This window comes from Paraburkholderia sp. RL17-337-BIB-A (genome assembly GCF_046025895.1).
Taxonomy (GTDB): Bacteria; Pseudomonadota; Gammaproteobacteria; order Burkholderiales; family Burkholderiaceae; genus Paraburkholderia; species Paraburkholderia fungorum_C.
In genome coordinates this window covers 2,472,118-2,528,918 of the sequence record NZ_JARESY010000001.1, presented here as the reverse complement: position 1 = coordinate 2,528,918, position 56,801 = coordinate 2,472,118, and the positions used below count along the sequence as shown (strand labels likewise).

Here is a 56,801-nt window from a genome sequence, read left to right as displayed (position 1 = left end):
GCGCGCCGCAAGTACGCCCATAAGCGCTCCACAACCACGCCCATAAGCGCTCCACAACCACGCCACAAACCGACAAAACTCCGTATCTTTTGCCGACATGACGCAAGACTTACAGCCGATACCCGCCACGGTCAGTACGGCGCCGCGCCAGTCATAGCCGGAAAACCGTGGCACGCTTGCTGCTTCACCGAAGGTCCTAGGCCTTGGGGAGCGCACGATGGCACACATGATCTGGAAGGGCGCAATCAGCTTCGGCCTTGTCCATGTACCGGTGCAGTTGTATCCGGCGACGCAGTCGGAGAAAGTCGGTTTCAATCTGCTGGACAAGCGCTCGATCGATCCGATCGGCTACAAGCAGATCAACAAGCGCACCGGCAAGGATGTGACGCGCGAGAACATCGTGCGCGGCTTCGAGTACGAAAAGGACAAGTACGTCGTCCTCTCGGACGACGAGATCCGCTCGGCCAATCCTGAGTCGACGCAGACGGTCGATATTCTCGCCTTCGTCGACGCCCCGGACATCTCGTTTCTCTATCTCGACACGCCGTACTTTCTGACACCCGACCGCAAGGGCGAAAAGGTCTATGCATTGCTACGCGAAGCGATGAAAGCGTCGGGCAAGATCGGCGTGGCAAGCGTCGTGCTGCACAACAAGCAGCATCTCGCGGCGCTGATTCCAGTCGGACCGGTGTTGGCATTGAACACGCTGCGCTGGGCCGCCGAAGTGCGCGACTTCGACGAATTCAAGCTGCCACCTGAAGGAATGAAGGCCGCCGGCGTCACCGCGCGCGAACTCGACATGGCGAAAAAGCTGATCGACGACATGAGCGACACGTGGAATCCCGCGCAGTATCACGACACGTTCCGCGACGACATCATGGCGCTGGTCGACCGAAAAATCCGCGCGGGTAAGACCGAGGAAATCACCGAGGTCGAGGCGCCGCACGAATCGCGCCAATCCGCGGACATTCTGGATTTGTCCGACCTGCTCAAGCGCAGCCTCGGTCGCGGCAAAGGCAAGCCGGCAGGGGGGACGCGCAAGCGTGCCGCGGACGATGAGGACGGGGCCGCCGACACCGACGCCAATGACGAGCCCGTCGCGCCAGCCCGCAAGAAGCCTCGCGCGACGCGCTCGGCGAGTACGAGCCGCAGCGGCGGCAAGAGCGTCGGCGCCAGCGCGAAGACGGCGCCGACGGCACGCAAACGCCGCGCGGCCGCCTGATCGCTCAATTGAGCGCGTACTTGCCCGCTACACCGCGACGGCTCCACTCGCAACGAGGTCCACCTCCATGAGCGATCGGCTCGATCTCTACAACCGCAAGCGCCGTTTCAACGAAACGCCGGAGCCTTCGGGCGCGGCCGCGCGGAAGAAAGCCGCCCGCAAAACCGCGGCGCGCGATGCGAGCGAGACGCTCTCGTATGTGATTCAGGAGCACGACGCGCGGCGCTTGCACTACGACTTCCGGCTCGAACTGAACGGCACCTTGCTGTCATGGGCGGTGCCCAAGGGACCGAGTCTCGACCCGTCGGTGAAACGGCTCGCGGTGCATGTCGAAGATCATCCGGTCGAATACGGCTCGTTTGAAGGCGAAATCCCGCCTGGTAATTACGGCGCGGGAACGGTGATCGTATGGGATCGCGGGACGTGGGAGCCGGTCGGCGGCGCGGCGGAGGCGGCTGGATCGTATAAGGCGGGCAAGCTCAAATTCCGGCTCTTCGGCGAAAAACTGCACGGCGGCTGGACGCTGGTGCGCAGTCATATGCGCGGCAGCGGCGACAAGGAGCAGTGGCTGCTGATCAAGGAGCGCGACAACGAAGCCCGCGATGAAAGCGAATATGACGTCCTGAAGAAACGTCCAGGCAGTGTGTTAAACGGCAGTGCACCGGTGGGCAAAGGCGCAAGGTCCACGCAATCCACAGCCGGGAATGCCGGGGGCAAGCGTGCTGCAAGTGCAAACACCGCCAGTGGCGCAAACGCCGCGACCACGAGCGCAAAGACCGCAAAGACCGCGACGCGTGCAAACGACTCCCCACATTCCACAACGACTGGTAAGGGCCGCGCAAAAGCCGCCTCAACAAACCGCGCCGACCCCAAAAAAACCGATATCGTAGCCACGCGCACCACGCAGTCGCTACTCGAGCTTGCCGCCTCGCCCTCGATCGAAGGTGCGCTCAAAGCCGCGTTGCCTGCCACCTTCAAGCCTCAACTGGCGACGCTCGTCGACACCGCGCCACCCGGCGATGATTGGGCATACGAAATCAAGTTCGACGGCTACCGCGTGCTGGTCCGTATCGAACGAAAGGCGAAGAGCAGGGCGGTCACGGTGTTCACGCGGGCGGGCAACGACTGGACGGCGAAGTTCGGCAAGCAGGTGAAGGCGTTCGAACGACTCGACATCGAAAGTGCGTGGCTCGACGGCGAAGCCGTGGTGCTCGATCAAAACGGCGTGCCGAGTTTTCAGGCGCTGCAAAACGCGTTCGACTCGAACCGTCCGCAGGATATCGTCATCTATCTGTTCGACATTCCATTCCTGAACGGCTACGACTTGCGCGGCGTGCCGCTTGAACAACGCCGCGCGATTTTGTGCGCATTAATGGACGGCCACGACAAGGACGGCCACGACAAGGACGGCCACGACGGGAACGGCCACGATGGCAAATCGAGCGACGACGCCGTATTGCGTTTCTCCAACGACTTCGCGTTCAGCGCCGACGATCTGCTGAAGAGCGCATGCGACATGGCGCTCGAAGGCATCATCGGCAAACGGCGGGACAGCGGCTACGCATCGGGGCGTTCGTCCGCGTGGATCAAATTGAAGTGCCGGCGGCGCCAGGAGTTCGTGATCGGCGGCTATTCGGAGCCCTCGGGCAGCCGTGCGGCGTTCGGTGCGCTATTGCTCGGCGTGCACGACGGCAAGGGCAAGTTGCAATACGCCGGCCGTGTCGGCACGGGCTTCGACGCGCCGTTGCTGCGCTCGGTCAAGAAGGCGCTCGATGCGCACGAGACCAAGCGCATGCCGTTCGCCAGCGCGCCGCGCGAGCGCAGCAGGACGCCGGTGCATTGGGTCGAGCCGGTACTCGTCTGCGAATGCAATTTCGCTGAATGGACGAGCGATGGCATCGTGCGGCAGGCATCGTTCGTGAGTCTGCGCGACGACAAGCCGGCGCGCCAGATCGTCAAGGAAGCACCCCGCAAAGGAGCCGATGTGCAACAGCAAACCGATACCGCATCCGAGGCCGTTCCGAAGAAGCGCACGGCGAAAACGACCGCTGCGAGTGCCGCAGCCGAGCCTGCTAAAACGAGCGCCGCGAAGACGTCTGCGACGAAAGCGGCCGCGACGAAAATCTCTGCAGCAAAGACGTCGGCCAAAAGCACGCCGGCAGCGAAAGCTGCAGCAACCAGGACGTCCGCAACCAAAGCCACCGCGGCGAAATCAAAAACGGCCACGACACCGGCCGAAGTCGCCGGCGTTCGCGTCTCCCATCCCGATCGCATCATCGACAAAAGCACCGGCACCCGCAAGATCGATCTCGTGCAGTACTACGAGTCGGTTGCCGACTGGATGCTGCCGCATCTGCGGGAGCGGCCGGTGTCGCTGGTGCGCGCACCCGAGGACATCGGCGGCGAGCTGTTCTTCCAGAAGCACAGCCAGAAACTGTCGATTCCAAACGTCACGCAGCATCCTGGACTCGACCCCGGCCATCCGCCGCTGATTACCGTCGACACGCTCAAGGCGCTGGTCGGCGCCGCGCAGATGGGCACGATCGAATTTCATACGTGGAATGCCGTAGCGTCGAACATCGAAAAACCCGATCGCATGGTGTTCGATCTCGACCCCGATGCGTCGCTCGGTTGGGAGCGGATGATCGAGGCCGCGCAACTGACGCGCTCACTGCTCGATGAACTCGGCCTGACTTCGTTTTGCAAGACGAGCGGCGGCAAGGGGTTCCACGTCGTGGTGCCGCTCGCGAAGCAAGCCGGCTGGGACGAAGTGAAGGCATTCTCGCAAGCGGTCGCGCAGCATATGGCGGCGACGCTGCCCAAGTACTTCAGCGCGAAGATGGGTGCGCAGAATCGCAAGCAGAAGATCTTCGTCGACTATCTGCGCAACAACCGGGGCTCGAGTACGGTGGCGGCATTTTCGGCGCGCGCCCGGCCGGGCCTGGGCGTTTCAGTGCCGCTCGCATGGGACGAAGTCGCCACGACGACGAGCGGCGATCAATGGACCATTGAAAACGTCCACGAGCGTCTCCAGGAACTTAAGCGCGACCCTTGGGCGGACTACGCGAAGACGCGTCAGCGCATCACCACGGCAATGAAAAAGCGTCTGGACGATGCGCAGTGAGCGCGATCCAGCCGAAGTCATTCAATCTGAAACAGGAGCAAGTCATGAAGGCCTCATCCCAATCGTCCGACGGCGGCAAGCAAGCCGACCCGCACGCAAAGAAGCATCCGCGATCGATGCAGGAGGCGTCCGCGCCGCTGCCGCACGAAACCGATCAGGACCCGGAATCGCAGCACGAGGACAATCCGCGGCATGTCGGCAAGCAGGCGCATAGCGACATCGAGCACGGACTCAAGGATACGGACCGCCGTGGCGGCGACGAGTATCAGCAAGAGACGCAGAATGACGCGCACACGGATGTCAATTCCGACGGCAAAGCAGGCGGTGGCGGGCGCGTCAAACGCTGATGGTGCCGGTGAGTTGATTCGCGGGGAACCGTCACGGCGCGCCGATCGCCGCATTCTCCGCGAGCGGATAACTGTCGAGCACGCTCACCAGTTCGCCGGATGAGGCTTTGGCGGCGGGGTGTGCAGTGGGTGTCGAACGAGCAGGAAGATCCCTTCTTCTGAAATCCAAAAAAATGTTTCAGCCGTTATGATGCTTTTATGAAAAGAAGAACCCCCTTAGGATGACGGCAATGCGATCGATTGCACGCGCGGCGCCCCACGCCGCCGGTAACGGTCGCCGACCTCCCAACCTCATCGAGAAGAACAGGAGCTGTGATGAAAGCCGTAGGCCTCTATCGTTATTTGCCGATCGATCAAGCTGAATCGCTGGTCGACGTCGAGATTCCCAAACCCGAAGCCACCGGCCGCGATCTGCTGGTGAAGGTCGAAGCCATTTCCGTCAATCCGGTCGACACCAAGGTGCGCGCGCCGAAAGACACCGTCGAGACAGCGCCGCGTGTACTCGGCTGGGACGCCGCCGGCACGGTGGTGGCGGTCGGTCCGGACGTCACGCTGTTCAAGGTCGGCGATCCGGTTTTCTACGCCGGCAGCATCACGCGGCCGGGGGCGAATAGCGAGTTTCATCTGGTCGACGAGCGCATTGTCGGGCGCAAACCGGCGTCGTTCGATTTCACGCACGCCGCTGCGTTGCCGTTGACCGCGATCACCGCCTGGGAGGCGCTCTTCGACCGCCTCGGCGTATCGCCGCAAGGCGCGGATGAAGGCCGCACGGTGCTGATCGTCGGCGCGGCGGGCGGGGTCGGTTCGATCGGCATCCAGTTGGCCAGGCAACTCGCGAAGCTGAAAGTGATCGCGACCGCTTCGCGTCCCGAGTCGGCCAAATGGGCGACGGAGTTGGGCGCGGATCATATCGTCGATCACTTCGACGACATGCCCGCGCAACTGAAAAAGCTCGGCATCGACCAGGTCGATTACGTGCTGATCTTCAACGACACCGACAAGAATTTCCCGGCGGCTGCCGAAGTAATCAAGCCGCAGGGCCGCATTTGCTCGATCGTCGAAAACAGCCACCCGGTGCCGGTCGAACTGTTGAAGGCGAAAAGCGCCGCGTTCCACTGGGAGTTCATGTTCACGCGTTCGATGTTCGGCACCCCGGACATGATCGAGCAACATAAGTTGCTGACCGAGGTGGCGCGTCTCGTCGACGCGGGCACCTTGTGCACGACGGTCGGCCAGAATCTCGGCAAGATCAACGCGGCGAACCTGCGCCGTGCGCATCAGTTGCTCGAAGAGGGGCGCGCGATCGGCAAGCTGGTGCTGACGGGCTTCTGAACGGAGCGAGTTCGGCGCTTCTGTCACATCGCACGCGCAGAAGGCGCTTCAACGCAAGGGGGTTAACACCCGATTCGTATGAAGCGCGCGCGGCGCCGCTTGGCGGTAGACTGGTGGGGCATCATGCTCAAACAGTTGCGTGTCTCGCGGCTCGTCTGGCCGGTCCCAACGGGCATCATCAGCCTCATCAGGCTTCGGTCAGGCGGTGCAGTGGCAATAGCGCTTAAGCGGGCGCGCAGCGGCACAACAACGAGGTGACAGTATGAGCTCAAGCTTCAAACTCTCCGCCGTTTCAGTTGTCGCTTCTCTTGCGTGCGCCCTCGCGCCCGGCATGTTCGTGCCGGCGGCTCACGCAGCCACACCGATCACGGTGACGTCGCAATCCGCCCTCGACGGTCCGATCCGTTACACGGTCCGCGTCACGTCGAAACAGTTCGGCAATTCACAGGAAACGCGCACGATCCGCTCCGGCGAATCGGACGATTTCACGTGGAAAACCGTGCCGCCCGGCGGCCCCGTGCCGGCCACGGATAGCTGCCCGAATTACTCGTCGCTGCCGGTCGATACCAACGGCGCGATGATTCGCCAGACGCAGATCCGCTTTGCGCCGGTGGTCGGCGGTGACGGCATCGCGTCCGTGCAATTGAGCTTCCAGGCGCAGACGCCGCATGGCGTAAAGACGGTGACGAGCGGCGGCAAAACGCTCAAGTGTCCGAACGACGTAAGCGTCAGCCAGATTCTGCGTTTTACGATGCCGACCAACGGCACCACGAAGACGCTGACGCTCAATGACGGCACCGAAGTGGCGGTGACCGCGAAACGTTGAGGCGTAGGTGACGCATCAGCCGCTTTCGCGACAGTGGGCTGGGCGAGCCGGCGACGCAACCTCGCCGCGCTGTGCCTGTTTGTTGTCTCGCTGAACGCAACTCAGCGCGGCTCAGCGCCGCTCGCCGCCACGCATCGCCACGCATCGCCGCTCACCGCCGCTCACCGCCGCTTAGCGCGGCTCACCGCCACTCGCCGCCACTCACCCCCGTTCACCGCCGCGCCGCGGCCCGCTCCACCAGCCGTGCTGCCAGAAACCGGTGCTCCGCCGAGAAGAGCCGCCGATACGTGAGCAGCACCGCACCTACCGTCCCCAAGGCTGACGCCGCCGCGATCAGGAACATGATCACGATCTGATAGCGCACTGCCTGCAACGGCGACTGACCGGCCAGCACCTGCCCGGTCATCATGCCGGGCAAACTCACCACGCCGACCACGGCCATCTGATTCAGCGTGGGCATCATGCCCGCCCGCACCGCCTGGCGCGCCGGCGCCTGGGCCGCTTCCCAGCGCGTCGCGCCGAGTGCGAGCGCCATATCCACACGGTCACGCCGCGCGGTCAGTTCCTCGGTCATCCGTTCGATACCGAGCGACACCCCGGTGAGCGTATTACCGAGGATCATGCCGAGAATCGGAATCGCATACTGCGGCTCGTACCAGGGATGAATGCGGATCACGACGAAGAGTCCGACCGCGGCAACCAGCCACGAACTGACCCAGATCGACAGCACGCTGTCCGCACGTTGACCCGCATACATGCGGCTGCCGCGCTGCGCGCCAGCGAAGCCGGCGATCAGCGTCATCACGATCATCAAGGGCAGCACCACGAACCAGTGGTCGTAACGGAACACCCAGCCGAGCACATACCCGATTGCCAGCAATTGCACGACGGTGCGTACCGCCGCCCACGCGAGCTTGCGTTCGAGGTCCAGCTTGAGCGCCACCGACACCACGCCGTTCACCACGATCAGCAACGCGGCGATCGCGACGTCCCAGAGACTCAGGTTTTGCAATGTCATCGGTCGAGCTCCTGCGGCGCGGGCGTTGCCGCGGATTCATCGAGCACACCGGCGCGCATCGTCAGGTGCCGCTCGCTCATGCGCGCGGCTTGCGCCGGATCGTGCGATACCCAGATCGACGCATGCCGGCCCGGCTCGGCATCGAACCATGCGTGCACCAGGCCTTCGATCGCGTGCGATGACTCCGGGTCGAGTGAGGCGGTCGGTTCATCGAGCAGCAGCACTTCGGGCGCAAGTTGCAGAATCCGGATCAGCGCGGTGATCTGCGCCTCGCCGCCGGACAACTCGCTCGCGCGCTTGTCGAGAAAGTCATCGGCACGGCCGGCCTGGGCGGCGAGCTTCGCGGCGCGCGCGCGATCGAAACGCACGTCGCGATAGGTCCGCAATTCGAACGGGTAGCGCAGATTGTCCTCGACGCTGCCGTCGAGCAGCGCGGGCCGCTGCCGGATATACGCGACGTTGCGCCGGTAACGCGGAATGGCGGCGCGCTCGACGGGCGCGCCATGCCACATGATGCGTCCGGCATCGAGCGGATCGAGCAGGGCGAGGGCGCGCAGAAACACGCTCTTGCCCGAACCCGATGGACCGGTGACCGCGACGCGATCGCCCGCGCGGAGGGCGAAGGTGGTCGGTTGCAGCAGCGTTTGGCCGCGCAAGGCATCGCGTCGGGCGATGCCCTCGGCGAGGACGAAGGGAACATCGGTCATGAGTTGGATCGTGGTGGATTTTTTGCGTTGAATCAGACGCCACGCCGAGGCGTTGCAACGACGTTTTAGTTGCGGGCAACCTGCGACCGAATTATTGCCGAATCTGCGCTTGAACTGCGCGGCACGATAAAACGACGCCGATTGGACACGACCTCCAGGCACGATACGTGCTGCCCCGATCCACGACGAAGAACAAGGCGGAGCTTCTCAATGGCAGTGTCGAGCACGATCGGAAGGCGGATTGGCAAAATCATCGCGTGGCTGGTGGCGATCATCGTCGTTCTGATTATCGCGCTGATCATTTTCATTCTGACCTTCAACTGGAACCGGGCCCGCCCTTACATCGACGACAAGGTCACCCAGGCGATCGGCCGGCCGTTCGCGATCAACGGCGATCTGAAAGTAGGGTGGCGGCATCCGGTCGGCGAAACCGGCTGGCGAGGCTGGGTGCCCTGGCCGCGTTTCTCGGCGGCCAATATCACGATCGGCAACCCCGACTGGACCCAACAACCGCACTTCGCCACGCTCGATGAAATCGACTTCGAGGTCAAGGTGCTGCCGCTGCTCGCGCACGACATCGTGATTCCCGCGATCAACCTCGTGAATCCGTCGGTCGATCTGGAGCGCCTGCTGGATGGGCGCAACAACTGGACCTTCAAACTGCCGGCTTCCACGGGTCCTTCCGAATGGAAGCTCGATCTGCACGACATCGCGTTTGCCAAGGGCAATATCGCGCTGTCCGATCAGCAGAAAAAGGTCGAGATGCAGATTGCCATCGATACGCTCGGTCAACCGATTCCGATCGGCGAGGCAATGAAGCAGCAGGAGGCGGCCTCGCGCAGTGCCTCGGCGGAGGCGATCGGCAAGGCCGGCGCCAACAAGCTCACCGCTCAGGCTAATGCGCAGGCCGCATCGGAAGCCGCGGCGGCTTCCGCTGCGGCGGCGTCCGGCGCGTCGTCGACGGATATCACCGCTTCGGGCGCGACGGCGGCGAATGGCGCTTCGGGTGCGCTGGTTGCGGGTGGGTCGAACGGTGCAAGTGGTGGAAGTGGTGCGGGCGGTGCAAGTGGTGCAAGCGAGGGCGCGGGCGGCGCGGCGGCGACTTCCGCGTCGAACGCCAGCGAGGCCGGCACGGCGAACGGCGCGCAGCCGGTTATCCCGCCGTATGCGATCGGTTGGACTGTGAAGGGTACGTACAACAAGACGCCGGTATCCGGCAGCGGCAAGGTGGGCGGCGTGCTGGCGTTGCAGGACGCGAACCGGCCGTTCCCGGTGCAGGCCGATGTGAAGGCCGGCGATCTGCACGTCGGCCTCGTGGGCACGATCACCGATCCGGCGCATCTCGCCGCGGTCGATTTGCGCCTCTGGCTGCAGGGCAACAGCCTGGCGCGCCTCTATTCGCTGACCGGCGTGACCTTGCCCGACACGCCACCGTATGCGACCGAGGGGCGTCTGGTCGGTCAGTTCAAGTCCAGCGGCAACGTCTTCAAGTATGAAAATTTTACAGGCCGGGTAGGCGGCAGCGATCTGAATGGCTCGCTGATCTATACGGCACGTGAACCGCGTCCGCTATTGCAGGGCGAACTGGTGTCGCATCTGCTGCAATTCTCCGATCTGGCGCCGATCATCGGCGCGGACTCGAACGCGAGCAAGGCCAAGCGTGGTGATGCGACGGCGCAACCGGGCAACAAGGCGTTGCCTGTCGAAGAGTTCCGCACCGACCGCTGGAAGGCGATCGACGCCGACGTCAAGTTCACCGGCCGCCGCATCGTGAAGAGCCCCGACTTGCCGATCACGGACTTGTACACCCACGTCGTGATGACCGACGGCGTGCTATCGCTCGAGCCGCTGAAGTTCGGCGTGGCGGGCGGCTCGCTGTCATCGAACATTCATCTGGACGGCGGCACGACGCCGCTAAAGGGCCGCTTCGCGACCTCAGCACGGCATCTGAAGCTCAAGCAGTTGTTCCCCAACTTCAAGACGATGCAGAACGCGCTCGGTGAAATCAACGGCGACGCCGCGCTGACCGCGACGGGCAATTCGCCGGCGGCGTTGGCGGCGACGTCGAACGGCGAGGTGAAGGCATTGGTCACCGACGGCACGGTGAGCCGCCTGCTGATGGAAGCAGCGGGGCTGAACGTGGCCAACGTGGTCTATGAAAAGCTGTTCGGCAAACGCGACGTGAAGATCAACTGCGCCGCGGCGGACTTTGTTGCGACGAACGGCGTACTGGATTCGCGCGTCTTCGCGCTCGACACGGACGACGCGGTGATCGACATCGACGGCAATGTGAATATGCGCGACGAGACCATGGATCTTGGCGTGCATCCGCATACCAAGGGCTTCCGGGTGTTCTCGCTGCGCTCGCCGCTGTACGTGAAGGGGACGTTCAAGGATCCGCACGTGGGCGTGAATGCCGCCGCGCTGGCGCTGCGAGGCGGCGCCGCAGTCGGACTCGGCTTGATCAATCCGTTCGCGGCACTGATTCCGCTGCTCGCGCCTAGCAATAACAAACCGCTGCCGTGCGCGCAGTTGCTGTCGCAGGTTCGTCAAGCGCCAAGCGCGCCGCCGCCGGGCGTCAAGCAGCAGCCAAAAGCGGCGATTTCCCTCGATGGCGTGCCCGTGAACAAATCTTCGGGCGGCGCTTCCGCACCGGCTGCTTCCGAAAAGAAACCTGCTGTCGTGACGCCGGCCAGCGCAGCCGAATATAAGGGGAGCTGATGTTTTTTGCCTTGCCTGCGGATTGGTGGAGTTGGACCTTCGGCGCTGCCCTTTCCTTGATTTTCTTGTGGCTGATTAGCGTTCCCCCGCCACGGGGCGAACCCTGACTGCACAGCGGGAAAAAAAGGAAAGGCGATGCCGTAGGGGCGTGGGCAAACCAGCGCAGCACCGCGCAGGCGAACGGGAAATGACAGAAGAGGATCAGCGCCGCGAACGTACGGACAACGGCGCTGCCAGAGGAAGAAAAAAGAAAAAGGACTTACCTTAACGAGCGCGGCGCGGCGTCTCCCGCAGCATCCTGCCTGCGAACCCCGCGGCGGGCGCCCCCCACTCGGGTCGCGCCAAATTCCATGAGGATCTTGCCGCGAGCGCGGCTCGCAAACACCAGGAACCCAAATCCGTCTGCCTCGTACCAGTACCCGCCGTTCTCGAGCCCATCGAGCGGCTGTTCCAACGCATTGGTAATGGATTCGATACAACGCCGCCGCAATTCGGCCGGCGCGGGATAGGGCGGCTGTGCGCCTCGTACGCTGCACAGGAGAACGTCGAGCCCGGGCAGCACATGCGCATAGAGCACCGGTTCGTCTTGCGCACGAGCGCGCGCGATTTTGGTGTCGAGTTGGCCGAACGGCTTGAAATGCCGTAGTACCGCGAGGAACGACTCATCGCCGTCCACCTTCGCGCGTCTACGCTTTTTCGGGAAGGACATAAAAATTCGCCTGAAAAAGAATTGCAAGAAACGCAGAGTCCTCATGCGACAACTCCCGGCTTCGCGCGCCGCACGTCGAGCTTTTATAGCATACGACAGGGCCGGATTCACGGTGATTCGGCGACTGCGCCGTCCACCGCCTCCCGCACGAATCATGCCGAACCGCCTCGCCGCGCGCTTTCGCTTCCCAGCACATCTGTCTCCATCATAGACGCACGCGCCACCGAAAAAACATCTCATACCAATAAAAAAGTCATTTTTGTGTGGGCGAGCGCATCTTGCCGCTACGTTGAAATATCTCACGTTCACGTCGATAATGGCCCGTCCGGCTGTTGCGCGGCGGACTCGCCAATCTGGCACCGCGAGGGGCCGCCCGCACGCCGAGGTATGTGGTCCGGGCGCGCCGCCGCGGCATGAGTGACCCTTCGCGACCCTGCGGGCGAACATGAAACTATTCACCAAGGGTCTGCTGCTGATTGCAGTGCCGAGCGTGGTCGAGCTGGCGCTTCTGGGCGTCGTCTTCGATACCCAGGAGCAGACAGCGCAGGCCGCGCAGTGGGTCAGCAACAGCAAACAGATCCTTTATCAGTCGTCGGCCATTGTCGATCCGCTGCTGCGTCAGGCCGCGCGGGTCCGCACGAGCATGGTGGTCGGCGATCCGTCGTTTATCGACCGCCACACCGTATGGGTCGATCTCGGCGACCGGCTGTCGAATCTCGCGGTGCTGGTGGCCGATACGCCGCAACAGGTCGAGCGCGTGCGCAAGATGCAGCAGGCGATCGATACGTATCGCGCGCAGGCCGCCACTGTCTCGCAGGCGCTGCACGCCGGACGCAACCTGAATTCGTTTGCCTCGCTGGACCCCGGCGCGCTCCCGCGGCAAATCGCGCTGTTTCGCAACGAGCTCGCTGATTTTACTAACGAGGCTTCGCGGCTCGACGCCGAGCGCGGCGCGGCCCTGGCACGGCGCCGCGAACGCCAGCAATACGCGCTGATCGCCGCGGTGTTGGGTTCGATGCTGATCTGGGCGGCCACCGCCATGGTGTTTGCGCGCAGTATTGGGCGGCGGCTGGAGGTGTTGACGGATAATGCGGAACGTCTGGGCAATGGGCGGCAACTCGCGGCGCCGCTCTCCGGCAGCGACGAAATCGCCGCGCTCGACGCGGTACTGCACCAGACCGGCGCGCGCCTGCGTGAGGCCGAAAGCGAGCAGGCCCTGCTGAAAGCACGGCTCGAAGCGCGCGCGGGGGAACTGGCGGGCGTCAACGAGGAGCTGCGCCAGGAGACGCAAGACAACGAAATGTTCATCTACAGCGTGTCGCACGATCTGCGCTCGCCGTTGGTGAATCTGCAGGGCTTTTCGAGAGAATTGCAGGTGTCGTGCGACGAACTGGACAGCATCGTCGCGGCGGCGAAACTGCCGGAGGCCGAGCACCGGCGTATGGTGCATATCCTCGACGGCGACGTGCGCGAATCGCTGCAATATTTGCGCAGCGCGGTGACGCGAGCGGCGTCGATCATCGACGCGTTATTGCGGATCTCGCGTGCCGGCCGGCTCGAATACCAGTGGCAGCGGGTGAGTGTCGGACGGGTAGTGCGCCGCGTGGTCGATGCGCTGCAGAGCGCGATCGGGCAGCGCAGGGCGGTGGTCACCGTGCGCGAGTTGCCGCCCGCATGGGGCGATCCGGGCGCGATCGAGCAGATTTTCAGCAACCTGATCGGCAACGCGCTCAATTATCTCGACCCGGCGCGCAATGGGCGCATCGAGATCGGCGCGCTGGAGCCGGAGCTGGAAGCGGTCGACAAGAGGGAGCCGCGCGCGCTGCGCACGCGCACCTACTATGTGCGCGACAACGGCCTCGGCATTCCGGCGGCATATATGTCGAAGGTGTTCCGGGCGTTTCAGCGTCTGCACGGCGACGTCGCGGACGGCGACGGCATCGGCCTCGCGGTGGTGCGGCGGATGGTGGAACGGCATGGCGGCCGCGTGTGGGTCGAGTCGGCGGAAGGCGCGGGGTCGACTTTTTTCGTCGTGCTGCCGGAACAGCCCGCGCGCCATTGAGCCAGAATGAGCCGGGTTAAGCCGGAATTGAGCCGTAATGCGCCGCAGGGGACACTGTGGGGCCAGTTAAAAGCATTATGTAAAAATGGATCGTCAGCACGGAGGGCATATGAGTCACGGGGAAACGGTCAGCATCGTGCTGATCGAAGATGACGACGGCCACGCCACGCTGGTCGAGCGCAATCTGCGCCGTGCCGGACTTTCGAACGGTTGCGTGCGCTTTCGCGATGGCCAGCAGGCACTCGATTATTTCTTCGGCCCCGCGCCGGCGGACGCCGCTGCGAGCCCATACCCGCCGCGCGAAGATCTGACGAATTTCGTCGTGCTGCTCGATCTGAAAATGCCGCGCGTGGACGGCTTCGAGGTGTTGCGGCGGCTGAAGGATTCGCCGCAGACCGCCGCGGTGCCCGTGATCGTGCTGACCACGACCGACGATCCACGTGAAATCGCGCGCTGCTACGAGCTCGGCTGCAACGTCTATATCACCAAGCCGGTCGAGTACGACGCGTTCATCGAAGCGGTGCGTCGTCTCGGCTTCTTCCTGCAGGTGGTCAAGCTGCCGCCGGGTCACCGCTTGACGGCACCGTGATAGAAGACCCCTGAAGGCGCTCCGAAAGCAGCCCGTGACAAGATAACCACACCAGACCTAGCCAAAGAAGACTCCGCATGACCCAGGAAGTGCCCACGCAGTCCGCCGCGTATGTGCTGGTCGTCGATGACGACGAAGGCATCTTGCGGCTCGCGCGCAAGTCGCTCGAACGTGCCGGCTGCCGTGTCGCCATCTGCCCGGGTGTCGAGGCCGCCCGCGAGCGGCTCGCCACGGGCGCGCCCGACCTGCTCGTGCTCGACTATCAGTTGAGCGGTGCGGAGAGCGGCCTCGACTTCTTTCGCCGCTTGCGCGCGGAAGGTGTGCGGATTCCCGCCATCCTCGTGACGGGTTTCACTGACGAATCTCGCGTGATCGAGGCATTGCGCGCCGGCGTATCCGATGTGGTGCCGAAATCCGGCGACTACCTCGATTACCTGCCCGAGGCGGTGGAGCGGGTGCTCTCGCAGGTGCGCTTGCAGAAGGCGTCGGACGAAGCATTGCTGCTGCGCGACCGCGAACAGCACTACCGGACCTTGTCAGAGGCGTTGCCACACCTCGTGCTGACCTGCAATGCCGCGGGCGATTGCGATTTCCTTTCGAAGCAGTGGTTCGACTACACGGGCTTGACGGAAAGCCGTTCGTACGGTCTCGCGTGGCTCGAAGCGGTGCATCCCGATGATCGCGAAGAGATTCGTCGTACCTGGCTCAAAGCAGTGACGAGCCGTGCCAGCGATTATCGGCACGAACTGCGGATTCGCCGCCACGACGGCGAATATCGCTGGTTCGACGCCCGCGCGATCTCCACGCGCGACGCCGAAGGCAACGTCAGCAAATGGTTCGGCAGCTGCACGGACATTCATCCCCAGCGCGAGGCCATCGAGGAACGCGAACGGCTGCTCGCCTCGGAGCAGGCCGCCCGCCAGATCGCCGAAGAAGCCAATCGTGCGAAGGACCGCTTCCTCGCCATGCTGTCGCATGAATTGCGCACGCCGCTTACGCCGGTATTGGCGGGCGCCAGCGTGCTGGAGATGATTCCGGGTCTGCCGGATCAGGCGCGCGCGAGCGTGCGTATGATCCGCCGTAACGTCGAACTCGAGGCGCGCCTGATCGACGATCTGCTCGATCTCACGCGCGTGGCGAACGGCAAGCTGCGTCTGTCGCTCGAAACCGTCGACGTGCACGAAGTGATGGACAGCGTGCTCGAACTCTTTCGAAGCGAGATTCAGGTCAAGCAGCAGGACGTGCACGTCTGCAAGAACGCTCAGAACCACTACGTGCTCGCCGACCGCGCGCGCTTGCAACAGATGCTGTGGAACCTGATTCGCAACGCCGCCAAGTTCACGCCCGACGGCGGCCATATCTATGTGCGCACACGCGATGAACGCATGCACGTGCAGATCTCGGTTGAAGATACGGGCATCGGCATCGAGCCCGAGCAGATCGGCAAACTGTTCAATGCATTCGAACAGGGCAACCAGAACATGACGCGGCAGTTCGGTGGCTTGGGCCTTGGGCTTGCGATCACCAAGGCGCTGACCGATGTGCACGGCGGCACGGTGATCGCCCAGAGCCCGGGCGCGCACTGCGGCGCGACGTTCACGATCACGCTGCCCACCGCGGCCGCGCCGGTCGAATCAACACCCGTTGCAACGCCCGATGAGGTGCATCCTCATGGTCTGCTGACCATTCTGTTGATCGAAGATCACGTGGATACCGCCGAAGTGATGGAGCAGCTGATTCGCAGCCTGGGTCACGACGTGACGACGGTGGGCCGTGTGGACGACGCACTGGCCGCCACTCAGTCGCAGACGTTCGATCTGGTGATCAGCGACGTCGGCTTGCCCGATGGCACCGGCCTCGATTTCGTCAAAGCGTTCCGCGAGCATTCGGATGCGCCGGCGGTCGCATTAACCGGCTTCGGTACGGATGAAGATGTGCGCCGTTGCCTGAGCGCGGGCTTTACTTCGCATCTGACCAAGCCTGTCAATTTCGGACAGCTCGAAACGATGATCGAAAGCGCCGTGAGTCTGAAGGCGGAAAAGAACGCTTAACGACGCTTAAAGGGTTCGCTGCGTCGATTGGTTCGGCGTAATGTGCGCGGGGCATGAAAAAGGCCTGTGGCGATTTTCTTCGCAACAGGCCTTTTTTATTCGCGCCGGGTAATGTGCCGGCGCGAATTGTTAACTCAGCTTAATGTGACTCAGCGTGGCTTCAGTTGCCTAGCGCGGCGGCGAGTTCTTCAGCGAATCGCGGATTTCACGCAGCAGCAGGACGTCTTCCGGCGGGGGCGGCGGCTCTGCCGGTGCGGCCTCAAGCGGCTTGCGCAGATTGTTGATGAATTTGACCATCAGGAAAATGATAAATGCGAGGATCAGGAAATTAATGGCCACAGTGATGAACGAGCCATAACCGAACACCGCGACACCGGCCGTTTGCAAGTCTTTATAAGACTCCGGACTGCCTTTGAAGCTCGGGGGAATATCGCCGAGGCGCACGAACTTGTTGGAAAAATCGAGGCCGCCGGTGGCGACGCCGACAACCGGCATGATCAGGTCTTTAACAATTGAATTGACGATGGTGGAAAATGCGCCGCCGATAATCACCCCGACGGCGAGATCCATTACGTTGCCTTTGAGGGCAAATTCCTTGAACTCCTTGATCATGCTCATATGCGTTTCTCCCAGAAGTCGATAATTGAATCATACCAATCTGAGAAGGATAGGCTAGTCTTTCGGCCAGGCTTTCGCACGGAAAGAACTCAAGGCCATTTATACTGGAAACTGTGACTGGCTATGGCGGGCCCGTTCGATATGCGCGGCAAAACTGACCGGGTCGGTATTGGTGCCGCACAGCAGTACGCCTACGCGCTTGCCTTGCAGGGATTCGCGCAGCGGTCCGAGCAGCGCAGCCGTTGCCGCGGCGCAGGCCGGTTCGACGGCTAGCTTAAGTTGTCCGAACAAGGTCAGCATGGCCGCGCGCAACTGGTCGTCGGATACGGTCACGAGCTGGTCGATATGACGGCGGCACAACTCGTAGCTGTATTCCTCGGTATGCGGCGACATCAGCGAATCGGCAATGCCGTGCATGTGGCCCATCTTGACTGTGTGATTGGCCGCGAAGCTTTTGCCCATTGCATCCGCGCCTTCCGGCTCGACGCCGTACACGTGTACTCGCGGATTGGCGAGCCGCATGGCGGTGGCCACGCCGGCTGCGAGACCGCCGCCGCCGATCGGCACGATCACCGCTTCGAGATCCGGTGTTTGCGTGGCCCATTCATAGCCGAGCGTGGCCGAACCCAGCACCGTGCGATAACCGTTGAACGGGTGCACGAAATAGCGGCCTTCCTCTGCCTCGATAGCGCGCACGAGTTCGAACGCTTCGGCAATGTCTTCCGCGAACACGATGTCGGCGTGATATTGCCGGCACAAGGCGACGCGCGCCGGATTGGCCGCGCGAAACAGCACGACCTTCGCGCTGATGCCAAGACGCATGGCCGCATACGCCACCGCTACCGCATGATTGCCGCCCGAGACACAGGTGACGCCTGCGCTGCGTTGCGCTTCGTCGAGGGCGAGCAGGTTGGTGAACGCGCCGCGCGCCTTGAAGCTGCCGCCTGCTTGCAGCAATTCGAACTTGAAGTTCACAACCGTGCCTTCCAGCGACGGAAAGTCGAGCCGGTCGAACACCGGCGTTCGCGCCACCCACGGCGTCAATGCAAAGTGCTGTGTGGCGATGGCGTCGAGCGTGGGGATCGGCTCGCCGTCGATCGTATGGTCGGTGTGCTGCGGCGTGGCGGTTGACATGGCGTGGGCGTGTTTTTTCCTCGGTATGTCTAAGACTCTTGTTGCGTCGGTCGGTTTCAGTGCACGTGTGCCTCAACCGACATGCTGTGGATGAATTTTTGCAGGAAGCGCTCGCATGCCACGAGCTGATCCAATGCGACGAATTCGTTGGCCTTGTGGGCCTGCTGGATGTCGCCGGGGCCGCACACAATGCTTGGAATGCCCGCCAGCGAGAACAGGCCGGCTTCGGTTCCGTACGCGACCTTGCGCTTGTCCTGGTCGGCGGTCAGCGCGCGCACGAGTTGCGTGATCGCGGCTTGTTCAGACGAATCGAGTCCGGGCGCGGCAGCGATTTTCGTGATCTCGATGGCAGCAGATGGATGCTCGCGCAACATTTTCGGCAGCAGCGTTTCGCGCGCGTATTGATCGATGCGCGCGAAGATCGGTTCGGGATCGAGCGTGGGCAGATTGCGGAATTCGAACTGGAATTTGCATTCGGCCGGCACGGTATTGATCGCATTGCCGCCCACGATCGTGCTGGTTTGTGCCGTGGTGAAGGGCACGTCATATTGTTCGTCGAACGGGCCTTGCGCGCGGAATTGATCGGCCATATCGCGGATGTAGCAGACCAGGCGCGCAGCGTATTCGATGGCGTTCAAACCCTTCGGTGTGAGCGACGAATGCGCCGCCTGGCCGCGCACGCAGCACTGATACGCGTTGATGCCCTTGTGCGCCACGATCGGGCGCATGCTGGTCGGCTCGCCGACAATGCAACCGTCCGGCTTCACGCCGCGCTTCATCAGATCGGCAATCAGCAGCGGCGCGCCGGCGCAGCCCACTTCTTCGTCGAACGACAACGCGAAGTGAATCGGCCTGGCGAGTTTGGTACGTTGCATGTCGGGCACGAGCGAAAGCGCCGCGCCGATGAAGCCTTTCATATCGCAAGTGCCACGGCCATACAGTTTGTCGCCGCGGATCTCCGGCTTGAACGGATCGCTGTCCCATTGCTGACCGTCTACGGGTACGACATCCGTATGGCCCGACAGCACCACGCCGCCGTTGGTCTCGCCGTCGTGTGCGGGAATCGTCGCGAACAGATTGGCCCATTTGCCGCTTTGGTCGTGAGTGAGAGTGGCTTCAATGCCGACTGCGCGCAGTTCGTCGCGCACGGTCTCGATCAGACCGAGATTCGGATTGCGGCTCACCGTGTCCATCGACACGAGACGGGTTACCCAGGGAAGCGACGCAGGGAGCGTGGCGGGCGAAGAAGCATTCGATTCAGAAGCGGACGTTGGCGAGGACTGTGCTGATTCAGCGACATGAGACATGACAAGACTCCGGCATTTGAGTCTTTCGATCATACCCAAAAAAAGCTCGCCCGTATGCTGCGGCACGCGTTTTCGCACCGCAGCATGAATGAACAAACGGCTAGACGTACGCCGTTTTTACCGTGCCGGCGTGAGTGCCGGTAGTTGCGCCGGTGTCGACGCAATACCGGCGCGCCAGCAGCGCGACGACGCGGTACGTTAGCGCACGGCAGCCGCGGCCGCCGTGCCGCGGCTGGGCGTTCCGAGTGCGCGCAAGGTCTCCTTCACCGTCGCCACCCGCACGGCCAGGTCGGGGCTGCGTGTTTCGATACGCAGCTTGTCCTGGCCGGCGAGCTTGATGTGCTTGTGTTTCTGCACCATCTCGATGATCCGCATCGCGTCAATCGGCGGATTAGGGATGAACTGCAAGCCGATTACGGTTTCGCCCGCATCGATTTTCGAAATGCCCAAGGGCTTGGCCGCGAGGCGCAGACGATGCGTCTCGACCAGCGCATGCGCCTGCGGTGGCAGCTTGCCGAAGCGGTCGATCAACTCTTCCTGAATGCTGTCGATCGAATCGTTGTGTTCGCAATTAGCGAGGCGCTTGTAGAGCGACAAACGTTCCTGCACGTCGCCGCAATAGTCCGCCGGCAGAATCGCGGGCGCGTGCAGATTGATCTCGGTGGTCGCGGCGAGCGGCGCGGTGAGGTCCGGCTCCTTGCCTTCCTTGAGCGCCTTCACGGCGTCGTTCAGCATGTCGGTATAGAGCTGGAAACCGATCTCGTGAATCTCGCCCGATTGCTTGTCGCCGAGCACTTCCCCCGTACCGCGAATCTCGAGGTCGTGCATTGCCAGATAGAAGCCCGAACCGAGTTCCTCCATCTGCTGGATGGCTTCGAGACGGCGCTGCGCCTGCTTCGTCAGGCCTTGCGGGTCATGCACCAGCAGATACGAATACGCCTGGTGATGCGAGCGGCCGACGCGGCCACGCAACTGGTGCAATTGCGCGAGACCGAACTTGTCGGCGCGGTGAATCAGGATCGTGTTGGCACTCGGCACGTCGATACCGGTTTCGATGATCGTCGTGCACAGCAGAACGTTCGCGCGCTGTGCAACGAAATCGCGCATCACGCGTTCGAGTTCGCGCTCATGCATCTGTCCGTGCGCGACCGCGATACGTGCCTCAGGTACGAGCGCTTCGAGCATCTGCCGGCGATTCTCGATTGTCTCGACTTCGTTGTGCAGGAAGTACACCTGGCCGCCGCGTTTCAATTCGCGCAACATGGCTTCGCGAATCACGCTGTCTTCTTCGCGGCGCACGAAGGTTTTGATCGCGAGCCGCTTTTGCGGCGCGGTGGCGATCACCGAGAAATCGCGCAGGCCTTCGAGCGCCATGCCGAGCGTACGCGGGATCGGCGTGGCGGTGAGCGTGAGCACGTCGACTTCAGCGCGCAATGCTTTCAACGCCTCTTTCTGGCGCACGCCGAAGCGGTGTTCCTCGTCGATGATCACGAGGCCCAGCCGCTTGAACTGCACATCCGAGGACAGCAGCTTGTGCGTGCCGATCACGATATCGACCGTGCCTTCGTTGATCTGCTGGATCGCCGCGTTGACTTCCTTGGTCGACTTGAAGCGCGACAGTTCGGCGATGCGCACCGGCCAATCGGAGAAACGGTCGGTAAAGGTTTGCGTGTGCTGTTCGGCGAGCAGCGTGGTGGGCGAGAGCAGCGCAACCTGCTTGCCGCCCATCACCGCGATGAACGCCGCGCGCAAGGCCACCTCGGTCTTGCCGAAGCCGACGTCGCCGCAAACGAGGCGATCCATCGGTTTGCCGCTGGTCATGTCGCCGATCACCGCGGCAATCGCGGCGGCCTGGTCCGGGGTTTCCTCGAAGCCGAAGCTCTCGGCGAACTTCACATAGTCTTTCGGTTCGAGCGTGAATGCGTGGCCTTCGCGCAGGGCGCGACGAGCGTACAGGTTCAGCAGTTCCGCAGCGGTGTCGCGGATCTGTTGAGCGGCTCTGCGTTTGGCCTTTTCCCACTGGCCGGAGCCGAGCGAATGCAATGGCGCGCTTTCCGGATCCGCGCCGCTGTAGCGCGAGATCACATGCAACTGAGCGACCGGCACGTAGAGCTTGCTGTTGCTCGCGTATTCGAGGTGCAGAAACTCGGTCTCGCCTTCGCCGAGATCCATCGTGACGAGGCCCATATAGCGGCCGATGCCGTGCTGCGAATGCACGACCGGATCGCCGACCTTGAGCTCGGACAGATCCCGCACCATTGAATCGACGTTGCTGGCCTGTTCCTGGCGGCGCCGCCCTGTGCGGCGCGCGAGCGGGCCGTAGATCTCGGTCTCGGTGATGATCGCGAAGCCGTCGGCCGGCACGGCAAAGCCGTTGGCCAACGGCGCGACGCCTAGCGAAAAACGCGCGTCGCCGACGAGCCAGTCCTGGAAGCTGTCGCTCGACGCCGGCCACAGATGATTGTCGGCGAGCAACTGCAACAGGGTTTCGCGCCGGCCGGCCGATTCGGCGGCGAACAGCACGCGGTTCGGCGTGGTGTCGAGATAGGCGCGCAATGCCGAAACCGGATCTTCCGCATGGCGGTCGATCGCGAGATTGGGCAGCGGCACGGACCAGCCGCCGCCCGCGTTGGCTGGCAGGACGAGCCGCGCGAACGGCTTGGCGAACGTGAAGAAATCCTCGTCCGAGAGGAACAGCCGCTGCGGTTCCAGAATCGGCCGGTCCCGGTCGTGCGACAGGAAGTTGTAGCGCTGCTTCGTGTCGTTGGTGAAGCGCTTGATCGCCGCGTCCAGATCACCGACGAACGCCAGTTGCGCGCCCTCGGGCAGATAGTGGAACAGCGTGGCCGTTTCGTCGAAGAAGAGCGGTAGATAGTATTCGATGCCCGCCGATGGCACGCCGTTGCCGATATCCTTGTAAATCGACGCACGGCTCGGATCACCCTCGAAGGTTTCGCGCCAGCGGCTGCGGAAGGCGGTGCGGGCGGCTTCGTCGAAGGGGAATTCGCGGCCGGGCAGCAAGCGCACGTCCTTCACCGGATAGAGACTGCGCTGCGTGTCAGGGTCGAACGCGCGGATCGAGTCGACCTGGTCGTCGAACAGGTCGATCCGGTACGGCAGGGCCGAGCCCATCGGAAACAGGTCGAGCAGCGAGCCGCGCACGCAGTATTCGCCAGGACGCACCACCTGGCTTACGTGTTCGTAGCCGGCGAGCGTCAACTGCGCTTTCAGTCTGGCTTCATTGAGGCGCTCGCCTTGCGAGAAGGAAAACGTGTAGCCCGCCATGAACGAGGCGGGCGGCATGCGGTACAGCGCGGTGGTGGCGGGCACCAGCAGGATGTCGCAGCGGCCTTCGCCGAGATCGTGCAGCGTGGCGAGCCGCTCGGAGACGAGATCCTGGTGCGGCGAGAAAGTATCGTAAGGTAGCGTTTCCCAGTCCGGCAGCAGGCGCACGCGTGCCTCGGGCGCGAAAAAACCGATTTCCTGCGCGAGGCGCTGCGCGTCGACGGCGCTTTCGCAGACGACCGCCAGCAGCGGCACCTTCTCGCGATAGGCGAGATGGTAGCGGGCGATCAGCAGCGCGTCGGACGAACCGTGCGTGCCGTCGAAGGCAAAACGCTGACCGGCCTTGACGAGCGCGACGGGCGGGGAGTACTGCGATGTTGCGGCGATGTCTGGCATAAAAGAGAAAAAGCGGCCTCAGGCTCACACGTGATCGGCAAGTTTACGCGTGTCGGGGCGTGGATGCGAAGGACCTATTATAAAATCCGTCCTTTACTTTGACCTCGCGGCATCCGCACTCGTGACTTCCCGTCTATTTGCCCTGATTCCGTGCGCAGGCATCGGCAGCCGTTCCGGCGCCGCGATGCCCAAACAATATCGCACTGTCGCCGGTCGCGACATGTTGCATTACTCGCTGGCGGCTTTCGACGCCTGCAGCGAGTTTGCGCAAACCCTTGTCGTGATTGCCCCCGACGACCAGCACTTCGACGCCCGCCGTTTCAGCGGCTTGCGTTTTGCCGTGCGTCGCTCGGGCGGGGCGTCGCGCCAGGCGTCGGTCCTGAACGGCCTGCACGCGCTGGCCGAATTCGGCGCGCACGACGACGATTGGGTGCTGGTGCACGACGCGGCACGGCCGGGCATTACGCCTTCGTTGATCCGCACGCTGACCGGTGCGCTGAAGGACGACGCGGTGGGCGGCATCATGGCGTTGCCGGTGGCGGACACCTTGAAGCGGATCGACGCGGGGTCGTCCGACGGGCGAATCGCCCGCACCGAAGCGCGCGATGGGCTGTGGCAGGCGCAGACGCCGCAGATGTTCCGCATTGGCATGTTGCGCACGGCGATTTTGCGCGCGCAGGCTGACGGTCACGATCTGACTGACGAAGCAAGCGCAATCGAATGGCTGGGACACGCGCCGAAGTTGGTTCAGGGCAATTTGCGCAACTTCAAGGTTACGTATCCGGAAGACTTCGATCTGGCCGAGGCGATTCTGAGTCGGCCGTCTTCGGCTTCCTGAGTGGATCAATCTGGATCAATCAAATTTTAGTTAATGGAATCGAGGGCTTGACGCATATGGATTTTAGAATTGGGCAGGGTTATGACGTGCATGCGCTGGTGCCGGGACGTCCGTTGATTATCGGCGGCGTGACGATTCCTTATGAGCGCGGACTGCTTGGGCATTCGGACGCGGATGTGCTGTTGCATGCGATTACGGACGCGATTTTTGGCGCTGCCGCGATGGGGGATATTGGGCGGCATTTTTCCGATACCGATGCGGCGTTTGCTGGCGCGGATAGCCGGGTTTTGTTGCGGGAATGTCTTGCTCGGGTTAAGGCTGCTGGGTTTTCTATTGCTAATGTGGATAGCAGTGTGGTGGCGCAGGCGCCCAAGCTGGCGCCTCATATTGAAGGGATGCGGGCTAATATCGCTGCGGATCTTGACCTGCCGGTTGAGCGGGTGAATGTTAAGGCCAAGACTAATGAGAAGCTGGGTTACCTCGGGCGTGGGGAAGGGATTGAGGCGCAGGCTGTGGTTTTGTTAATCAAGAATTGATGGTTGGTTTTTTTGCCGTGCGGCGCTTGCTTCTGGATGCCTGCGGCGTTGGGGTTTTGCTGTTTTGTTTGCCTTCGCGGCGCTTGATTGTGTGTTTGCCTGCGGGGTTGGCTTTTCCTTGAATTGACCTTTTGGCCTTTCCTTGATTTGTTATTGGTCTATTAGTGTTGCCCCTGTGCGGGGCGGCACTTACTTTCTTTGCCGCCGCAAAGAAAGATAAGCAAAGAAAGCGGCTCACACCGCTAGCGCATAAGCGGGCCCCTCGCACAGTCACGGTAGTGGTGCGTCTGGAATCTGTGCTTTCGCACATTTAGCTTTAGTGACAAAGCCATCATCAGCTCCCACTCCGCACTGCGAGCGTCGCGGATGGGTCTGCTTGGGAAACCACGGCTCCGTTTGAGCGTGGTGGGGGCTGTTGGCCTTGCCTCGGCGAATCGTTTCTGCACTTCATGGGCAAACCCGCTTGGCGGTATTCCGCTATTGAAGTCGCGGTGGCGGTGCAATGACATGCCATGGAACCGCGCAAACGATAGCGCTAAAGCGTAGCGAGTGGTGTATGCCCTGCTCTTCGGCGCGCGCAGCGCCGCCGGAAGTATGACTGCCTGGTCACTCACGCCAAATGTGCGAAAACACAGATTCCAGATGCACCACTACCGCGACTGTGCGGGGGACCCGCTTAAGAATTAGCGGTGTGAGCCGCTTTCTTTGCTTATCTTTCTTTGCGGCGGCAGAGAAAGTAAGTGCCGCCTCGCACAGGGGCAACACTAATAGACCAATAACAATTCAAGGAAAGGCCAAAACCATGAGAAAACAGATAATAAGCACCGCACAGGCAACCACATCAAGAAAACACCAACAAGCCAAACCAGAAAAAACCAAAAAAAACAAAAACACCAAAAACATTCACAAACGCACTAGCGCGCAGCAAAAAAACCTCATTCGCGCTATCGCACCAAACAACTACTCCCCTCAGCAGCAATACACTGCGCAACAGCATTAATCATCATTCAAGCTTTGCAAGCTTCCGACAGCGCTCCCTACAGCGTTGAGCCGCCGACTGCGCGATTGCAAGGGCACTCTTCGTCCGTCTGCAAACCGTCCAGAATACGCAGCACTTCTTCCGGATTGCGGCCGACGTTCAAGTTGTTCACCGAAACGTGCTGGATCGTGTTGTCCGGATCGACGATGAACGTTGCACGTAGCGCCACGCCTTCTTCCGCGTCGCGCACGCCCAGTTGGTCGATCAGCTCGCCCTTCACGTCGCCGAATGAATAATGGTTCAGCTTGCTCAGGTCCTTGTGCTCACGGCGCCATGCCAGCTTGACGAATTCGTTGTCCACGCTGCCGCCCATCAAGACCGCATCGCGCTCTTCGAAATCCTTGGCCAGTTTGCCGAATTCGACGATTTCCGTCGGACAGACGAACGTGAAATCCTTAGGGTAGAAATAGATAATCTTCCACTTGCCCGGAAATGACTGCTCCGTGATCTCTTCGAATGCGGAAACGCCGTTTTCTTCGTGGTTATTGAAGCCCGGCTTGGCAGCAGTGACGGTGAACGCTTCGACTTTATCGCCAACGGTTTTCATGCGAATACTCCTTCGTCTGATGGAAAAATTGCATGCTGAGGCTACCGGCTCGCCATAACGAGCACGTTAGTCGTCCCCGATATTGGCCTATTGGATCGCTCGTCCACTAGTTTGATAGTAGCAAGTCGCGTGCTGATATTCGACGCGGCCGGTGGTCGCAGAAACCGTGCAGAGGCGCGGCAAATCAGGCGCCTTTTGCCAGCGGAAACTCGATCGTCACTTCGAGCCCAGGTCCCGGCGTGCGGTTGCGCAGTCGCAGCGCGCCGCGATAACGGCCGACCAGTCGCTGCACAATGGCCATGCCCAGCCCAGTGCCGTTCGCCTGGGTGCGCGCCGAGTTCACACGGTAGAACGGTCGTGTGACAAGGGCCAGTTGGTCTTCAGGAATTCCGGGTCCTTCGTCGACAACGGACAACTCGACCCGTGAGTGCGACACCCGCGTTTCGAGAATCACATGCGGTATGCCGTCGCCATCGCTCAAGCCGTATTTGCGCGCGTTCTCCAGCAGATTGCCGACCACGCGCCGCATGTCGGTTTCATCTGCCTCGATCACGGCCGACGGCGCAAGACGCGTGATCAGCCGCATGCTGTCCTCGCTCTGCATCCGCGCGGCCAATTCGCCGGCGATCACCGACAGATCGACAGGCTCCGGTACCCGCTGTACCGGACGAGCGTAATCGAGGAACCGGCCGATGATCATGTCCATCTGCTCGATGTCGTCGACCATCGCGTCTTTGGTGGCCTGATCGGACGGGCTCATTTCGGTTTCGAGCCGCAGGCGTGCAAGCGGTGTGCGCAGATCGTGTGAAATACCCGCGAGCATCAGCGCGCGGTCGGCCTCGAGTTGTTCGAGGTCCTGCACCATCTGGTTGAAACTGCGATTGGTCTCGGCGGCGACACCCATGCCGCGTTCAGGCAAGGGCTCAGGCGACTGGCCCGAGCCCACCTTGCGCGCGGCCATGGCGAGCCGGGCGAACGGGCGGTTCACGAGACTTGTGATGAAGGCCGCGCCAAACAGGGATAGCGCCAGCGCGAACACCCCCCAGCCAGCCCATTGCAAGCCTGTCGCGTTGTCCAGTTGATCGCGGTCGAGCGCTACCCAGTAGTCGTCGTCGTCGATTTTGAAGCTGATCCAGACGCCGGGGATGTCGTTGACGCTCTGTGCAATGACCGTGTCGTCGCCGAGGCGGCCGCGAATGTCGTGTTCGATCAGCCGGTTCAGCGACTCGTCGGGCTGGAGTTTGTACTTATCGGTGGTTTCGCGGGGGTACACGCGCACCCCTTCATTGCTCTCCAGATCCTGCAGCAGGGCGCGCCGCAGGTCGGGATCGGAATAGAGGAGCGCAGTGCGTGTGAGCTTGACGATGGCAACCAGTTGCAAAGCCACGCGCTGTGCGCGCGGCTCGCGTTCGATCACCCGGAAGCTCTGGAACCACGCGGCGAGACTGACTGCGATCAGCAGCGCGATCAACAGAAAGGTCCGCCAGAAAAGGCCGCCGAACGCGAGCGTCAGGAGGCGCCGGTCGATCCGCATGGGCCCTTCTTATTGGAAACTATCTTGCACGGGACCAGAGTTATTGCGCTGAAGTGCGAACTCTGGTCGACAGCTAAAGCGCCAACTCTGGTCGACTGCTTTGCATGGGACCAGAGATAAGGCGCTAAAGCGCCAACTCTGGTCGACACAGTAGATGAGAGCAATCTCAGGCTGCGCCGTCAGGAATGAACACGTAGCCCAGACCCCAAACGGTCTGAATGAAACGTGGACTGCCTGGATCAGGTTCGATCAGCTTGCGCAGGCGCGAAATCTGCACGTCAAGACTGCGGTCGAACACTTCGTATTCACGGCCGCGCGCAAGCTCCATCAGCTTTTCACGCGACAGCGGCGAACGCGGGTGGCGCGCAAATACCTTCAACACCGAGAACTCACCCGTAGTCAGCGGAATTTCCTGGCCGGCCTTGGTCAGCGTGCGCGTGGCGAGATTCAGCGCGAACTCGCCGAACTCGAACACTTCGGTGGTTTCGGACGGCGCGCCCGGCAACTCCGAGGGCGACTGGCGGCGCAGCACCGCATGAATCCGCGCGACCAGTTCGCGCGGGTTGAACGGTTTGGGCAGATAGTCGTCGGCGCCCATTTCGAGCCCGACGATACGATCAACGTCTTCACCCTTGGCTGTCAGCATGATGATCGGCGTGCGGTCGTTGCTGCCGCGCAAGCGGCGGCAGATCGACAGGCCGTCTTCACCCGGCAGCATCAGATCGAGCACGAGCAGATCGAATCGCTCACGCACCCAAAGCTTGTTCATGGACGGCGCGTTCTCGGCAACGTAGACATTGAAGCCCTGTTCACCAAGGTAGCGGCGCAGCAGATCGCGCAGGCGCGGATCGTCGTCGACGACGAGGATTTTCGAAGGGTTTTTAGTTTCCATGGTCGGCATCTTAGCGCGATTAGAAAGGGGTGCGCGGTTGCATCATTTAGCGGGTTACAGTCAGTTACAAAATTTACCCGCACTGTGGCACGACGTAAAGCAGGGGCAGGTAGACTCCTTTACTGAATGCGGCTGTTCGGTGGATACTTCACTCGACTAAAACTCTCGCACCCGGCTCGCTACCGGGGTCTGTATACGCATTTGAGGTAGCCGGTTGCCGCGCCACGAAGGGAACAACATGAAGGGAGGGGTTTGGCCGAATGTGCGCCTAAGCGTAATTGCACTGGCGGTAGCCGGGACGCTTGCAGGCACACTAGGACCAACGCTCGCCCACGCCCAGCCCACGGCCGAGAGAGCTGCGAGCGAGCGCGCACCCAGGTCCGCTAATCCCAGGTCGAATCGCCACCCCCCCACCAACGAAAGCCCTGCGTCAGACATCATGTTGCGCACTGCGGTCCCCCCCGATCTTGATCAACGTCGTCGTGATGGTCATATGACGCCCGACGAACGGCGTCTGTTACGGCAGCACATCGAAGACGCTGTCCGGGAACTCTATAAACGGTAGCCATTTTCGTGCCTGGGCCGGGCGCGCCAGGCGCGCTTTGTGCGCGCGCGAAAGATTCCGTTGCGCGTCGCCCGTCAACTTTGCCGTTCCGTCTGCCCGTTGAGTCGCCAGAGCGCAGCGCGATTTCATGCGCGAAATTCCTTTGGCGACGCCTCGCAACCGGATGATCGATGATGAAATCGCTGACAGGCGGTCATGGTAGCAGCCGACGCCTTGCAGTCACCGCCGCCGCGCTCGCGGCCGTGACCTGCTGGTGGGTTCCGGCGTCAGCTGTGCAGCAAGGCGCGGCTCATGCTCTCCATGGCAAACATCGCGCGCCGTCTGCTCGGTCAACTCTTTCCTCTAACGAGCAGGACATCCTTGACGCCGACGACGCGCACATCTTCCTGACGCGCGTGGGCTTTGCGCCCGATAGCGGCGAGCTCGCGCAATACGTTGGACTCAGGCGAGAGCAGGCCGTCGACAAGGTGCTGGCGACAGCTCGAACCGAAGCTGTCACGCCGCTGCCGGACTGGGTGCTCGAACCGATCCCGACTCGCGAAATCCTCAAGACATGGACAGATGACCGGCGCCACGACGAGCAAAAACTGCGCGGTCAGCGTTACGAATTGTTACGTGCATGGTGGGTGCGCGAGATCTTGAGCACGTCGTCGCCATTGACCGAGCGCATGACGCTCTTCTGGCATAACCATTTCACGTCGGGTCAGGACAAGGTTCACTATCCGCAGCAGATGGAGCAGCAAAACATGCTGTTGCGACGCGACGCGCTCGGCAACTTCGGCGAACTGTTGCACGCCTTCGCGAAAGATCCGGCGATGCTGCAATACCTCGATGGCGCGAGCAATCGCAAGGGCAAGCCCAATGAAAATTTCGCCCGCGAGGTAATGAAACTGTTCACGCTCGGCGAAGGGCATTACACGCAGCGCGACGTATCGGAAGCGGCGCGTGCCTACACGGGATGGGGCCTCGATCCCGACACTCAAGCCTACGTGTGGCGTGCCAACCAGCACGACGACGGCGACAAGACCGTGCCTGGTCAAACCGGTCCGCTCGACGGCGATCAGGTGCTCGACATCCTGCTTGCGCGACCGGAAACCGCGACCTTCGTCACAACCAGGCTGTGGCGCGAGTTCGTCTCCGATACGCCGGACCCCACTCGCATTGCACCGATCGCCGCGCAGTTCCGCGCGAGTCACTACGATATCAAGGTGGCGTTGCGCGGCCTCTTCATGAGCGACGCGTTCTGAAGCGAAGACGATCGCGGCGTCCTTGTGAAATCGCCGGTTGAGTTCGTTGTTGGGACATTGCGTGCGTTCGATATCGGCTATGACAACCCGGCGCCGTTCGCGGCGCAGCTCCGCACACTCGACGAGAACCTGTTTTACCCGCCGAACGTCAAAGGGTGGCCGGGCGGTACGATATGGATCAATAGTTCGACGCTGCTTGCGCGCAAGCAATTCGTCGAGCAACTGTTTCGCGCGACTGAGGCCGCCGGTCCACAACGCATGAGTACTCCGACGAATGCAAAGATCGCGGCGAGCGCCGCAGCAGATAACAGGCAGACGAAATCTCCACTGCAACGCGCAATGGCGCGCATCGGCCAGGCAGGCCAAGGCGGCGTGCGCTTTGACATCGGCACATGGCTTGCGCAGTACAACACCGCGCCGACGGCGAAGCCCGGGCTTTCGGCCGAGCTCCAGTTGCAGCACGCGGCCTTGCCGCTCACGCCGGTCGACGCAATCGACACCGATTCGACCGCCAGCGCTTATCTGGAGGCGTTGTTGATGGACCCGGCGTATCAGTTGAAGTGAACTACCGGGGCCGGCGGCGGAATTGAACCGCTCAACTGTCTGGCGACGATGAGCAGCGGAAATGAACGGTCCGTCGACGGCAACAGGACACGCGCCATGACAATCGAACGAGGTGCAGGATGAACCGACGCAGCTTTCTCTCGATGGGCGCAACCGCCGGCGCGACACTCTGGTTGCCACGCGCGTTCGGCGCGGAAGCTGCAGAAGCGGCAGAAGCGACATCAGCAGCAGAAATGGCACAAGCGGCGGCAGCCCTGAGCAGCCCAACGAATCGCGGCTATGGCAACCTGCTGATTCTCGTCGAACTGAAGGGCGGCAACGATGGTTTGAATACCGTGATTCCGTTTGCCGATCCCACTTACTATCAACTGCGCAAAAACATCGGCATCAAACGCGAGCACGCGATTCAACTCGACGAGCGCACCGCGCTGCATCCGTCGTTGCAGCCGCTGATGCCGCTTTGGCAAAGCCGGCAACTGGCGATCGTGCAGGGCGTCAGCTATGTGCAACCGAACCTGTCGCATTTCCGCTCGATCGAGATCTGGGATACCGCGTCGCGGTCGGACCAATATCTGCGCGAGGGCTGGCTCACGCGGGCATTCGCGCAGACGCCGGTGCCCGCCGGTTTTGCGGCCGACGGCCTGGTGATCGGCAGCGCGGAAATGGGACCGCTTGCCAACGGCGCACGTGCGATCGCGCTGGTCAATCCGGCGCAGTTCGTCAAGGCTGCGCGTCTCGCGACACCAGTGTCGCTGCACGAGCGTAATCCGGAATTGGCGCACATTCTCGACGTCGAGAACGACATCGTGAAAGCCGCCGACCATCTGCGTCCCACGCAAGGTGAGGCGCAATTGAAGACGGTGTTCCCCGGCGGGGCATTCGGCAGTTCGATCAGGGCGGCGATGCAAGTGCTCGCCGCCAGCGACGCCCCGAAGCAAGTCCCCGTGGGAAACACGCTCCAGGGACAGCCGAAGAGCGGGCAGGGCGTCGCGGTGATCCGTTTGACGTTGAACGGTTTCGATACGCACCAGAACCAGCCCGGTCAGCAGACGGCACTGCTCAAACAACTGGCCGAGGGGTTTGCGTCGATGAAGTCGGCGCTGACGGAGCTCGGCCGTTGGGATGAGACGCTGGTGATGACCTATGCCGAATTCGGCCGGCGTCCGCGTGAGAATCAGAGTAACGGCACCGACCACGGCACCGTGGCGCCGCATTTCGTGATGGGCGGGCGCGTGCTGGGCGGGTTGTATGGCGTGCCGCCGGTGCTTGCCCGGCTCGACGGCAATGGCAATTTGCCGGTCGGCGTCGATTTCCGGCAACTCTATGCGACCGTCCTCGGGCCGTGGTGGGGACTCGACGCATCCACGATCCTTCAGCAGCGGTTCGAGCCGCTGCCGTTGCTACGGGTCTGAAAATTAGCGGGGTTTGCACATCAGCTTGAGGTGGGCAGCCAACTCGACGCGTACGATCTTGGAGGAGCGGTTCGAGCCGACGTCGTTGCTAGCAGGTGTCTAATAGTTGGCGGCGCTTGCGCCTCAGCATGAGGAGGCGGCCATTGTGTCGCCCGCCAGGCCCGCTTAGGCCACTTAGCCCACTTACCTCGCATACCTCGCATACCTCGCTTACCTCGCGCGCCACGCGATCCAAAGTTTGCGGATCGGCGTCAACGCGATGCGCTGATGCAGCACGTGATAGCCGTCGCGTTCGATTTCATCGAGCAGCGCCAAGGCGAGTGCCGCCTGCGCCACCAAAGTGCGCTGCGAGCGCCGCTCATTCGCGGGTATGGCGGCGAGCGCGGCATGCAGCGCATCGCGGGCCCGTTTGGTTTCGAAACGCATCAGCTCGGTAAACGCATCGGTATATTTCCGATTGATCAGATCCGCCGCGGTGACGTTAAAGCGCTGCATTTCGTCGATCGGAATATAGATGCGGCCGTGGCGCGCATCATTGCCGGTTTCGACGACGAACTGCGCGAGCTGCAACGCCTCACCGAGCGGCGCGGACCAGCTCGGCGCCTGTGCGCCGTCTTTTGCCGTAGCGCGCGCGACCAGCGACGCGAAGGTCCCGCCGACCCCTTGCACGTAACGCCGCAGATTCGGGTAGTCGAGGTAGCGCGCCTGATCGAGGTCCATTTCGAAGCCGGCGAGCAATGCCTGTAACGCCGGATACTCGCTCTGCACGTCGGGCAGATAAGCCGCCAGCGCCTTTGAAACCGGATGCGACGGCGAGCCCGACGCGAGCGCTGCGATTTCGTTCTGCCACCACGCGAGTTTGGTGCGGCCAATGGCCGGATCGCTGGTTTCCTTGACGGTTTCCTCGAACTCGCGGCGCAGCGCGAACAGCGCGGTCAGGAGCGGTTGGCTTGCCGCGGGAGCCTGGCGAAGCGCATAGTAAGTGCTCGATCCGGGCGGCGCCGCTTTCTGCTGGCAATATTCGTCGAAATTCACGGGATTGGAATGTGGGGGAAGGGCAGGCGAAGAGGGCACGGCGCGCGTGCAATTAGCCAAAAATTGTAGCATCGACGTCCCTCGGGCAGATGCATGCGCAAATGCAGACAAGCGCGAATCAATCGGTTAGAATCTCGCGCTTACGCTTTCGGGCGCGGTTTTTTTACGCGATCGTGAGCCTGCAGGACAACGGGCAGAACGCACAGCGTTTTGCCCGGCTGCGAGGGTGGCGAAATTGGTAGACGCACCAGGTTTAGGTCCTGACGCTCCACTTGGTGGGTGCAGGACTGAAAATCGCCGGAACCCGCGTAGAATAAGGGTTCTTGCGGCGTCTCGCAGAAGTTCGACGTCTCGCAGAGGGCTGTATCGCACGCGATATCGCAGCGGTCCCGCCTGCCAGGTATAAAAATTCGCGTGAGTGGCGAAATTGGTAGACGCACCAGGTTTAGGTCCTGACGGGAGCAATCTCGTGCCGGTTCGAGTCCGGCCTCACGCACCATGAAAATTAGGCCATGTTCCGGTTTCGGAGCATGGCCTTTTTCACATCTATGGCGTGCCGCTGCGCTCAGGCGTCTTCAGCAATCTGTGCTAGTGCATTGGCGACGCCAGTGTAAGTCGCCGCATCATCTTCATTTAAGCCGAGGTGCTGGAGTGCCCAAAAATGGCGGTCATTCAACCACCAGACATCGCCACTTTCCTGCAGTAGTTCCACCAGCACTTGCAAGTCGTCGTCGCTTGCAAACACCTGCTTCAGCCACTCCTCCCCCTCGAGCACTCCGGCTTCTGCGGCTGCCGCCAGGCTGTCAAATACCCAGCTAATCATCGGTGCGCCAGGTTTTGCAGCCAGTGCGCCCACGCGAATCGGTGTCATTGCCTTCTTTGCGGGATTCCACCCACCAAACTCGAGCAGCGCGCTTACCTGTTTTGTGCTCTCTTCGTCTTCGAAAATGAGCGGCGTCGGTTTTGCCTTGTACGACTCAATCTTTGCCATCAGTTTCCTCGTGTTCCTCTTGTATGGTTGCAACGGACGCACGCGCCCGGCCGACACTCTGCCGGCAACAGGATTACGGCTGTCGTTTGCAAATCCTTGAGCCCAAATGCAAGTGCGCGGCGCTTATACTGGTGCTACCGATGCGAGGGAGACGACGATGCATGCTGGCTGGGATTGGGCAGCAGTTGATTGGTGGAAAATCGTGCGGTCATCGGCGCCGTTGCTCCTCGTGCCAGTGGCCGCATCGGTGGTGGGTTTCGGTCTCGGCCGGCTTATACGCGGTCGCCCGTACATCGGTCGGCACAGCGTTCGAGGTTGACACATACCCGCTTGACATCAGAGCACGACGTGACGCCGCACCCCGTGGCGGTCAATTTCTCCGTCGACAGCTTTACCGTCGAACTGTCCGACGGCCGCACTCTGCGCGTGCCGTACACCGTGTCGCCAAAGTTATTGACAGCCACGCCCGAACAGCGCGAGGCTGTGCGACTTTCGCGTTCGGGTTTGCACTGGGACCAGTTGACGAGGACTTTGGCATCAACGGATTGCCGCGTGACCATTCCGAGCGGCTCATTCTCGCCAGGTTGAAATCAGTGCCTCGTGCGGTAAAGGTCGACCCTGACGACCTTTAGATTTCATACTTTACTGTCCGGCTTCCAACTTGGATTTTTCTGCTAATCCGGCGTTTGCCGGTGCACACAACGCCGTCCATCGGTATCTGACTCGTAAGCCCGGCATTGTACTCGCGTGCTAGCCGACCGGGCGCGACATCAATGCCGAGTTTGCGAAACGTTTCCGCGGCTATAGCCTCAAACGTCGCCGCTGGCGTCAATTGCCCGGTGAACTTGTTGCGACGAGTTTTGGCATACACGCCGATGCTTACACGCACAAGCCTCCCATCACCCACCAGCTTTGCGAGCACGCGACCCACCTGCGCGGCGCTACCCAACGACGCAACCTCGGAACGCAGAATCACAACGCCCTCGCGTTGTTTGATGGAGCGGACGAGTTTGTCTTCAATTCTGATTCTCATGTAACCGCCGAAATGGAGATTGCTACCAACCAAGCAAGATGCGCAACCGTTCCATCAGCCAGTCCATTTCCGCGCGGGAGACCCAATTTTTAGCTGCCAAAGCGCGCCGCATGCGCCGCAGCGTTACGTCGCGGGTGTTTTCGGGGTGTTTTTCTGCGTCTTTTAGGGTTTTCGGGACCAGCTGCCGCGCAAGGTCTTCGCATAGGTCCCAGCGCTCATCGCGCTCCTCTGCGGTTTGGCCCACCACAAAGCGACCGTTAATCATTCGTCCCGCCAATTTTGGCTGCGAGCCACTAAGCAACGGTGGCGTCCTATCCCAAGGGAAGTCATCAGGTGCGTGGAGCGTCATCGTCATTCTCGTAAATACTTTGTGAGGACTTTGCAGGCAATCGTGGCGACGTCATCGTCCCTGTCCACAGCCACCGGCCCTACGGCTACCGACTGAGCGTGGTCGCGGACGATGCTTGCGCGCGCCAACCCATCCTGAAGCAGAACATCAAGCCGCGCTAGCGGCGTTGTCTTGCCGCGCTTTTTGCGGCCAATAAAGACCGTCAGCGTGGGTTCTGTCGACGTCGGCGTGCTATATCGCTCCGTGCACGTCTCAAGCACGTGGCGTGCTTCCTCGAGCGTAGTGAACGGTGGACGACCACCGGGTGTGCTGGAGCCCTCTATGTCGCACAAGTGCGTCAGCGAATTCTTGTCGCCGGTGTATTCGCCGGCGTAGAACGTCAGTGCAAGCATTCTATTTTCCCAGTCATACCTGCTCCCCTTAGCTACATGTCGGCAAGGCTCACTTTGACCGCACGAGCCACTGACCTCAGCCTAGCGCGGATGAGCGCGTCAGCTTCTTCTGCGGCAACGGCTCTCCCCGCGTACCATCGAGCGCGCCTGTAACCGGCGCCGCGGCGAAGCACCTGCACGACCGTCTTGCCGCCTAGCGTCTCCCTGCTTGTCGTCAGCGCGTCGTACAGAAGCCATGCTGGTACCACGCGCATGCGTCGGCAAATGCGATTCAGGCGCGACAGCCGCACGCCTTTGACGCTTGCAAGCACAGCGGGGTAGTACCGTCTGTTACCAATCTGGACGTCGAAGACGTCCCCCTGATGCATCAAGCGGCGCAACGCCGCGCGTGAGACGCCTCGCCGTTGGCAAAACGCCCTTGCTGACAAGAACTCCCCACGCTGAACTGCACGCCGGCGCCACCGGCGCGCGCTGCGCTCAAGACTATCGACGCTGTAGTACACGGACATCGTCACTCTCCATGCATTGCGGCTTCAGGGCTCCGGGCTGAGCCCCCGAGTTGCAGTCGGTAGCTACTCGCGGTCCTTGGGCATCCGCCCGACTACCGCTGGCGGCAGGCGAGTAAGTAAAAACACAACCCCTGCTGCGTCGAGGTTCGTTTCCACGGCGTGCACCTCATCCGCGTGCTCGCGCAAGTCGTACGGGCCCAGGTGACACACCGACCAGTGCGGGTCCATGCGCTTCAGCTGTTCTATCAGCTCGAATACCATCACATACGCCTCCGTATCCGTAAGCGGGTTGTTTTCTACGGTTCCCCGTGCATAAGGGCTAGTTTTGCTCGCAAATCGGCAAGCACCACAGGCGTCGACATGCCCAGAATAGGGTGCGTGCGCACCAGCTTGTCGACACAGTGCGCTGGCCAGTCAAAGTAGTCGTCGTCCAGCGCAAGCCAATCGAGCGGCTTGCGGCGCAGTACATCTGACCACACTTGCATGCCACGCGGGTTCTGGGTGAAAAGCACTTCGTCCATGTCGCGGTGGTAAGTGGCCCCTACCACTCTTGCGCGCAGTTCGGGCGTGAGCCGCCTCGACACCTTCGCGACGTTTTTAAAAACACGCACCCAGCTTGTCGACAAAACGATGCGCACATCGGGGTAAGGCAGCAGGACCTTTTCAAGCAACTCGCAGTTTTCGAATAAAGCGTGCCCCTCCGGGGACCCAACGTACGGGCCTTTGCCAGGGCGCATCAGCACGTTTTTGGGGTGGAGGACCCCGTCGTAGTCGAGGTAAAGAATAAGGCCGCCTGTGGCGACCGGCGGTGGTGTCGGGATGGTGCTCATTCTTGCTTTCTATAAATGCCCATTTCTTGCGACACGCGCGCCAGTTCCTTCAGCGCCTTGCGCCCACGTCGTTTTGCTTGCAAACGGTACGCCTCCGCGTCAGCTCGTCTGCCGTCAGTGCCTATGTCATCGTCCGCCGCTTAAAAAGTCTTCCCAGTCCCACGCGTATGCACAGTCCATCGGCCGCGGGTCGCCGGCCATTGCGCTATGTGTCGAGCCAGACAAGTTATGCAGAAAAAGCGTCCGTGTCGGCTCAGGAATTTCATACAGCCTCACGTACGGTATTCCGTCGCTGCTTTTGTACACAGTAACCTCCGGCAGCACTGGGCGGGCAGGCAGCTCCTCTCTACCGTCGGCCAGCGCAGCGGCGATGCCGCGCGCGACTAAGTCCAGCACGCTCGCGGAGTAGCGGGGATAGTCGTGCAGCTTCGCGGTACCGATGTCGCCAAGCAATTCATCATGCAGCTCGATTTCGTAAGCAGCGAGCGCGCCGCTTTTAACGCGCGCTATGTCCGCAGTACCAATCACTCTCTTTCCGCTTTCGCGGCCGCCTGGCCACAGTTCGACAGTTACTCTCAGCATCTTGTCACCAGTTAAGAAGGGTTCGTACGCGGCGCATGAGCCAATCCAGTTCTGCAGGCGGACGCGATGCCGTGGTCGCAATCGCTTTGCGCACACGCGCGAGCGTCACGTCGTGAGGGTCGGCCGGGCGCTTCGCTGCATCTTTGCGTGCGATGGACACGAGCTGGTGTCCCAGGCCCGCGCATATGTTGTAGCGCTCCGCTCGGTCCTGGTCAGTCTGTCCAGCGACGTAGTGGCCGCACGAAAGGATGACGCCAATCTTGTTCTGCATGCCCGGCGCGACCGCGGGCATTGTGTCGTGCGGAAAATCGTCTGGGAGGTCTGTCATGGTTAGCGTTCACGGTTTGCCGGCGGTAGTGCTTCGGAGTAGGGGAAGTGCCGTAGTATCGTCACGGCTTCGTCACGCAGCGCTCTGCGCACGAGTTGACGATTCCCGTACGCCAGCTCGATAAGTAAGTCTCGGGCCTGCTGTAGCGCTCTGGTGCGCTCATCGGGTGTGGTCATCGAAGGCTCTCCGGAAGGCCTGCGGCGAAAATCTTTCGTGCGACCGCGACCACGTCTTCACCCGTCTCGACGGGGAAAGGTGCGTGTGCCCAACGGGGTAGGCCGCCCTGCACGATACTGACTTCCCAGCCACGCTCGGTCCGCGCGACGTCGAACCGGACGACCAGGCCATCGCTGCCGCGCACGAATATCGTCGCGACATCGGCGCTCAGGTAGGGTCCAGCCGGCACGACGTCTCGCAGTGCGAGCGCCGTCCGCTCCCACAAGGTCTCTCCCAGGACGCTGCGATGCGTTCCTGTACACACCAACGGCATCGCCGACGTGAGTTCGTGCGCCATGTACGCGCCAGCATGCACGGAAACCGCGGTCAGCGGACAAAGGACATCAATCACCTTGCGAGCAACGGCGACGACGTCGTCGTTCATGCCGACAGGAACGGGTTCAAGGTCGACGCGCGGCCGCCTGCTTTGCACGCTCGTGTAGGCGAGGCCATCTCTGCATACGATGTCCAGGCGAAGGGCGTCCACGACCGACGACTTTTCGTGAACGAACACGGTCAGGCAGTTGGACTGCGGGTAGGGAGGCCGGGGGAAAAGGTCTCCTAGTGCGCCAGCCATGCGCTGCCAGACGGTCCCGTCGGTCCCTGTGGTACCGGAGCAAACGAGAGATAGTTCCTTGCCGTCGTACTCGCCCACGTAAATGCTGACCATAGTCGTCACCAACGTGGCCTCCAGTCCTCGGAGATGCCCTTTGCCAGTTTGAGCGCCTGTCGATATGAAGCTCCATAGCGAAGCGCGCGCAGGCCAGTGATGCCGCCAAGAGAGCCCCGTGGGGACACCAGGGTGTCCCATCTGCTCCAGACGGGTACGTGCTCGGTGAAAAGCCGGCACATCCTGGCGAGTCGCGCTCGCTGTGTACGCGGTATGTCAGCCAGCGGAACTGGGTAGTACATCTTGCGCGCAATCTCGATACCGAACATTTCCCGACGCCGCTCGAGGCGCGCCAATTCGTCCGGCGAGATACCCCGGCGCTGACAGAACGCGCCCGCCGGCAGCAACATGTCGTTGCGCACAAGCCGTCGGCGATGTCGGCGCGCCAGACGCTCGAAGTCGTTCCGCCAATTCCCGCGTGGCATGTCAGTCTTTACCTGGTGATTGCCGTCAGCAGGCAGCTCGAGCTCTACTTCGCGTCTGGCTTGCGCCGCCAGGTATGCAGCAAGGACTCGTTCGGCGAGCGCAACGGCGTCGTCTGGGGACAATGGCAATGGTGGCAGCGGTGAGACATCGACGGCCCACGTGCACAGGGCAAAGACATGCTCGATGTCATCCGCCGACCATTTCATGCTGGAGGCCGCCTGTTCCACGACGCCGCTTGCGAACGCCAGCGGATTGTCGGTTCCGATATTCGCACGCAGCACCTCGAGGTCGACGACGGCCTTGCATAGCTCGTACATGGCGTCAAATGCACACCGGAGCCGGCTGCTCTCAGTCAATTCCGGCATCTTCGCGGCAGACAGGAAGTCGTCGTAGTTTCTCCCCACCTGGATGGCGACCTCCAAATCCTGTGACGCTCGGATGTACACCTCCATCGCGACGCGCTGCCTCGCTTTTGCTGCGCCGATGTACTTTTCCGCTTCGGCGCGGTCGATTACCGGCTCGCTGCAGAGCCCCCAGATTGTGCGCAGACGCTTCTCAGCAATGAGCCGGCGGACATACGGTCGCGAGACATTGAGCCGGGTCGCGATTTCGGCGATTGTCATCACCCTGATTTTCATGGTCCAGGCTTGGTTGTTAGTTGAGCAACTGATGGGGTGCCGACCGGTGGGCCCGGCGTGCGTCAAAGAGTGAACACGGTAGCGACCAGCCTTGGCCACGCTTTTCGCAGTCTTGCCGGAACAATGTAGGGGGCTTCCGGCAATGCACCTTCCTCGATTTCTGTCGGCGTTGGCTCCGGTTGATGCCAAAGGTCGCGCGCGAGGAGCACATGCTCGTACAGCAGTGCCCACCGTCCACGCAGCACCTCCGGAGAACAGCTGGCCACCTGCGCGAATAGGTCGGCGGACTGCACCGACCAGGGCGCCGCACCCGCTGGATGGTCGTCAGCAACAAGACTGGCAACAGCCCGGTCGAGCCACTCGCGCAGATTCAATCCACATTTCTGGGCGGACACGACGGCCGCCGCCATCACGGCTGGAGACATATGAAGAACAGTTCGAACTCCTTCTGATTTTGTGTCAAAGCAGGTTGTATTCATTCGATGGCCCTCGTTTTCTGAGATATGGGTCAAAGAATGGCGCAGGCTTTCAGTATTTGCACGGACTTTCGATTACGAAATTTCCATGGTCGCTACACGCAGTGACCCTTTGCGTGAAGGGGCACTCTGTGAGAGGCCATCAATGAGAGGAAGAAGAGGTATTACGGCAGTCGACGTAGTGCGGGCTTGCGTGTCCCTGCGAAAGCAGCGAAGGCGTCTTGGTCCCAAGAATGTGCGGCTTGAGCTTGGAACGGGTAGCTACGCAACAATTGTTCGCTTTCTGCGGTTTCTGGCGTTTAGGGATTACGAGGACCGTCGGGGTTGACGGCGGTTATTAAAAAGGCGCGCTGACGTGTTGTTGTCCGTTGCTGCACGTCGACGTCGAACTGAGATTGATTGGGGCCCGCACGCGCGGGCCCTCACGTTCTCTTTGAATCGCATCGCATGGCCAACCTGAGCAAGTGCGAGCTCTGGCGGATGCAACGATGTCGGCTGGGCATCGCGGTGAGGCGACGATGATGAGCCTGACGCCCGGTCAATCAGACCGGCTGTTTTCCGGAGTCGCTACACGGGTTGCGCAATACCGCGTACGCTTGAGGACAAGAAAGATGTTTTTTGAACCAATGGTCATCGATGGTGTGCTCGTTAGCAGTGGTCGCGTGATGCGGCCCGACGAGGTGAACGAGAGTCTGGCAGACAGGCCGGCTCTGCAGCGAATCGTTAGCGGCTGGTATCTGTGCGGTGATGTCGATGAGCGGATGTTTTATGCGCTCGCGGCCGCCCGGGGGGAATGCTCGATGCAGATGACCGTGCTGACAGGCGGGACTTCTGGCAATTACGGTCTTCTCGCGCAGCAGGTCGGCACATTGCAACACCGGTTCGTGATTCCTCTTTTCGAACCGTCAGTGGTCGCACTGCTCGAATCCCTCCAGGATGAGCCAGTCCAGTTGTCGCTCGGCCGCAATGACATGGAAGACGCCCTGCTGATTCGCCGAAAGCTGTTCCTGCCCGAAACTGCCAAGGTGTGGGCCTTGACGCAATCGCTGGAGGATGTGAATGCGCCTGCAGTCATGGCAAATGGCCGGCGCGTGCTCGAAAGCGCGATGCGTATCGATTCGATGAAGGGGGTTTCTGGTTTGCCTGAGGTCACGGATGTCTGCGTCTCATTCGTCATTCCCGAGGCAGTCTTCGCCACGGTCGACCCACTCGAGTGGATTGTCTCCGCAGGTTCAGTCCATTGACAGGGCATCGGCGATGGTGGCCGCCGGGGATTGCACTACCTGATTGATTCAAAGGGCTCGCTGCGGCGGGCCCTTTCCCGCCATGCCGCAGAGCCGATGACATCGGCCGGACCAGACATTGCGGCTGCGGCTGCAGATGCGGAAGAAGTGCGCACGCTATACGCCAGAATACAACTACTTTCTCATACCCATGAGCCCTCGCGAACTGGCCATCACCTACTTCGGCGCCGCCGTCGGCGAACTGTTCGGTTATCTGACCATTCCGCCCGACGAGGACGGCTGCGAAGGCACGTACCACCTGTCAGCCAGAGACATCGAGCAGGGCAGATGGTCTGGGCATCGTGATGTGGGCACAAGCAGGCTTGCCGCGGAGATTCTGCGCCATGCGGGACTCGACGGTGCACGACTGGACGGTGACATGCTGACGTGCCTGTTCACAGTTCTCGCACACTCGGCGGAAACTGTCTTGTGCTACATCGACGCGATAGCCTGAGCGCGGCGTCGGCAGATGCGGAAAAGCCGCAAGTTTCCGCGCAATCGCACTTCATTACACGCGAGGTCAAAAGAATTGGTTTTTTGAACAACCAAATTGACTTCGACAGAACTCACTTCACCGTTCATGTGAGCAACGGCCGCGCGCTACGCGTATGTGCTCGTGGAATGGTTACGCCAGCGCGGAGCGACGCATCGCGCATGGTGTGATTAGAAAGGGACAAGCGAATATCGTACTACCCGTCGAGGCAACGTGAACACCTTACCTCACGCTGTGCGTAGGCTAGAATTGCCGATTGACTCTCGTAGAGAAACAAGCACGCCATGTCCCGCTACTCACTACTTCGCGACGTCATTATCCTCGCGGAAATCCAATCGCTCGCTGACCTGAAAACCTTCGCTCGGGGCAAAGCGTATTTTCACGAGGGCGCGATATCGCGACTCGACGAGCGTGATGGCGTCCTGCATGCCAGTGTCCAAGGCACACACCGGTACAGTGTTGAGCTTGGCGTCGGCAGTGACGGCGAGCTGACATATGAATGCAATTGCCCCGTCGGCGACGACGGCATCTTCTGCAAGCATGCCGTTGCGGTCGCACTGTCGTGGCTGGAGAATAACGGCGACGAAGTGTTCCATCCTGACGAGGCCGGACCTGTGAAGCCCCGCAACAAACGCAAGACCTATGAAGAGCTGATTAGCGAGTACGTCGCGACACTCGATGAAGACACCGTGCGCGACCTGCTGCTCGAGGCAGTCGAGCGCGATACCAATCTGCGGGACAAGCTGCTTTTCGCGGCGCGCGCGGCGAATGCCAGCGACTTGCCCAGCATGAAGACGGCCGTGCGGGAGGCAACACGCATTTCGCGGCCACTCGAATGGCGCGAGGCCGGCGCGTACGGGGACGGCCTGATGTCGCTCGCCGACATGCTGCGGCAACGCCTCGCCGGTCCACACGCGGCTCAGGTAGTCGAACTGGCGGAGCTGGCAATAGCCGGTGCTGAAAAGAGCCTCGAGCAGATAGACGACTCCGGCGGCGACGTAATGCCGGCAATTATGGAGCTTGCAGCTGTTCATCTCGCGGCGTGCCGGCAGACGCGACCGGACGCGGTGGAACTCGCCGAGCGGCTCTTCGATTTTCAGACGGAAGGCGTATGGGACACGTTCTACGATGTGCTGCCGGCATATGCGGAACCGCTGGGCGACGCCGGGCTGCGCAGATACCGTGAACTCGTCGGCAGCGGTTGGGACGCGCTGCCGCCGCTCGCCCCGAGCAATGAATTTCGGAGGTCGTTCGAGCCGCTGCGGATGCGTCTGGAGCGGGCGATGGAGCGGCTCGCGGAGCTCGATGGCGATGTCGACACATTGATTCGCATTCGCTCGAAGGACCTTTCGAGTCCATACCGCTTTTTGCTGGTCGCGGAGCTTTGTGCAAAGCACGAGCGTCACGACGAAGGTCTGGCATGGGCCGAACGTGGCCTCAAGGAATCAGGAAAGAACGTGGACCAGCGTCTGCTCGACTTCTGTATTCAGGAATACCTGCGCCGTGGCGAGTTCCCAAAGGCCGATGCATTCGCGTGGCAGCGCTTCGAGATGCGTCCGGTCGCTGAAGCGTTTACGGCGCTTATGGATGTCGCTAAGGCAACCGGTCGGTACGATACGACGCGCGAGCGCGCACTCAACCATCTGTGGGAGCTTGTCCGCACGGAAGAGGCGCCGACCAAAACGAAGCCCGGCCACTGGCAAACGCCGAGCCGCACCGAACTGGTCAAGGTCTTTCTTGCCGAGCGAGAAAGCGAGACCGCATGGGATGCGTTCTGCGGAGGTCCAGTGGCGACAAGCATGTGGGCTACGGTGGCGGCAGTTCGGGGCAAGACACATCCGCACGACGCCATTGGCGTATATCACCGGCTGCTGCCAATTGCGGCCGAAAGCGGAACACGAAACGCCCGATATGACGAAGCGTTCGGCATCGTGCGCACCATCGGGAAGTTGCGGGCAGAGCTGAAGGAGCACGCACAGTTCGTTGATGAGCTCGAGACCGTTCGCCAGACGTATCGCGCCAAGCGTGACTTCATCAAGCTGCTGGCAACGCTGGGTTAGAGATACGGATGTGGCCGCCAATGCCCGCGTGACCCGTATGTCGAAAGTTGGATAGCCGACAAGCAGGATAGGGTTGGAAGACGTTGATGGCGGAGTGGTTTCGTGATTGGCAGGTTGGTCAGCCCGATGCCGGCAAGCGCGTCGATATCATGTGGGCGTCAACATGCTTATAGTGGAACCATAACCGATACCATTTTTTCGCAGCAGATTTTTCAGGGGACTAGAGAATGACCACCACTTCCGCCTTGCTTCCATCGCAGCATGAACAGCCACTCGAGTCACTGCTTACGCTTTCCAGATATCTCGAACTGGCGCTCGACGAAGGGGAATGCGTCATTCTGATGCGTCGTGGCACAGACGACTGCCCTGTCTACATTGGCGACCCAACGGGGGCGGAGGGCGATTTGGCTGGCCACGGGACAATCGGTGTGGCGCTCGTTGATGAGATACTGCAGCTGACGGCGGCCGGCGCAAACCGGATTGAAATCGGCGACCAGGCGTACCGGTTTATCCGGAGCTTTACGCACATTGCCGACTGCGGGGCTGTTGTATTTACTCCGGCGTAGCCTTCAATCGGGCTTCGGAGTGTGTCTCGCCAGTCCCTTTACTGCGGCCCACCATTCCAGCGGGGAAAATGCGCGCACGGAACGTGCAAGTCGACGAGCCAGCGTGCGATGGCGCGCGGAAAAACCATTGGCCAGCCAAGGCGGGCCAATGGTTTCGGGGAAGCTGTTGTACCGGCTTGTTACAGCGGCGTGATGGTCGCAGCCTGTTTGCCTTTGGGGCCTTGCTTCACTTCGAAGCTCACCTTCTGATTCTCCTGCAGGGATTTGAAGCCGTTTCCCTGGATTTCAGAAAAATGTGCAAACAGGTCTTCGCCGCCGCCGTCCGGGGTGATGAAACCAAAGCCCTTTGCATCGTTGAACCACTTCACTGTACCCGTTTGCATCATCTAGTTCCAAAAGAAGTCAAAGAGAGTCACTTACCCGGCGTAAAAAATTAAATTTCTTGAGATGCGCTGCGGGCGCAGTTTCGCGCTTGCGGACGCCTTTGAGAAAAGCTATTGACGATACCCAGAAAACATCGACCAGGTATGCAAATCAGTTGTCCGTTTGCCCCCTGCGTCACAATAGATGTCGCCTCTGAATTTTCTTGATTTAAAGAGATCAGAGGTGCAAGTTGAAGTTGAAACAAACGTATTCTGTCGAGTTTAAAGAGCAGGCGCTATTGAAGGTCTTTCACCGCGGAAGTCGCACCATCGGATCCGTGGCCGATGAATTGAACATGAACGTAATGACCTTGAAGAACTGGATGAAAGGTGCCGCTGCATCGACCCGGGGCGATGGATCCGGACACGCAAAACGTCCGGAAGACTGGTCGTTGGAAGAGCGCCTGCTGGCCTTGCAGCAGAGCCATGGGCTGGTCGAGGAGGCCCTGAACGCGTGGTGTCGTGAACGGGGCCTGTTTGTCCATCATCTCGATCAATGGCGCGCGGACTTCTGCGCCGCCGCCGGGACAGGAAGCCGGCGCGAGAGCGCCCAGGCAGTCCGTGAACTGAAGCACGCCAATATGCAACTGCAGCGCGAATTGAACCGCAAGGAGAAAGCGCTGGCTGAAGCCGCGGCGCTGCTGGTGCTGCAAAAAAAGTATCGTGCGCTGTTCGGGGACGAGGCCGAATGACGGCCCTCGAAGAGCGCAAAACATTGATTGGTTTGATCAGCGAGGCGACCATGGGCGGTGCTCGCCAGGCACGCGCGTGTGAGGTGCTGGGGCTGAGCGCCCGGACGGTACAGCGCTGGCAGGGCGCTCAGCCTGACGCGGTGGATGGGCGCTCGTTACGCTGCTTTGAGCCGCCTCACAAGCTGAGCGCTGCCGAACGTGCCGAATTGCTGGCTGTCGCGAACTCAGCCGAATTCGGTCATCTGCCGCCGAGCCAGATCGTTCCACGCCTGGCTGACCAGCAACGCTACATCGCCTCGGAATCGACCTTCTACAGGGTACTGCGCGAGGAGAATCAACTCGCGCACCGGCGTAGTGAACGCCCGACGACCGTGCGCAGCAAGCCACGCGCGGTCTGTGCCGACGCGCCGAACCAGCTCTACAGCTGGGATATCACTTACCTGCCGGCGGCGATTCGTGGGCAGTATTTCTATCTGTATCTGTTTATGGACGTGTTTAGCCGCATGATCGTCGGCTGGCAGGTCTATGCCGAAGAGAGCAGCGCCCAGGCCAGCGAGGTACTCAAGGATCTCTGTGCGCGTGAAGCAATACAGCCCAACCAGGTCATTCTGCATTCCGATAACGGTGGTCCGATGAAGGGGGCCACGATGCTGGCCACCTTGCAGGCGCTGGGCGTTATGCCGTCATTGAGTCGTCCGGGCGTGAGCAACGACAATCCCTATTCGGAATCGCTGTTCAAAACGCTGAAGTACCGACCCGCTTATCCGCTGGAGGCGTTCGATACCCTGTTCGCCGCGCGGACCTGGGTTGCCGGGTTGGTGCGCTGGTACAACCACGAACATCGTCACAGCGCGATCCGGTTCGTGACGCCAGCCCAGCGTCATGCCAATCTCGATCAGGACATCCTGGATCGACGTGCAGCGCTCTACGAGACTGCGCGGCAGCGTAATCCGCTGCGTTGGAAAGGCCCCGCCCGCAACTGGAAGCGCATACATGCCGTGCATCTGAATCCGGATCGGGCCGACGACGATGGCGTCATTCCACAACCCCGCTACCAGGAGCGAAAAGCCGCCTGAAATTTAATTGTCGAGGCGACAACTACTTTGACAACGGCCGTTTGCAAAGCACACCCTGATGCGATGATTCTGCTTCACCCGAAAGCAGGCGGCCGCACCATTTGCTGTTGTCACGCAAGTCAGGCATTTTGAGGTGTGTCCATCAGATGCCCGCTGTGTCGATGGAGCATTCTCAGGCAGCTTGCATTCGAGGCCTTGAATCTGTGGGAGCGCTGGCGAGCAGGTCAAGCAATCGCTGTAGCCGTTCCTGTTGTGTTTCCATCACCCCCGGCGTTGCATATGCCTGAAGAACCCGCCCGCGCCAGTAAGCCTGTGCAAACAACGAATCAGCACCCTCCGCGCATAGGACCTGCTCGAGATGCGTGATTGCAAAGTCAAGGTTATGAGGCGTGTAGGGGCTTACCACGGCGCCCGCTTTAATGGCGGATTTCACTGTGTTCTCTCAGCTATATGGATTCTCTGACAGACCGTGCGTCTCCAGCGAGGGTGTCTTGCTGGCAGCCGACAAGGCTATTAGAGATGTTTAACATATCTTTCTAACTTAATGGAAAAGATACAGCAAACAGAACCGTTGAATCCAGAGAGTTTACCCACGCATGGCAAACGTTTGCAACTATTTATAAGTTGTGCGTAACACATTCATATGACGTATACAGCCTCGGGTACTATCGCAGGAAGGGAGTCCGCGGCAACTGGGCCTTCGACTGGTTCCCCCGACAATTGGGCGTTAGTTCAGGCGTCGGCATCGCAGCGCGGACCCCGGAATGCGGTTGCCCTCCAGTTTCTTAATCGTTGACGTGTCGCACTGACATCACAATTCACCGAGACACTCGGGGCATTGTTGCAAACATCTCGGGTATGGGACGGGAAACGATGGGAGCAAGTTATGCCATTTCGCATTCATGCATTGTGATGCGTGGATGGTCGACACCCTGTTGAATCAACCGTCACGGTTCTGGGTCGATTGCCAACGGTTAATTGCCGATACTGCGTGAAGGGTAGCCGCCTGGATGAGAAGCTGAGAGCCAGTTGGGCTGGAGTATTTCTCGTCAATGGGCTGCGGATAACGCGGTGGGGCGGCGTCGCAAAAAAAGCCCGCGTCGTTGCGCGGGCTGAATAATGCACGTGAATCGGGGAATTCACGTGCATGCCATGCGCAAATGTTAGGGCTACGCTGAAGAAGCCACCGCTTTCGCCGACGGCTTGCAGCTAAATTTCGGAATGCGAGATCAGCGACGCGACTGGTTCGATTTCCTGGCCCCGCAGGGCCTTATAAGCGGGTCTCTCGACCCGCTTTGGCCGCTCATGGACGCACCTGTGCCATGAGTCGCTCGCGGCTCATGTAGATGTTGCTCAACGCCAGTGCGGTGAAGGCGCGCGTGGCGTTCTTCGCCAGGCCGCGATAGCGCACCTTGACGAAACCCCACAGCCGCTTGACCACCGCGAAGACGTGCTCGACCCGGGCGCGTATCCGGGACTTGCTACGGTTCTTCGTGCGCCTGGTCTGGTCGACTTCGCCACTGCGGTTGCGCACACGCTGGTTGGTAAAGTCCTTCGCTTTCGGCGCCTTGCCTGTGGCGCGACAATCTGGATGAGAGACGCGCGACAATCAGGATGAGAATGTCGCGGCGGGGTTGATGATGCCGATGTTGATTGGCGCTGACAAGCGTTTATTGATTGACGCGCAGTTTTTGATTGACGCTGGCGCGCGTGTGCCGCGCGACAATCAGGATGAGAACGGCGCCCGAGCCGGTGAGGACGATTGCGTAATGCGTGGCGATGGCCTGGAGCACACGCTTTACGCTGTCGCGTTTGATCTCGATGAGCATCGTGGAATGTCGCCGGCGTCCAATGCCGCCAAGCCGTCGCCGGGCAGAGCCTGCAGCGCAACGCGTTACGCTGCAGGCATTCTGTGCCGCGCGACAATCAGGATGAGAACAGCGCGTCAGTCGGTGAGATCGATTGCGTAACGCGTGACGATGGCCTGGAGCACACGCCTTACGCAGTGGCGTTTGCTCTCAATGAGCCTTGTCGAAGTGTCGCTGTTATCCAATGCCGCCAAGCCTTCGCCGAGCAGGGCCAGCATCGTAACGCGTGACGCGCAGGCTTCCTCACCAATGGCGTCTATAACGGCCCGTTTGCGGCGTAAGCGGTATGCGCGTTGCCGTTGTGCGGCCGTGCGTGCGATGGGCTTCGTCGTCGAACTGTCGGATGTATCGTCACGCGTTACGAGCTGCAGATGTGCGTTGTGCTTCATTGCTGATCCTCCGGGCGCGGCGGCACGCCGACGTTGTTTGGTGTCGCGATACTGGCCGGGCGTCCCGGTCCCTGCTGCTTGCGCTCGAGGGCGGTACGCCTACGGTAGCTTTCGACGTTCAGTTCAAAGATCGTGGAGTGATGGACCAGCCGGTCGACGGCGGCTACCGTCATGGCCCGGTCGGGGAAGATACGGTCCCATTCGCCAAATGGTTGATTTGCAGTTAGCAAAAGAGAGCGGTGCTCATACCTGGCGCTGATGAGCTCGAACAGCACCGACGTCTCGGCCTGATCCTTGCTGACGTATGCAAAGTCGTCCAGAATAAGGAGATCGAATCGATCCAGCCGGTTGATGGCGGACTCCAGCGACAGCTCGCGGCGTGCGACCTGCAACCGCTGCACGAGATCGGTGGTACGGGCGAACAGGACCTTCCAGCCGTTCTCCAGCAGGCTCAGTCCAATGGCCGACGACAAGTGCGACTTGCCGCCTCCGGACGGCCCCAGAAGAATCAGGTTGGCGCCGTTGCGCAGCCAGCCGTCGCCAGCGCAAAGCGCCGAGACGTGCGCTCTCGACACCATCGGCACCGCGTCGAAATCGAAGTTCTCCAGCGTCTTGCCCGGCAGCAGCCTGGCGTCCCTGAGGTGACGTTCGATGCGACGTCGATCGCGCTCGGCGATCTCGTGTTCGGCCAGCGCCATGAGCAGGCGCGCCGCGGGCCAGCCTTCCGTGTCGGAACGCTCGGCAAAGCTCGACCAGATCTGCTTGATGGCGGGCAGCCGCAAATCGTTGAGCAGCAGCGACAGGCGGGTGGCGTCGAATTCGTGATTCATGCTGCCACCTCCATTTGCAGGCCAAGCAGGGCCTCGTAGTCGCGCAACGAAGGCAGCTGGACGTTCACCTGCGGCAGGCTCGCGGGTTTCGCTTCGAAACGGGAACTCAGCGCGTGCAGATCGGGCAGTTGCCCGTCGGCCAGGCACTGCTCGAGTGCCTGCGCCAGTTGTGCCTCGCAGTTGCGCTCGTGGGCCAGGCTGAGCAGTTCAACCATGGTCTTGCATGCCGCACGCTCAGGCAGTTGCTCGCACAGGCGTTCGAAGGTCAATCGATAGGCCTCGCGGAAAGACCTGATCGCGGTAGACCAGGTTGAGCAGCGCCATGGGCTTGCGGCGCAGCGCGTGGATGATGTGCCGGTAGTTGACGATGTGGCCGTGCTTGCCACTGGGACCCGGACGGCCGCGCTGCAGCGTCATCAGGGCGGTGCTGCCCAGGAACAGTTCCAGCCGGTCGTCATACAGCCGCACGCGCAGTCGATGACCGATCAGCCGGGACGGGACGGTATAGAACACCTTGCGCAGGACAAAGCCGCCGGTGGAGCTGACGTACACACGCGTTTGCTCGTAGTCCGTCGTGCGCTGCGGCGGCAGTGGCTGAAGCTGCGGGCGCTCGGCCTCAATGCGCTTGCCATTGCGCGCGTTGATGCGACAGACGTGCTCGTCGATGAAGCGGCGATAGGTATCGAGGTCGTCGAAGTCTTTACTGCCGCGCAAAAGCAACGCATCACGCACCGCGTTCTTGAGGTGGCCGTGAGGGCTCTCGATGGAGCCGTTCTCATGGGCAACGCCGCGGTTGTTGCGCGTAGGCTGCATTCCGTAGTGAGCACAGAGCGCTTCGTAACGCGTGGTGAGATCGTCGCGCGCTTCGCGTTCGAGATTGCGGAACGCCGCCGACAGGCTGTCGCTGCGGTGCTCGCGCGGTGCGCCACCGAGCACCCACAACGCGTTCTGCAGCCCTTCGGCCAGCGCGACATAGCTCTCGCCGCCGAGGATGACGTGAGCGTGCTCAAAGCCCGAGCAGGCCAGCCGGAAATGATACAGACGGTGGTCCAGCGCGACACCCGCCACGGTGACGCCCAGGCTGTCCATCTCGGTGAAGTCGGACAATCCGAGGCGACCGGGCTCGTGCACTGGCGGAACATGACGTCACGCTCCTCGCCATGGAGTGCCCGCCAGTCGCGAATACGCCGCTCGAGCGTGCGACGCACGTTGCCCGGGAGGTCTGGATGGCGCCGAAGCATCTCGTCCAGTACGGCCACGGGCCGGATGCCGGGAGCGGACTGGAGCAGCGGGACGATCTCGGCGTCAAAGATTGCTGCCAGGGGATCAGCACGGCGACGCGTGCGTGGCGCCTTCTTCTTCGATGGCGGTCTTGGGTCCTGTTCGATGCGATAGGCAGTGGCGGCGCTGAACCCGGCGCGTGCGCCTGCCCTGGTCGGTTGTTCCTTGCTTCTGTACTTCATATAGAGCCTCATCTGGTGGTCGTTGACGTGACGCCCGGGCACCGTAGCCTCCCGTGAAATGGAAGGTTCCTTCATACCCGATCCACCGCGACCACCGACAAGGCTCCCCGACGACGGGGGACTGTTCGGCGCGGCGTGGCGGCAGCGGTTTCCGGGCTACGCCCTCCACCGCTGCCGCCACGCCAGTTCTCATCCTGATTGACGCGCTGTTCTCATCTTGATTGACGCGCGATACCTTGCTGGCGATGAGTTCCTTCTGGCTCGCATAGGCGCTGTCACCGTACACACGCCGCTCGGCGCCATGCAGCAAAGCCGGCAGCGGATGCTTGTCATGCACGTTCGCAGCGGTCACTACCGCGGTGTGTGCCAGTCCCGTCTGGCTATCCACACCGATGTGCAGCTTCATCCCGAAGTACCACTGCTGGCCCTTCCTCGTCTGATGCATTTCGGGGTCTCGTGCCTTGTCCGCGTTCTTCGTGGAACTGGGTGCACCGATGATGGTGGCGTCCACAATGGTGCCGGTGCCAACCTTCAGGCCACGCCCTTGCAGTACCTCGCCGACCTTGGCAAACAACTGCTCGCCGAGCTTGTTGCGCTCCAGCAGTCTGCGGAACCTCAACAGCGTCGTGCCATCAGGCACGCGCTCGCGCCCCAGGTCAATCCCGACGAATCGCCGCAATGCGGTGCTGTCCAGCAGCGCTTCCTCGCAGGCTTCATCCGCCAGGTTGAACCAGTGCTGCACAAAGTGCATCCGCAGCATGCGCTCCAGACCAACTGGCGGTCGTCCGCCTTGCCCCTTCGGATAGTACGGCTCGACAACCTCACACAACTGCGTCCACGGCACGATCTGCTCCATCGTCTCAAGGAACACATCACGTTTGGTTGGCCGACGGTACTGTTCAAATCCGGCGCCTTGATCGGCCGCCATCGCAAGGGTCTGTTGTTTCATCCGCATTTAACGATTCACCGCCCAACGGCGTTGACCTTTTTCAGCGTAGCCTTAGCGCCATATTCTAGAAAACACTTTAGGTATTTTTGTAACCGATTGTTTTATATTAATAATATGCTGAATGATGGGCAACGTTCCATGAGGCTGACGCTTCTTCAATTCCAGCGCCTGTGAGCTAACGCAGGCCCCGCGGGCTCCGTCGCCAGAACTACCGGGAGCAACGTTTTCTGTTGGATTGGGCGAATTGAGCGCGCGACGTTTTTAGCGGCATGCCCAGGCATGGGTTTTCCTCGCGCACCGGCTGACGATGCGGTAGTGAACCACCTCACTCACGAGTTTGCCAACGACTGGCCCGCTCTGGCCGGAGTCGCGGCGGCAGATGGAAGCGGCGGCTGTTCCCGCGAGGCTGGTCGCCGCAGCAATTCACCTATGCCACCGCAATGGGTGGCGGTGGCATGGGCGCTGGAGCGACACTAACCGTGCGCCTCGGACGGCTTACGGGTGGAGTTTTCAGCGCTCGCCCGGCCGAAAAGTTGGGTCGTTTTCTACTACTTCCTGGGTTGCGGACCAGTATGGCTGTCGGTTGTAGTAGCTGTAGGTTGATTCGTTGGGACGAATCGCTTGAAACAGGGTGAAAATTCACGGGGTACCAGCAGAGTCAAATTGCCAATTCATGAGACGGATACACCCATGGAATCTCACGATAAAGACGAGCCCCTGGAGACCCGATTGGTTCAGGTCCGTGGCCAGGCACAGGACGCGGGCTATCGGGAGGCCTGTGTACGCCGCTCGAGACAACTGGGCGTCACCGGCTGGGTCCGCAACCGCATGGGCGGCTCGTTAGAGGTCATGCTGCAGGGTTCCCCGGAGGCAGTTGCCGGCCATGTGCGCCTGGCTCAGTGAGGACACGTCCGCTGCGTTGGTCGACGAGCTTGGGGTAACCGAGGTGCAGCCACCATTTGTTCGCTTTGACAACTTTGAGCGCCAGCCGACCACTGTGAGTGGTAGCAACCAGCGATGGTCGCAAGACGCGCTTCCCACCATCCATTTCGGCCGCTGCGCAGTACGCTAGGCTCTCGTTCTACCGCATCATTCTCACGACGTTGGACGTGCCATACCCTGGAGACGCTCCGAAGCGGTATATCGACCGACCACCCTTTTTGGCTTCGTACATGGCCGCATCGGCGATGTCGAGCAACTGCTCGACAGAGTCGGTCCGGTCGGGATATGTTGCGATGCCGATGCTGACGCCAATCTGGAATCGCCCAGCATATTTCTGGTCACCGACCTCGCGAACGCGTGCAATCATGCGACCTGCGAGCTGGCGTAACTGTTCGTCGTCACCGCAATCGGTCGCGAGCAACACGAACTCGTCACCGCCGACGCGGGCTAACATGTCCTGCTGTCGCGTCGCCGCGCGCAGCGCTTCGCCGAGTTCGCGCAACAACGCGTCGCCAGCACTGTGGCCGAGTGCGTCGTTAACGCTCTTGAAGCCGTCGATGTCGAGGTACAGCAGGCCGGTGCGCCGCGACTCATCCACAGAGGGAGTTGCCAGCGCATCAACGGCAGCAAGCAACCGGCGACGATTCGGCAGGCCAGTCAGCGGGTCGTGCGCGGCCTCCCGGTCGAGCGCTGCGGAATAGGCATGAACTTTCGCAAACGCGCGTCGCTGGATGAAGAGTGTGTAGACCATCAGACAACACACGAGGACAGCAACGACCGCCAGCGCAGCCGCGCCGTACACCAGCCTGATGTGCGCGTCGCGCGTTGCGACCCTGCGTTTTTCCCGCCAGTCATTCAACAAATGGTCGAGGTCCGTGCGAAGACTCTCCATGTACCGCATGCCCTCGTTGGTCTGCATGAGTGCGATGGCGTCGGCCCGGCTACCCGAGCGGGCAAGTTCGATGCTGCGCGCCAGCTCCTTCACTTTGTCCGTCTTCGCATGTTCGATACGCCGGACCAGCTCGACGGATTTTTCGTCGTTGCTCACCACCCGCTCCAGATTCAGGACGGTATCGTCCAAATCCCGCGCCCCGCGTCGATAAGGCAACAGATAGCTTTCATCACCCGTCAACAGGTACCCGCGCTGTCCCGTCTCAGCGTTTTCGAGGTTGTGCAATACTGTGTTTGCCGCTCCGAGCACTGCGAACGCCTCGTCGTCGCGCAAACCATCCTTCACGATGACGCGAGCTTCATAGAGAAACATCCCGGCCGCGACCAGCAGACCGAGTCCCATCGCGAGATAGAGCGCGATAAAGCGATTTCGGTCGGCGTTCGCTGAGCGGGATAGGCGCGAAGGCAAGAGGTTCTCCGTTGCGGCAGTTGGTCGAAAACGCTGCGAATGATAACCGCTCTAGAAGTTCGTGCTGACCACCGCGACCGGAAGGTGGCTGACAACGTGCGGCGGGTAGTTGAAGCCAACGGTGACAAGGCGCTCGCCCCCCACGTGTTGCGCCAACCCGAGCTTTTGTCATGCAGCTCTCAAGCGTTTCGACGGACTGTCGCATGTGACGGTCGAGGTGAATCCCAGACGCAACTGCACGGATACGAAAAAAAGGCCGGCATCGCATGGATGCCGGCCTAAGATTCTGGCAAATCCAGAGGGCCGGCCAGAAGCTGAGAGACACCGAAAGTGTACCCGCTGGCCGAGTCTTCACATCCGTGACAAGAAGCCGCGTCGACTGTCTTCAGGCTAGTAAACGTCACGTTCAGGTGAAAACACGAATTTGAGGGCGAGATTCTCGGGCGCTACGGCGAAGGTCGAATAGTGGTGGCGGCTCGGTATCGCACTCTAAGCCCGGCTCCTCAGGGTACTTTGGTGCAGTGAGAGCTGCGGGCAACGGGATGTCAAAGCCAAGGAAAGCGCGACTTCCTCGTCGTGGTCGGTGCGCTCGACATGGAGCGTTGAAAGGCCGTGCCATGGGCAAGGTTGACTACGAAGGAAGCTAGGAAATACATGGAGTGGTCCGAGATAGGATGCTTGCGATGGAATAAGTTCTCTGCAGTCGGTCTCCAGGTTATTTAGGTGTATGAAGCATGCTACAACGTCCAACGTTCCGAAAACTGCAGCCACACTAAAACCGTCTTTAACTTGAAGTTGATAATCGGCGACCCTACCTGGGAGAGGGTGTTGTGAACAGTTCTCGCTGAGCGCAGACGCGCACAACTGCCAGTCACGGCGGTGGCACCTGAAGCTTTGAGGAACGGCTTGGCTCGGAGCAGGGTCTTACCGCGCTTAGGGCGACACCATCCAGGAAGACATTGCGGAAACGTCACGGACACGCGTTCAGAGAGCGTCGTACCGATGCTAGCAGCATTTGCATGGATACAGGCTTATGCAAAAACCCGTCCCCTAGTGCCGCATCGGCGGGGTCTAGAGGGTCAGCGCTGGTGAGAATGAGAGGAGTCCGCGCGAACGTTCGTCCGAGCTTCAAGTGCCGGCAAAACTCAACGCCATACATTATTGAGGTCGACCGGTCTGTGATGATGAGGTCGGGCTTTTCCGCGTTAGCAACGAAAAGCCCCTCACGGCCATTGTTAGCGGTCAGAACTCGATAAGCCGCCAATTGAAGGATGCGTTTCCACGCGGTCACGACGCTGCGTTCGTCATCCA

At 61.2% G+C, this 56,801-nt stretch carries 51 protein-coding genes, 1 tRNA gene and 5 pseudogenes (1 of these 57 running past the window's edge); 23 read left to right on the top strand and 34 right to left on the bottom strand.

Features of this window, described 5'->3' with window-relative positions; translation table 11 throughout:
- The first annotated feature begins 217 nt into the window (after nt 1-217).
- The 3 genes from ku (at nt 218) to P0D84_RS11335 (ending at nt 4,693) form a co-directional block, all read left to right on the top strand.
- The gene (ku, locus tag P0D84_RS11345; RefSeq protein WP_408336227.1) at nt 218-1,222 is read left to right on the top strand and encodes a non-homologous end joining protein Ku; all 1,005 of its coding nucleotides are present in this window, start codon (nt 218-220) and stop codon (nt 1,220-1,222) included.
- Nucleotides 1,223-1,289: 67 nt separating this feature from the next.
- Nucleotides 1,290-4,346: a DNA ligase D gene (ligD, locus tag P0D84_RS11340; protein ID WP_408336224.1), complete on the top strand. Its 3,057-nt coding sequence runs from the start codon at nt 1,290-1,292 to the stop codon at nt 4,344-4,346.
- A 44-nt stretch (nt 4,347-4,390) separates the two neighbouring features.
- Nucleotides 4,391-4,693 carry a hypothetical protein gene (locus tag P0D84_RS11335; protein WP_408336221.1) on the top strand — a complete coding sequence of 101 codons (303 nt, stop codon included), beginning with the start codon at nt 4,391-4,393 and terminating at the stop codon, nt 4,691-4,693.
- A 31-nt stretch (nt 4,694-4,724) separates the two neighbouring features.
- Here the strand turns inward: P0D84_RS11335 and P0D84_RS11330 are convergent, their stop codons facing one another.
- Nucleotides 4,725-4,862: a hypothetical protein gene (locus P0D84_RS11330; RefSeq protein WP_408336218.1), complete on the bottom strand. Its 138-nt coding sequence runs from the start codon at nt 4,860-4,862 to the stop codon at nt 4,725-4,727.
- Between the two features lie 146 nt (nt 4,863-5,008).
- On the opposite strand from P0D84_RS11330, the gene P0D84_RS11325 reads away from it, so the two are divergent.
- Together P0D84_RS11325 and P0D84_RS11320 are read left to right on the top strand one after the other, a co-directional pair.
- Complete coding sequence (locus P0D84_RS11325) at nt 5,009-6,025, top strand: zinc-binding alcohol dehydrogenase family protein (RefSeq protein WP_408336215.1); 1,017 nt, start codon at nt 5,009-5,011, stop codon at nt 6,023-6,025.
- 262 nt (nt 6,026-6,287) lie between these two features.
- Nucleotides 6,288-6,851: a DUF6013 family protein gene (locus P0D84_RS11320; protein WP_408336212.1), complete on the top strand. Its 564-nt coding sequence runs from the start codon at nt 6,288-6,290 to the stop codon at nt 6,849-6,851.
- 211 nt (nt 6,852-7,062) lie between these two features.
- On the opposite strand, the gene P0D84_RS11315 is transcribed toward P0D84_RS11320, so the two are convergent.
- Both P0D84_RS11315 and P0D84_RS11310 read right to left on the bottom strand, forming a co-directional pair.
- Entirely contained in the window at nt 7,063-7,869 is an 807-nt protein-coding gene (locus P0D84_RS11315; protein ID WP_408336209.1) for an ABC transporter permease, read from the bottom strand.
- Nucleotides 7,866-8,576: an ABC transporter ATP-binding protein gene (locus tag P0D84_RS11310; RefSeq protein ID WP_408336207.1), complete on the bottom strand. Its 711-nt coding sequence runs from the start codon at nt 8,574-8,576 to the stop codon at nt 7,866-7,868. The genes P0D84_RS11315 and P0D84_RS11310 overlap by 4 nt, the downstream gene beginning before the upstream one ends.
- A 210-nt stretch (nt 8,577-8,786) precedes the next feature.
- Here P0D84_RS11310 and P0D84_RS11305 point away from each other — a divergent pair, with 210 nt between their 5' ends.
- Nucleotides 8,787-11,297 (top strand): AsmA family protein, encoded by a 2,511-nt coding sequence (locus tag P0D84_RS11305; protein ID WP_408336204.1) that lies wholly within the window; start codon nt 8,787-8,789, stop codon nt 11,295-11,297.
- Between the two features lie 259 nt (nt 11,298-11,556).
- Here the strand turns inward: P0D84_RS11305 and P0D84_RS11300 are convergent, their stop codons facing one another.
- On the bottom strand, nt 11,557-12,051 hold the full coding sequence (locus P0D84_RS11300) for a hypothetical protein (RefSeq protein ID WP_211615402.1): 495 nt from the start codon (nt 12,049-12,051) through the stop codon (nt 11,557-11,559).
- A gap of 400 nt (nt 12,052-12,451) precedes the next feature.
- Between P0D84_RS11300 and P0D84_RS11295 the strand changes: the two genes are divergently transcribed.
- From P0D84_RS11295 to P0D84_RS11285, 3 genes are all read left to right on the top strand, one after another.
- Complete coding sequence (locus tag P0D84_RS11295) at nt 12,452-14,068, top strand: sensor histidine kinase (RefSeq protein ID WP_408336200.1); 1,617 nt, start codon at nt 12,452-12,454, stop codon at nt 14,066-14,068.
- A gap of 109 nt (nt 14,069-14,177) precedes the next feature.
- A complete protein-coding gene (locus tag P0D84_RS11290; protein ID WP_408336197.1) occupies nt 14,178-14,657 on the top strand; it encodes a response regulator in 480 nt (159 codons plus the stop codon).
- A 77-nt stretch (nt 14,658-14,734) separates the two neighbouring features.
- A complete protein-coding gene (locus P0D84_RS11285; protein WP_408336194.1) occupies nt 14,735-16,708 on the top strand; it encodes a hybrid sensor histidine kinase/response regulator in 1,974 nt (657 codons plus the stop codon).
- 168 nt (nt 16,709-16,876) lie between these two features.
- Here the strand turns inward: P0D84_RS11285 and mscL are convergent, their stop codons facing one another.
- The 4 genes from mscL to mfd all read right to left on the bottom strand — a co-directional run bounded on the left by mscL (nt 16,877) and on the right by mfd (nt 23,448).
- A complete protein-coding gene (mscL, locus tag P0D84_RS11280) occupies nt 16,877-17,326 on the bottom strand; it encodes a large conductance mechanosensitive channel protein MscL (protein WP_408336191.1) in 450 nt (149 codons plus the stop codon).
- Between the two features lie 99 nt (nt 17,327-17,425).
- The gene (locus tag P0D84_RS11275; RefSeq protein WP_408336188.1) at nt 17,426-18,460 is read right to left on the bottom strand and encodes a pyridoxal-phosphate dependent enzyme; all 1,035 of its coding nucleotides are present in this window, start codon (nt 18,458-18,460) and stop codon (nt 17,426-17,428) included.
- A 56-nt stretch (nt 18,461-18,516) separates the two neighbouring features.
- Nucleotides 18,517-19,767 carry an acetylornithine deacetylase gene (gene argE / locus P0D84_RS11270; RefSeq protein ID WP_408336185.1) on the bottom strand — a complete coding sequence of 417 codons (1,251 nt, stop codon included), beginning with the start codon at nt 19,765-19,767 and terminating at the stop codon, nt 18,517-18,519.
- Between the two features lie 198 nt (nt 19,768-19,965).
- On the bottom strand, nt 19,966-23,448 hold the full coding sequence (gene mfd, locus P0D84_RS11265) for a transcription-repair coupling factor (protein ID WP_408336182.1): 3,483 nt from the start codon (nt 23,446-23,448) through the stop codon (nt 19,966-19,968).
- 121 nt (nt 23,449-23,569) lie between these two features.
- On the opposite strand from mfd, the gene ispD reads away from it, so the two are divergent.
- Both ispD and ispF read left to right on the top strand, forming a co-directional pair.
- Nucleotides 23,570-24,286: a 2-C-methyl-D-erythritol 4-phosphate cytidylyltransferase gene (gene ispD / locus P0D84_RS11260; RefSeq protein ID WP_408336179.1), complete on the top strand. Its 717-nt coding sequence runs from the start codon at nt 23,570-23,572 to the stop codon at nt 24,284-24,286.
- A 56-nt stretch (nt 24,287-24,342) separates the two neighbouring features.
- Entirely contained in the window at nt 24,343-24,822 is a 480-nt protein-coding gene (gene ispF / locus P0D84_RS11255) for a 2-C-methyl-D-erythritol 2,4-cyclodiphosphate synthase (protein ID WP_408339786.1), read from the top strand.
- On the opposite strand, the gene P0D84_RS11250 is transcribed toward ispF, so the two are convergent.
- The gene (locus P0D84_RS11250; protein WP_408336176.1) at nt 24,812-25,060 is read right to left on the bottom strand and encodes a hypothetical protein; all 249 of its coding nucleotides are present in this window, start codon (nt 25,058-25,060) and stop codon (nt 24,812-24,814) included. The genes ispF and P0D84_RS11250 overlap by 11 nt on opposite strands.
- Before the next feature lie 453 nt (nt 25,061-25,513).
- Here P0D84_RS11250 and P0D84_RS11245 point away from each other — a divergent pair, with 453 nt between their 5' ends.
- On the top strand, nt 25,514-25,822 hold the full coding sequence (locus P0D84_RS11245; protein ID WP_408336173.1) for a hypothetical protein: 309 nt from the start codon (nt 25,514-25,516) through the stop codon (nt 25,820-25,822).
- Between the two features lie 37 nt (nt 25,823-25,859).
- Here P0D84_RS11245 and P0D84_RS11240 read toward each other — a convergent pair whose 3' ends face one another.
- From P0D84_RS11240 to ompR, 3 genes are all read right to left on the bottom strand, one after another.
- On the bottom strand, nt 25,860-26,408 hold the full coding sequence (locus P0D84_RS11240) for a peroxiredoxin (RefSeq protein WP_408336170.1): 549 nt from the start codon (nt 26,406-26,408) through the stop codon (nt 25,860-25,862).
- Nucleotides 26,409-26,592: 184 nt separating this feature from the next.
- Nucleotides 26,593-27,942, bottom strand: a complete 1,350-nt coding sequence (locus tag P0D84_RS11235; protein WP_054039512.1) for an ATP-binding protein — start codon at nt 27,940-27,942, stop codon at nt 26,593-26,595.
- A 166-nt stretch (nt 27,943-28,108) separates the two neighbouring features.
- Nucleotides 28,109-28,843, bottom strand: a complete 735-nt coding sequence (gene ompR, locus P0D84_RS11230; RefSeq protein ID WP_408336167.1) for an osmolarity response regulator transcription factor OmpR — start codon at nt 28,841-28,843, stop codon at nt 28,109-28,111.
- Nucleotides 28,844-29,072: 229 nt separating this feature from the next.
- Between ompR and P0D84_RS11225 the strand changes: the two genes are divergently transcribed.
- The 3 genes and pseudogenes from P0D84_RS11225 to P0D84_RS11215 all read left to right on the top strand — a co-directional run bounded on the left by P0D84_RS11225 (nt 29,073) and on the right by P0D84_RS11215 (nt 32,622).
- Nucleotides 29,073-29,399 carry a hypothetical protein gene (locus P0D84_RS11225; RefSeq protein WP_408336164.1) on the top strand — a complete coding sequence of 109 codons (327 nt, stop codon included), beginning with the start codon at nt 29,073-29,075 and terminating at the stop codon, nt 29,397-29,399.
- Nucleotides 29,400-29,572: 173 nt separating this feature from the next.
- Nucleotides 29,573-31,210, top strand: a pseudogene (locus P0D84_RS11220) (DUF1800 domain-containing protein).
- A gap of 119 nt (nt 31,211-31,329) precedes the next feature.
- A complete protein-coding gene (locus P0D84_RS11215; protein ID WP_408336161.1) occupies nt 31,330-32,622 on the top strand; it encodes a DUF1501 domain-containing protein in 1,293 nt (430 codons plus the stop codon).
- Between the two features lie 210 nt (nt 32,623-32,832).
- Here P0D84_RS11215 and P0D84_RS11210 read toward each other — a convergent pair whose 3' ends face one another.
- On the bottom strand, nt 32,833-33,657 hold the full coding sequence (locus tag P0D84_RS11210) for a squalene/phytoene synthase family protein (RefSeq protein ID WP_408336158.1): 825 nt from the start codon (nt 33,655-33,657) through the stop codon (nt 32,833-32,835).
- A 412-nt stretch (nt 33,658-34,069) separates the two neighbouring features.
- Between P0D84_RS11210 and P0D84_RS11205 the strand changes: the two genes are divergently transcribed.
- Nucleotides 34,070-34,156 (top strand) — tRNA-Leu (locus tag P0D84_RS11205).
- A gap of 66 nt (nt 34,157-34,222) precedes the next feature.
- Here P0D84_RS11205 and P0D84_RS11200 read toward each other — a convergent pair.
- Nucleotides 34,223-34,648, bottom strand: a complete 426-nt coding sequence (locus P0D84_RS11200; RefSeq protein WP_408336155.1) for a hypothetical protein — start codon at nt 34,646-34,648, stop codon at nt 34,223-34,225.
- 348 nt (nt 34,649-34,996) lie between these two features.
- Between P0D84_RS11200 and P0D84_RS11195 the strand changes: the two genes are divergently transcribed.
- Nucleotides 34,997-35,236, top strand: a complete 240-nt coding sequence (locus P0D84_RS11195) for a DUF2442 domain-containing protein (RefSeq protein ID WP_408336152.1) — start codon at nt 34,997-34,999, stop codon at nt 35,234-35,236.
- Nucleotides 35,237-35,276: 40 nt separating this feature from the next.
- Here the strand turns inward: P0D84_RS11195 and P0D84_RS11190 are convergent, their stop codons facing one another.
- The 11 genes from P0D84_RS11190 to P0D84_RS11140 form a co-directional block, all read right to left on the bottom strand.
- The gene (locus tag P0D84_RS11190; RefSeq protein ID WP_408336149.1) at nt 35,277-35,681 is read right to left on the bottom strand and encodes a DUF6088 family protein; all 405 of its coding nucleotides are present in this window, start codon (nt 35,679-35,681) and stop codon (nt 35,277-35,279) included.
- Nucleotides 35,682-35,703: 22 nt separating this feature from the next.
- A complete protein-coding gene (locus P0D84_RS11185) occupies nt 35,704-35,946 on the bottom strand; it encodes a hypothetical protein (protein ID WP_408336146.1) in 243 nt (80 codons plus the stop codon).
- 86 nt (nt 35,947-36,032) lie between these two features.
- The gene (locus tag P0D84_RS11180; protein ID WP_408336143.1) at nt 36,033-36,422 is read right to left on the bottom strand and encodes a hypothetical protein; all 390 of its coding nucleotides are present in this window, start codon (nt 36,420-36,422) and stop codon (nt 36,033-36,035) included.
- A 572-nt stretch (nt 36,423-36,994) separates the two neighbouring features.
- Nucleotides 36,995-37,192: a hypothetical protein gene (locus P0D84_RS11175; RefSeq protein WP_408336140.1), complete on the bottom strand. Its 198-nt coding sequence runs from the start codon at nt 37,190-37,192 to the stop codon at nt 36,995-36,997.
- Nucleotides 37,193-37,227: 35 nt separating this feature from the next.
- Complete coding sequence (locus P0D84_RS11170; protein WP_408336137.1) at nt 37,228-37,761, bottom strand: HAD domain-containing protein; 534 nt, start codon at nt 37,759-37,761, stop codon at nt 37,228-37,230.
- A gap of 126 nt (nt 37,762-37,887) precedes the next feature.
- The gene (locus tag P0D84_RS11165) at nt 37,888-38,289 is read right to left on the bottom strand and encodes a hypothetical protein (RefSeq protein WP_408336134.1); all 402 of its coding nucleotides are present in this window, start codon (nt 38,287-38,289) and stop codon (nt 37,888-37,890) included.
- Nucleotides 38,290-38,347: 58 nt separating this feature from the next.
- Nucleotides 38,348-38,671, bottom strand: a complete 324-nt coding sequence (locus P0D84_RS11160) for a hypothetical protein (RefSeq protein ID WP_408336132.1) — start codon at nt 38,669-38,671, stop codon at nt 38,348-38,350.
- Nucleotides 38,672-38,673: 2 nt separating this feature from the next.
- A complete protein-coding gene (locus tag P0D84_RS11155) occupies nt 38,674-38,847 on the bottom strand; it encodes a BPSL0761 family protein (RefSeq protein WP_408336129.1) in 174 nt (57 codons plus the stop codon).
- Nucleotides 38,844-39,557 carry a hypothetical protein gene (locus tag P0D84_RS11150; protein WP_408336126.1) on the bottom strand — a complete coding sequence of 238 codons (714 nt, stop codon included), beginning with the start codon at nt 39,555-39,557 and terminating at the stop codon, nt 38,844-38,846. The genes P0D84_RS11155 and P0D84_RS11150 overlap by 4 nt, the downstream gene beginning before the upstream one ends.
- A gap of 5 nt (nt 39,558-39,562) precedes the next feature.
- Nucleotides 39,563-40,720: an excisionase family DNA-binding protein gene (locus tag P0D84_RS11145; RefSeq protein WP_408336123.1), complete on the bottom strand. Its 1,158-nt coding sequence runs from the start codon at nt 40,718-40,720 to the stop codon at nt 39,563-39,565.
- Entirely contained in the window at nt 40,684-41,100 is a 417-nt protein-coding gene (locus tag P0D84_RS11140) for a hypothetical protein (protein ID WP_408336120.1), read from the bottom strand. The genes P0D84_RS11145 and P0D84_RS11140 overlap by 37 nt, the downstream gene beginning before the upstream one ends.
- Nucleotides 41,101-41,708: 608 nt before the next feature.
- Between P0D84_RS11140 and P0D84_RS11135 the strand changes: the two genes are divergently transcribed.
- The 4 genes from P0D84_RS11135 to P0D84_RS11120 all read left to right on the top strand — a co-directional run bounded on the left by P0D84_RS11135 (nt 41,709) and on the right by P0D84_RS11120 (nt 45,499).
- Nucleotides 41,709-42,341 carry a hypothetical protein gene (locus P0D84_RS11135; protein ID WP_408336117.1) on the top strand — a complete coding sequence of 211 codons (633 nt, stop codon included), beginning with the start codon at nt 41,709-41,711 and terminating at the stop codon, nt 42,339-42,341.
- Nucleotides 42,342-42,477: 136 nt separating this feature from the next.
- Nucleotides 42,478-42,834, top strand: coding sequence for a hypothetical protein (locus P0D84_RS11130; RefSeq protein ID WP_408336114.1), 357 nt, complete (start codon nt 42,478-42,480; stop codon nt 42,832-42,834).
- Nucleotides 42,835-43,157: 323 nt separating this feature from the next.
- Nucleotides 43,158-44,933, top strand: coding sequence for an SWIM zinc finger family protein (locus P0D84_RS11125; protein WP_408336111.1), 1,776 nt, complete (start codon nt 43,158-43,160; stop codon nt 44,931-44,933).
- Nucleotides 44,934-45,160: 227 nt separating this feature from the next.
- Nucleotides 45,161-45,499, top strand: coding sequence for a hypothetical protein (locus P0D84_RS11120; protein ID WP_408336108.1), 339 nt, complete (start codon nt 45,161-45,163; stop codon nt 45,497-45,499).
- Between the two features lie 179 nt (nt 45,500-45,678).
- Here P0D84_RS11120 and P0D84_RS11115 read toward each other — a convergent pair whose 3' ends face one another.
- Nucleotides 45,679-45,882: a cold-shock protein gene (locus P0D84_RS11115; RefSeq protein WP_408336105.1), complete on the bottom strand. Its 204-nt coding sequence runs from the start codon at nt 45,880-45,882 to the stop codon at nt 45,679-45,681.
- A gap of 236 nt (nt 45,883-46,118) precedes the next feature.
- Here P0D84_RS11115 and P0D84_RS11110 point away from each other — a divergent pair.
- Nucleotides 46,119-47,689, top strand: a protein-coding gene (locus P0D84_RS11110; RefSeq protein WP_408339716.1) for an IS3 family transposase whose coding sequence is annotated in 2 segments (ribosomal slippage) — nt 46,119-46,599 and nt 46,599-47,689 — 1,572 coding nt in all. Because the reading frame shifts where the segments join, the coding sequence is not laid out codon by codon here.
- Between the two features lie 1,303 nt (nt 47,690-48,992).
- On the opposite strand, the pseudogene P0D84_RS11105 reads toward P0D84_RS11110, so the two are convergent.
- The 6 genes and pseudogenes from P0D84_RS11105 to P0D84_RS11080 all read right to left on the bottom strand — a co-directional run.
- Nucleotides 48,993-49,259: pseudogene (locus P0D84_RS11105) on the bottom strand (transposase); the annotation flags it as partial.
- Nucleotides 49,260-49,359: 100 nt separating this feature from the next.
- Entirely contained in the window at nt 49,360-49,518 is a 159-nt protein-coding gene (locus P0D84_RS11100) for a hypothetical protein (protein WP_162826291.1), read from the bottom strand.
- Between the two features lie 116 nt (nt 49,519-49,634).
- Entirely contained in the window at nt 49,635-49,946 is a 312-nt protein-coding gene (locus tag P0D84_RS11095; protein ID WP_096509064.1) for a hypothetical protein, read from the bottom strand.
- Nucleotides 49,943-50,776: an IS21-like element helper ATPase IstB gene (gene istB, locus P0D84_RS11090; protein WP_115531504.1), complete on the bottom strand. Its 834-nt coding sequence runs from the start codon at nt 50,774-50,776 to the stop codon at nt 49,943-49,945. The genes P0D84_RS11095 and istB overlap by 4 nt, the downstream gene beginning before the upstream one ends.
- Nucleotides 50,773-52,281 (bottom strand): annotated as a pseudogene (gene istA / locus P0D84_RS11085) (IS21 family transposase). The gene istB and the pseudogene istA overlap by 4 nt, the downstream one beginning before the upstream one ends.
- A gap of 223 nt (nt 52,282-52,504) precedes the next feature.
- A pseudogene (locus P0D84_RS11080) lies at nt 52,505-53,188 on the bottom strand (IS5 family transposase); the annotation flags it as partial.
- Between the two features lie 690 nt (nt 53,189-53,878).
- Between P0D84_RS11080 and P0D84_RS11075 the strand changes: the two are divergent.
- Nucleotides 53,879-54,182: pseudogene (locus P0D84_RS11075) on the top strand (acylphosphatase); the annotation flags it as partial.
- Nucleotides 54,183-54,269: 87 nt separating this feature from the next.
- Here the strand turns inward: P0D84_RS11075 and P0D84_RS11070 are convergent.
- Both P0D84_RS11070 and P0D84_RS11065 read right to left on the bottom strand, forming a co-directional pair.
- Nucleotides 54,270-55,355, bottom strand: coding sequence for a diguanylate cyclase domain-containing protein (locus tag P0D84_RS11070; RefSeq protein WP_408336101.1), 1,086 nt, complete (start codon nt 55,353-55,355; stop codon nt 54,270-54,272).
- Nucleotides 55,356-56,460: 1,105 nt separating this feature from the next.
- A protein-coding gene (locus P0D84_RS11065; RefSeq protein ID WP_408336098.1) for a response regulator crosses the window boundary here: on the bottom strand, nt 56,461-56,801 show its 3' portion. Its footprint extends 19 nt past the window's final position; only the last 341 of its 360 coding nucleotides appear in the window; the start codon falls outside the window, past its right edge; it ends in the stop codon at nt 56,461-56,463.

Coding starts and splice junctions, on each gene's coding strand:
- P0D84_RS11200 (WP_408336155.1), bottom strand. CDS start 34,648: ATGGCAAAGATTGAGTCGTACAAGGCAAAACCGACGCCGCTCATTTTC.
- P0D84_RS11320 (WP_408336212.1), top strand. CDS start 6,288: ATGAGCTCAAGCTTCAAACTCTCCGCCGTTTCAGTTGTCGCTTCTCTT.
- P0D84_RS11240 (WP_408336170.1), bottom strand. CDS start 26,408: ATGAAAACCGTTGGCGATAAAGTCGAAGCGTTCACCGTCACTGCTGCC.
- P0D84_RS11305 (WP_408336204.1), top strand. CDS start 8,787: ATGGCAGTGTCGAGCACGATCGGAAGGCGGATTGGCAAAATCATCGCG.
- ligD (WP_408336224.1), top strand. CDS start 1,290: ATGAGCGATCGGCTCGATCTCTACAACCGCAAGCGCCGTTTCAACGAA.
- P0D84_RS11140 (WP_408336120.1), bottom strand. CDS start 41,100: ATGAATACAACCTGCTTTGACACAAAATCAGAAGGAGTTCGAACTGTT.
- P0D84_RS11180 (WP_408336143.1), bottom strand. CDS start 36,422: ATGCTTGCACTGACGTTCTACGCCGGCGAATACACCGGCGACAAGAAT.
- ispF (WP_408339786.1), top strand. CDS start 24,343: ATGGATTTTAGAATTGGGCAGGGTTATGACGTGCATGCGCTGGTGCCG.
- P0D84_RS11115 (WP_408336105.1), bottom strand. CDS start 45,882: ATGCAAACGGGTACAGTGAAGTGGTTCAACGATGCAAAGGGCTTTGGT.
- P0D84_RS11150 (WP_408336126.1), bottom strand. CDS start 39,557: ATGGTCAGCATTTACGTGGGCGAGTACGACGGCAAGGAACTATCTCTC.
- P0D84_RS11300 (WP_211615402.1), bottom strand. CDS start 12,051: ATGAGGACTCTGCGTTTCTTGCAATTCTTTTTCAGGCGAATTTTTATG.
- P0D84_RS11275 (WP_408336188.1), bottom strand. CDS start 18,460: ATGTCAACCGCCACGCCGCAGCACACCGACCATACGATCGACGGCGAG.
- ompR (WP_408336167.1), bottom strand. CDS start 28,843: ATGCCGACCATGGAAACTAAAAACCCTTCGAAAATCCTCGTCGTCGAC.
- P0D84_RS11335 (WP_408336221.1), top strand. CDS start 4,391: ATGAAGGCCTCATCCCAATCGTCCGACGGCGGCAAGCAAGCCGACCCG.
- argE (WP_408336185.1), bottom strand. CDS start 19,767: ATGTCTCATGTCGCTGAATCAGCACAGTCCTCGCCAACGTCCGCTTCT.
- P0D84_RS11120 (WP_408336108.1), top strand. CDS start 45,161: ATGACCACCACTTCCGCCTTGCTTCCATCGCAGCATGAACAGCCACTC.
- P0D84_RS11290 (WP_408336197.1), top strand. CDS start 14,178: ATGAGTCACGGGGAAACGGTCAGCATCGTGCTGATCGAAGATGACGAC.
- P0D84_RS11285 (WP_408336194.1), top strand. CDS start 14,735: ATGACCCAGGAAGTGCCCACGCAGTCCGCCGCGTATGTGCTGGTCGTC.
- P0D84_RS11235 (WP_054039512.1), bottom strand. CDS start 27,942: ATGCGGATCGACCGGCGCCTCCTGACGCTCGCGTTCGGCGGCCTTTTC.
- ku (WP_408336227.1), top strand. CDS start 218: ATGGCACACATGATCTGGAAGGGCGCAATCAGCTTCGGCCTTGTCCAT.
- istB (WP_115531504.1), bottom strand. CDS start 50,776: ATGAATCACGAATTCGACGCCACCCGCCTGTCGCTGCTGCTCAACGAT.
- P0D84_RS11215 (WP_408336161.1), top strand. CDS start 31,330: ATGAACCGACGCAGCTTTCTCTCGATGGGCGCAACCGCCGGCGCGACA.
- P0D84_RS11185 (WP_408336146.1), bottom strand. CDS start 35,946: ATGATTAACGGTCGCTTTGTGGTGGGCCAAACCGCAGAGGAGCGCGAT.
- P0D84_RS11130 (WP_408336114.1), top strand. CDS start 42,478: ATGCGGAAGAAGTGCGCACGCTATACGCCAGAATACAACTACTTTCTC.
- P0D84_RS11315 (WP_408336209.1), bottom strand. CDS start 7,869: ATGACATTGCAAAACCTGAGTCTCTGGGACGTCGCGATCGCCGCGTTG.
- P0D84_RS11160 (WP_408336132.1), bottom strand. CDS start 38,671: ATGACAGACCTCCCAGACGATTTTCCGCACGACACAATGCCCGCGGTC.
- P0D84_RS11170 (WP_408336137.1), bottom strand. CDS start 37,761: ATGAGCACCATCCCGACACCACCGCCGGTCGCCACAGGCGGCCTTATT.
- P0D84_RS11225 (WP_408336164.1), top strand. CDS start 29,073: ATGAAGGGAGGGGTTTGGCCGAATGTGCGCCTAAGCGTAATTGCACTG.
- P0D84_RS11295 (WP_408336200.1), top strand. CDS start 12,452: ATGAAACTATTCACCAAGGGTCTGCTGCTGATTGCAGTGCCGAGCGTG.
- P0D84_RS11100 (WP_162826291.1), bottom strand. CDS start 49,518: ATGCTCATCGAGATCAAACGCGACAGCGTAAAGCGTGTGCTCCAGGCC.
- mfd (WP_408336182.1), bottom strand. CDS start 23,448: ATGCCAGACATCGCCGCAACATCGCAGTACTCCCCGCCCGTCGCGCTC.
- P0D84_RS11310 (WP_408336207.1), bottom strand. CDS start 8,576: ATGACCGATGTTCCCTTCGTCCTCGCCGAGGGCATCGCCCGACGCGAT.
- P0D84_RS11125 (WP_408336111.1), top strand. CDS start 43,158: ATGTCCCGCTACTCACTACTTCGCGACGTCATTATCCTCGCGGAAATC.
- P0D84_RS11135 (WP_408336117.1), top strand. CDS start 41,709: ATGTTTTTTGAACCAATGGTCATCGATGGTGTGCTCGTTAGCAGTGGT.
- mscL (WP_408336191.1), bottom strand. CDS start 17,326: ATGAGCATGATCAAGGAGTTCAAGGAATTTGCCCTCAAAGGCAACGTA.
- P0D84_RS11095 (WP_096509064.1), bottom strand. CDS start 49,946: ATGAAGCACAACGCACATCTGCAGCTCGTAACGCGTGACGATACATCC.
- P0D84_RS11155 (WP_408336129.1), bottom strand. CDS start 38,847: ATGACCACACCCGATGAGCGCACCAGAGCGCTACAGCAGGCCCGAGAC.
- P0D84_RS11175 (WP_408336140.1), bottom strand. CDS start 37,192: ATGGTATTCGAGCTGATAGAACAGCTGAAGCGCATGGACCCGCACTGG.
- P0D84_RS11325 (WP_408336215.1), top strand. CDS start 5,009: ATGAAAGCCGTAGGCCTCTATCGTTATTTGCCGATCGATCAAGCTGAA.
- P0D84_RS11190 (WP_408336149.1), bottom strand. CDS start 35,681: ATGAGAATCAGAATTGAAGACAAACTCGTCCGCTCCATCAAACAACGC.